This is a genomic window from uncultured Capnocytophaga sp., from assembly GCF_937936315.1.
Classification (GTDB): Bacteria; Bacteroidota; Bacteroidia; order Flavobacteriales; family Flavobacteriaceae; genus Capnocytophaga.
In genome coordinates, this window is the sequence record NZ_CALGWU010000006.1 from 57,672 (window position 1) to 115,342 (window position 57,671).

52 protein-coding genes (1 of these 52 only partly in view) are annotated in these 57,671 nt (G+C 40.3%); 28 read left to right on the top strand and 24 right to left on the bottom strand.

From position 1 onward, the window contains the following. A protein-coding gene (locus Q0162_RS01345; RefSeq protein ID WP_297887906.1) for a SusC/RagA family TonB-linked outer membrane protein crosses the window boundary here: on the bottom strand, positions 1–1,342 show its beginning. The gene continues 1,685 nt to the left of window position 1, outside the view; only the first 1,342 of its 3,027 coding nucleotides appear in the window; the start codon lies at positions 1,340–1,342; its stop codon lies off the left edge, out of view. A gap of 476 nt (positions 1,343–1,818) precedes the next feature. Here Q0162_RS01345 and Q0162_RS01350 point away from each other — a divergent pair, with 476 nt between their 5' ends. Together Q0162_RS01350 and Q0162_RS01355 are read left to right on the top strand one after the other, a co-directional pair. Next, positions 1,819–2,490, top strand: a complete 672-nt coding sequence (locus tag Q0162_RS01350; RefSeq protein ID WP_297887909.1) for a response regulator transcription factor — start codon at positions 1,819–1,821, stop codon at positions 2,488–2,490. 2 nt (positions 2,491–2,492) lie between these two features. Next, on the top strand, positions 2,493–3,770 hold the full coding sequence (locus Q0162_RS01355; protein ID WP_297887912.1) for a HAMP domain-containing sensor histidine kinase: 1,278 nt from the start codon (positions 2,493–2,495) through the stop codon (positions 3,768–3,770). Positions 3,771–3,867: 97 nt separating this feature from the next. Here the strand turns inward: Q0162_RS01355 and Q0162_RS01360 are convergent, their stop codons facing one another. The 12 genes from Q0162_RS01360 to murD form a co-directional block, all read right to left on the bottom strand. Next, the gene (locus Q0162_RS01360; RefSeq protein ID WP_297887918.1) at positions 3,868–4,389 is read right to left on the bottom strand and encodes an autotransporter outer membrane beta-barrel domain-containing protein; all 522 of its coding nucleotides are present in this window, start codon (positions 4,387–4,389) and stop codon (positions 3,868–3,870) included. A gap of 59 nt (positions 4,390–4,448) precedes the next feature. Then, complete coding sequence (locus tag Q0162_RS01365) at positions 4,449–4,973, bottom strand: gamma carbonic anhydrase family protein (protein ID WP_297887920.1); 525 nt, start codon at positions 4,971–4,973, stop codon at positions 4,449–4,451. A gap of 20 nt (positions 4,974–4,993) precedes the next feature. Further along, the gene (locus tag Q0162_RS01370) at positions 4,994–5,200 is read right to left on the bottom strand and encodes a hypothetical protein (RefSeq protein ID WP_096089435.1); all 207 of its coding nucleotides are present in this window, start codon (positions 5,198–5,200) and stop codon (positions 4,994–4,996) included. A gap of 77 nt (positions 5,201–5,277) precedes the next feature. Further along, positions 5,278–5,502 carry a DUF3820 family protein gene (locus Q0162_RS01375; RefSeq protein ID WP_096089395.1) on the bottom strand — a complete coding sequence of 75 codons (225 nt, stop codon included), beginning with the start codon at positions 5,500–5,502 and terminating at the stop codon, positions 5,278–5,280. Positions 5,503–5,526: 24 nt separating this feature from the next. Further along, entirely contained in the window at positions 5,527–6,660 is a 1,134-nt protein-coding gene (gene bioB / locus Q0162_RS01380) for a biotin synthase BioB (protein WP_096089396.1), read from the bottom strand. An 82-nt stretch (positions 6,661–6,742) separates the two neighbouring features. Then, a complete protein-coding gene (cmk, locus tag Q0162_RS01385; RefSeq protein WP_297887931.1) occupies positions 6,743–7,417 on the bottom strand; it encodes a (d)CMP kinase in 675 nt (224 codons plus the stop codon). Between the two features lie 24 nt (positions 7,418–7,441). Continuing rightward, the gene (locus Q0162_RS01390) at positions 7,442–7,927 is read right to left on the bottom strand and encodes a hypothetical protein (protein WP_297887933.1); all 486 of its coding nucleotides are present in this window, start codon (positions 7,925–7,927) and stop codon (positions 7,442–7,444) included. Positions 7,928–7,954: 27 nt separating this feature from the next. Next, a complete protein-coding gene (gene hemH, locus Q0162_RS01395) occupies positions 7,955–8,974 on the bottom strand; it encodes a ferrochelatase (protein ID WP_297887936.1) in 1,020 nt (339 codons plus the stop codon). Positions 8,975–9,014: 40 nt separating this feature from the next. Then, the gene (locus Q0162_RS01400) at positions 9,015–10,013 is read right to left on the bottom strand and encodes a DNA adenine methylase (protein WP_297887939.1); all 999 of its coding nucleotides are present in this window, start codon (positions 10,011–10,013) and stop codon (positions 9,015–9,017) included. A 2-nt stretch (positions 10,014–10,015) separates the two neighbouring features. Continuing rightward, positions 10,016–10,876 (bottom strand): hypothetical protein, encoded by an 861-nt coding sequence (locus Q0162_RS01405; protein ID WP_297887942.1) that lies wholly within the window; start codon positions 10,874–10,876, stop codon positions 10,016–10,018. Further along, positions 10,876–12,102 carry an FtsW/RodA/SpoVE family cell cycle protein gene (locus tag Q0162_RS01410; protein ID WP_297887945.1) on the bottom strand — a complete coding sequence of 409 codons (1,227 nt, stop codon included), beginning with the start codon at positions 12,100–12,102 and terminating at the stop codon, positions 10,876–10,878. Before Q0162_RS01410 ends, Q0162_RS01405 begins: the two co-directional genes overlap by 1 nt. 14 nt (positions 12,103–12,116) lie before the next feature. Further along, positions 12,117–13,460: a UDP-N-acetylmuramoyl-L-alanine--D-glutamate ligase gene (murD, locus tag Q0162_RS01415; protein WP_297887955.1), complete on the bottom strand. Its 1,344-nt coding sequence runs from the start codon at positions 13,458–13,460 to the stop codon at positions 12,117–12,119. Between the two features lie 177 nt (positions 13,461–13,637). Here murD and Q0162_RS01420 point away from each other — a divergent pair, with 177 nt between their 5' ends. After that, positions 13,638–13,814, top strand: a complete 177-nt coding sequence (locus Q0162_RS01420; RefSeq protein WP_002680130.1) for a CAL67264 family membrane protein — start codon at positions 13,638–13,640, stop codon at positions 13,812–13,814. A gap of 40 nt (positions 13,815–13,854) precedes the next feature. Further along, positions 13,855–15,429, top strand: a complete 1,575-nt coding sequence (locus tag Q0162_RS01425; protein ID WP_297887967.1) for an NADP-dependent glyceraldehyde-3-phosphate dehydrogenase — start codon at positions 13,855–13,857, stop codon at positions 15,427–15,429. Positions 15,430–15,509: 80 nt separating this feature from the next. Here Q0162_RS01425 and Q0162_RS01430 read toward each other — a convergent pair whose 3' ends face one another. Then, positions 15,510–16,670, bottom strand: a complete 1,161-nt coding sequence (locus Q0162_RS01430) for a THUMP domain-containing protein (RefSeq protein WP_297887969.1) — start codon at positions 16,668–16,670, stop codon at positions 15,510–15,512. A gap of 160 nt (positions 16,671–16,830) precedes the next feature. Between Q0162_RS01430 and Q0162_RS01435 the strand changes: the two genes are divergently transcribed. From Q0162_RS01435 to Q0162_RS01535, 21 genes are all read left to right on the top strand, one after another. Further along, on the top strand, positions 16,831–18,054 hold the full coding sequence (locus tag Q0162_RS01435) for an exonuclease SbcCD subunit D C-terminal domain-containing protein (RefSeq protein WP_297887971.1): 1,224 nt from the start codon (positions 16,831–16,833) through the stop codon (positions 18,052–18,054). Positions 18,055–18,135: 81 nt separating this feature from the next. Beyond that, positions 18,136–20,100, top strand: a complete 1,965-nt coding sequence (locus Q0162_RS01440; RefSeq protein ID WP_297887974.1) for a putative porin — start codon at positions 18,136–18,138, stop codon at positions 20,098–20,100. A 15-nt stretch (positions 20,101–20,115) separates the two neighbouring features. After that, entirely contained in the window at positions 20,116–22,176 is a 2,061-nt protein-coding gene (locus tag Q0162_RS01445) for a peptide MFS transporter (RefSeq protein ID WP_297887977.1), read from the top strand. A gap of 172 nt (positions 22,177–22,348) precedes the next feature. After that, a complete protein-coding gene (locus tag Q0162_RS01450; protein WP_095898171.1) occupies positions 22,349–22,783 on the top strand; it encodes a polymer-forming cytoskeletal protein in 435 nt (144 codons plus the stop codon). A 4-nt stretch (positions 22,784–22,787) separates the two neighbouring features. Continuing rightward, complete coding sequence (locus tag Q0162_RS01455) at positions 22,788–23,210, top strand: hypothetical protein (protein WP_297887983.1); 423 nt, start codon at positions 22,788–22,790, stop codon at positions 23,208–23,210. A gap of 111 nt (positions 23,211–23,321) precedes the next feature. Then, entirely contained in the window at positions 23,322–23,663 is a 342-nt protein-coding gene (locus Q0162_RS01460) for a TM2 domain-containing protein (RefSeq protein WP_281639436.1), read from the top strand. Further along, positions 23,664–24,071: a DUF2752 domain-containing protein gene (locus Q0162_RS01465; RefSeq protein ID WP_297887989.1), complete on the top strand. Its 408-nt coding sequence runs from the start codon at positions 23,664–23,666 to the stop codon at positions 24,069–24,071. Continuing rightward, positions 24,068–24,499, top strand: coding sequence for a hypothetical protein (locus Q0162_RS01470; RefSeq protein ID WP_002680123.1), 432 nt, complete (start codon positions 24,068–24,070; stop codon positions 24,497–24,499). Before Q0162_RS01465 ends, Q0162_RS01470 begins: the two co-directional genes overlap by 4 nt. Then, positions 24,499–25,311, top strand: a complete 813-nt coding sequence (locus tag Q0162_RS01475) for a M48 family metallopeptidase (protein ID WP_002680217.1) — start codon at positions 24,499–24,501, stop codon at positions 25,309–25,311. Before Q0162_RS01470 ends, Q0162_RS01475 begins: the two co-directional genes overlap by 1 nt. 2 nt (positions 25,312–25,313) lie before the next feature. Beyond that, the gene (gene ruvX, locus Q0162_RS01480) at positions 25,314–25,724 is read left to right on the top strand and encodes a Holliday junction resolvase RuvX (RefSeq protein WP_297887995.1); all 411 of its coding nucleotides are present in this window, start codon (positions 25,314–25,316) and stop codon (positions 25,722–25,724) included. Positions 25,725–25,745: 21 nt separating this feature from the next. Continuing rightward, a complete protein-coding gene (locus tag Q0162_RS01485) occupies positions 25,746–27,848 on the top strand; it encodes a glycoside hydrolase family 97 protein (RefSeq protein WP_297887998.1) in 2,103 nt (700 codons plus the stop codon). Between the two features lie 2 nt (positions 27,849–27,850). Beyond that, positions 27,851–29,875 carry a glycoside hydrolase family 65 protein gene (locus Q0162_RS01490; RefSeq protein WP_297888002.1) on the top strand — a complete coding sequence of 675 codons (2,025 nt, stop codon included), beginning with the start codon at positions 27,851–27,853 and terminating at the stop codon, positions 29,873–29,875. Continuing rightward, on the top strand, positions 29,868–31,925 hold the full coding sequence (locus Q0162_RS01495) for a S9 family peptidase (protein ID WP_297888005.1): 2,058 nt from the start codon (positions 29,868–29,870) through the stop codon (positions 31,923–31,925). The genes Q0162_RS01490 and Q0162_RS01495 overlap by 8 nt, the downstream gene beginning before the upstream one ends. A 382-nt stretch (positions 31,926–32,307) precedes the next feature. After that, positions 32,308–33,336, top strand: coding sequence for a rod shape-determining protein (locus Q0162_RS01500; protein ID WP_297888008.1), 1,029 nt, complete (start codon positions 32,308–32,310; stop codon positions 33,334–33,336). Between the two features lie 74 nt (positions 33,337–33,410). Next, positions 33,411–34,247, top strand: coding sequence for a rod shape-determining protein MreC (gene mreC, locus Q0162_RS01505; protein ID WP_297888010.1), 837 nt, complete (start codon positions 33,411–33,413; stop codon positions 34,245–34,247). After that, complete coding sequence (mreD, locus tag Q0162_RS01510; RefSeq protein WP_002680148.1) at positions 34,244–34,750, top strand: rod shape-determining protein MreD; 507 nt, start codon at positions 34,244–34,246, stop codon at positions 34,748–34,750. Before mreC ends, mreD begins: the two co-directional genes overlap by 4 nt. After that, positions 34,747–36,606: a penicillin-binding protein 2 gene (gene mrdA / locus Q0162_RS01515; RefSeq protein WP_297888014.1), complete on the top strand. Its 1,860-nt coding sequence runs from the start codon at positions 34,747–34,749 to the stop codon at positions 36,604–36,606. The genes mreD and mrdA overlap by 4 nt, the downstream gene beginning before the upstream one ends. A gap of 86 nt (positions 36,607–36,692) precedes the next feature. Continuing rightward, positions 36,693–37,250: a Maf-like protein gene (locus Q0162_RS01520; RefSeq protein WP_297888018.1), complete on the top strand. Its 558-nt coding sequence runs from the start codon at positions 36,693–36,695 to the stop codon at positions 37,248–37,250. Between the two features lie 242 nt (positions 37,251–37,492). Further along, positions 37,493–38,023: a hypothetical protein gene (locus Q0162_RS01525; RefSeq protein ID WP_297888020.1), complete on the top strand. Its 531-nt coding sequence runs from the start codon at positions 37,493–37,495 to the stop codon at positions 38,021–38,023. A 107-nt stretch (positions 38,024–38,130) separates the two neighbouring features. Continuing rightward, entirely contained in the window at positions 38,131–39,369 is a 1,239-nt protein-coding gene (locus Q0162_RS01530) for a DUF5103 domain-containing protein (RefSeq protein WP_297888023.1), read from the top strand. A gap of 313 nt (positions 39,370–39,682) precedes the next feature. Beyond that, entirely contained in the window at positions 39,683–40,939 is a 1,257-nt protein-coding gene (locus tag Q0162_RS01535; RefSeq protein WP_297888079.1) for a replication-associated recombination protein A, read from the top strand. 80 nt (positions 40,940–41,019) lie between these two features. Here Q0162_RS01535 and Q0162_RS01540 read toward each other — a convergent pair whose 3' ends face one another. After that, on the bottom strand, positions 41,020–42,474 hold the full coding sequence (locus tag Q0162_RS01540; RefSeq protein ID WP_297888026.1) for a hypothetical protein: 1,455 nt from the start codon (positions 42,472–42,474) through the stop codon (positions 41,020–41,022). A 136-nt stretch (positions 42,475–42,610) separates the two neighbouring features. Here Q0162_RS01540 and Q0162_RS01545 point away from each other — a divergent pair, with 136 nt between their 5' ends. Continuing rightward, positions 42,611–43,075: a hypothetical protein gene (locus Q0162_RS01545; RefSeq protein ID WP_297888030.1), complete on the top strand. Its 465-nt coding sequence runs from the start codon at positions 42,611–42,613 to the stop codon at positions 43,073–43,075. Between the two features lie 228 nt (positions 43,076–43,303). Beyond that, on the top strand, positions 43,304–46,972 hold the full coding sequence (gene purL / locus Q0162_RS01550; protein ID WP_297888082.1) for a phosphoribosylformylglycinamidine synthase: 3,669 nt from the start codon (positions 43,304–43,306) through the stop codon (positions 46,970–46,972). A 196-nt stretch (positions 46,973–47,168) separates the two neighbouring features. Here purL and Q0162_RS01555 read toward each other — a convergent pair whose 3' ends face one another. The 5 genes from Q0162_RS01555 to Q0162_RS01575 all read right to left on the bottom strand — a co-directional run bounded on the left by Q0162_RS01555 (position 47,169) and on the right by Q0162_RS01575 (position 51,645). Further along, on the bottom strand, positions 47,169–47,549 hold the full coding sequence (locus Q0162_RS01555; protein ID WP_297888032.1) for a transcriptional regulator: 381 nt from the start codon (positions 47,547–47,549) through the stop codon (positions 47,169–47,171). A 178-nt stretch (positions 47,550–47,727) separates the two neighbouring features. Next, positions 47,728–48,318, bottom strand: a complete 591-nt coding sequence (locus tag Q0162_RS01560; protein ID WP_095898186.1) for a thymidine kinase — start codon at positions 48,316–48,318, stop codon at positions 47,728–47,730. A gap of 3 nt (positions 48,319–48,321) precedes the next feature. After that, positions 48,322–49,341: a DUF3078 domain-containing protein gene (locus tag Q0162_RS01565; RefSeq protein WP_297888036.1), complete on the bottom strand. Its 1,020-nt coding sequence runs from the start codon at positions 49,339–49,341 to the stop codon at positions 48,322–48,324. Positions 49,342–49,394: 53 nt separating this feature from the next. After that, positions 49,395–51,107, bottom strand: coding sequence for a 1-deoxy-D-xylulose-5-phosphate synthase (locus Q0162_RS01570; RefSeq protein ID WP_297888085.1), 1,713 nt, complete (start codon positions 51,105–51,107; stop codon positions 49,395–49,397). Beyond that, positions 51,103–51,645: a CopD family protein gene (locus tag Q0162_RS01575; protein ID WP_126370577.1), complete on the bottom strand. Its 543-nt coding sequence runs from the start codon at positions 51,643–51,645 to the stop codon at positions 51,103–51,105. The genes Q0162_RS01570 and Q0162_RS01575 overlap by 5 nt, the downstream gene beginning before the upstream one ends. A gap of 146 nt (positions 51,646–51,791) precedes the next feature. Here Q0162_RS01575 and Q0162_RS01580 point away from each other — a divergent pair, with 146 nt between their 5' ends. After that, entirely contained in the window at positions 51,792–54,083 is a 2,292-nt protein-coding gene (locus tag Q0162_RS01580) for an inorganic phosphate transporter (RefSeq protein WP_297888040.1), read from the top strand. 179 nt (positions 54,084–54,262) lie between these two features. On the opposite strand, the gene Q0162_RS01585 is transcribed toward Q0162_RS01580, so the two are convergent. From Q0162_RS01585 to Q0162_RS01600, 4 genes are all read right to left on the bottom strand, one after another. Further along, positions 54,263–54,895 carry a DUF417 family protein gene (locus Q0162_RS01585; RefSeq protein ID WP_095902409.1) on the bottom strand — a complete coding sequence of 211 codons (633 nt, stop codon included), beginning with the start codon at positions 54,893–54,895 and terminating at the stop codon, positions 54,263–54,265. Positions 54,896–55,040: 145 nt separating this feature from the next. After that, a complete protein-coding gene (locus Q0162_RS01590; RefSeq protein ID WP_095898193.1) occupies positions 55,041–55,865 on the bottom strand; it encodes an AraC family transcriptional regulator in 825 nt (274 codons plus the stop codon). A gap of 22 nt (positions 55,866–55,887) precedes the next feature. Beyond that, positions 55,888–57,078: a phosphoglycerate kinase gene (pgk, locus tag Q0162_RS01595; protein WP_297888049.1), complete on the bottom strand. Its 1,191-nt coding sequence runs from the start codon at positions 57,076–57,078 to the stop codon at positions 55,888–55,890. Positions 57,079–57,167: 89 nt separating this feature from the next. Next, positions 57,168–57,668, bottom strand: a complete 501-nt coding sequence (locus tag Q0162_RS01600; protein WP_297888057.1) for a cytochrome c — start codon at positions 57,666–57,668, stop codon at positions 57,168–57,170. Positions 57,669–57,671: the final 3 nt, after the last annotated feature.

Sequence of the window (57,671 nt, forward strand, 5' to 3'; positions counted from 1 at the left end):
TCATATAACGTTTCTTGTTGTTCAAGAAAAGTTCGCGATTAGCAACCCAGTAAGGGTTTTCAGAGAAGTAGCTATCGGCTCTTTCAGAGAAAGGTTGGTATCTTTCGTATATTTGAGTACTTGGGTTATAGCGTTCGTAAGCTTTTACGTCGCGGTAGTCGGTACTACGAGGCATCAAGTATAGGCCTACTAATGGGTTGAAGTAACCACCCCCAGCAATCATGTTACGGCTACCTTGACGAACGAAGTTACCACTTACATCTAAGTGTAATTTATCTTTAGCGAAGTTAGCGGTATTTCTAACTCCTACGTTGTAACGGTAGTAAGCGTTGTTAGGGATTAAACCTTCAGCTTCAGTTTGAGCTCCAGATATAAAAGTTTGATTTTGAGCATTACCAGTAGAGAAGGTAACAGAGTTCATAATGTTATGACCTACATTGAAGAATTTTTTAGGATCTACATTAGAAGGAGTAGTTAATTTAGTTCCCCAGCTTTTATCACCATTGCTTCCATAAGTATTTTGGAATTCTGGTAATTGGATAGGAGTAAGGATTTCTACACTACTAGAAACGTTTACTTCAGTTTTACCTTCTTTACCTTTTTTAGTATTGATAAGGATAACCCCGTTGGCAGCTTCACTACCATACAAAGCGGCAGCAGAAGGCCCTGTAAGTACGTTGATACTTTCGATATCATCAGGGTTGATATCGGCGATACCTTCACCACCACCTGGTTTACCGAAGTTATTTCCACCTCCATCACTTTGTTTATTGAACAAAGGCACCCCGTCGATCACATAGAGTACACCGTTGTTACCATCCAAAGATTTGAGACCACGCATCACCACTTTAGTAGAACCACCTACCCCAGAAGAGCTACGTTGGATATTAACCCCAGCAACTTTACCATTGAGGCTATTAACAACGTTTACATCTTTCACTTTAGTAAGTTCTTCGGATTTTACTTGTTGAACGTTATAGCTCAAAGCTTTTTCTTGGCGTTTGATACCCAAAGCGGTTACTACTACCCCACCGAGTTGCACAGCTTCTTCTTGCAACACTACGTTAAGGGTAAGACGACCACTAGACTGGGTTATCTTTCTTTGTTGAGTAGCATACCCTAAAGAGATGAACTCAAGGGTTTCATTTGCACTTGCTTGGATTTCGTACTTACCATCAAAATCAGTCGAAACTCCACGTGTTGTACCTTTGATGACAACACTTACACTAGGCAGTGGCATTCCATCACCGCCAGTAACTGTACCAGTTACTTTCGTTTGTGCCATTAGCGCACTGCTAAACAACGCAAAAACGAAAATCAGCATTGATATTTTTACTTTCATTACTTTATTGAAATAAATTAATTTTGGGGCAAAGTTATGAATACTTTAACATAATGCAAATTTTTTGAATGATATTTTTTTTCGTTTCCAATATATTTTTTTTCTAAGAAATGTAGTAGTTTGATAATCAAACGAAATAAAAGAAGGTATTTTTTTAGTTTATTCAGTTTCTAAATTCTTATTTTTTAATGTCAAAAAAAACAAATTTCAAATCTATTTATAATTTTTTAGCAAATTAAAAATATTAAAACATCGATTTTAATATTTTATTTTCAATCAAAAGTTTTTTAAATGAAATTATTGATAAAATTAAGAGAAGAGATTCTTGCTAGAATATTTAAGTCAGAAACAAACTTTTGGATATTTTTAAAATATTTTAAAAAATTAAAGGTTTGATGAATAAATAATAAAAGTAAATAAGCCAAATCTACTTGTTAATTGATAAATTAGTAAATTATCATTATCTTTGCCCCCGTATGAAAATATTAATAATAGAAGATGAAAAAGAACTGCGCCTCACCCTGCGGCAGTTCCTTGAAGAAGAACACTTTTTGGTTGAAACAGCAAAAGATTATACTTCTGGTCTTTCTAAGCTTGCTGATTATGACTACGATTGTATTCTGTTGGACATTATGTTGCCCAACGGTAGTGGTATGCAGCTCTTAGATGAGCTCAAGGCGATGAAAAAGAATCACTCGGTATTGATTATATCGGCGAAAGACTCGGTGGAAGACAAGGTGTTAGGGCTTGAAAAAGGAGCCGACGACTATCTGGCAAAACCGTTTCACCTCGCAGAACTCTTGGCTCGGGTAAAATCGATTATACGGAGGAAAAATCAACAAGGAGAGGAGGTGATTCACCTTAAAAACGTACGTCTTTTCCCTGAAACACGTACTGTGAAAGTAGGTGAAGAGACTCTTACTCTCAATCGCAAAGAATACGACCTATTGTACTACTTTATGATTCGCCCAGATCGATTGGTGGAGAAAATGACACTCGCTGAAGCAGTGTGGGGTGACTATATAGACCAAGTGGAAAGCCTTGATTTTATCTATTCACAAATAAAAAACCTCCGCAAAAAGCTCAAAACCGCTGAAGCTGAAATAGATTTACAAGCAGTTTACGGCATTGGCTATAAATTGGTATAAGGATGAAAATATCATTAAAAAACTATACTCTGCGTTACCTTACACTTGCCTTCTTACTGATTTTGGCAGTGTGGGCTGCTGTGTTCTACGCTTATATTTTAGATGAAGTGTACGACAATATAGACGATGGACTCAAGGATAAAAAGACGCTTATTATCCAAAATATCCTTCGACATCCCGAACTACTGCAAATAAATGAGTTTGGTATAGAGGATTTTAGGGTCTACCCTTCACAAGAAGATTTTTCTGACCGCAATATCCTTAGCAATGCGTTTTTCTATATGCCTTTTGACGATGAAGAAGAACCTTATAGGGTGCTAAAAACAGGGTTTTACGACCGCGATATGAACCCTTATACACTTGAGATACGAACTTCGACCGTGGAAAAAGATGACCTACTATTCAACTTAGCGGTTGCCTTAGGAGTATTATACGTAGTGTTAGTACTCTCGATGTACCTTATCAATCTATTAGTAATCAATAAAATATGGAAACCTTTTAAGGGGATACTTTCTGCTATTAGGCGATATGAAGTAGGCAATAAAACAGAACTACAACCTATTACTACCGAAGTAATAGAGTTCAACGTATTGCACGATAATATCCAGCAGATGTGGCAACGCAATGAAAGGGTATTCGAGGAGCAAAAAGTGTTTATAGAAAATGCTTCGCACGAACTCCAAACCCCCTTGGCTATTACGCTTAACAAATTAGAACTACTCGCCAATGACCCTTCACTGAATGAAAAACAATTGACACAATTGAGTGAAGTGAAACAATCGTTGATGAGAATGACACACCTAAACAAGTCGTTACTAATGCTCACCCGTATAGAAAATCAGCAATATAAGGAAGCAAAACAGGTGTCGTTTCAAGCTCTCACAACAGACATTATAGACGATTTGAGTGATTTGATAGCCTTTAAAGAATTAGAAGTAAGCATTGATGAAATAAGCGATTTTCAAGTAGAGATGAACCCCAATTTGGCAAGAATACTTATCTCAAATTTATTGCGCAATGCTATAAAATACACTGAAAAAGGTGGCGACATACAAATATTGATAGAAGAGAATCGTTTTCAAGTAAAAAATACTGCCAAAGATGCCGTACACTTAGATTCTTCTAAGATTTTCCAACGATTCCACAAGGGGCAACAAGATGCTACTTCTACAGGTTTAGGCTTGGCTATTGTAAAATCGATTGCGGAAAGTTACTATTTGAAGGTGTATTACACTTTTGAAGAAGGGAAACACTGTTTTCAGGTTTCAGGGGTCAGGTAACAGGGATTAGGTTTCAGTTGATAGGCGTATAAAAAAACAGGCAATAGAGTTTATTACCTGTTTTTTTTATTACCAATTGTTCATTAGCAATTGTTGATTAGAATCTATATCCTATTTTGATGCCAAAATTAGGTTCGATAGCCCAGAATTTTTTATCTTCGTTTACACCTTTACCGAAGTTGCGAGCGATATTAGCATAAGGAGCTATAACGAAAGTATTGTCGAGATTCCATTGATAACCTGCTCCTATCCCTAAGATAAAACTATCTAATTTTGTTTTGGTGCCATCATTGTATTTGTAATTACCAAAACGTTGTTTGATGAAAGGGTTTACATAGAGACCTGTACCTCCATCTTCTTCAAAATAGTAGTTATAACCTAGTTTTACACTAGTAGCACTATATTTCCCATTGCCTTTAGGAATTACAGAAAAACGGTCGTTGAAGAACAATTCTCCTTCAATAGATTGATTTTCAGCAATAAAATGCTCATACCCCACTTCAACAGAAGCTAACCAAATAGTGTTCAAGATGTTTAAATTTACTTGATGTTGACGATCTTGCGCAAATGTTTTTACTGAGAAAAACATAAGCATTGCAGCTACAATAATTTTTTTCATCGATATTCTTAATTTTTAAAATAATGGCAAAAGTACAAATAATTTGCTAATTAGCAAATTTACTCATTAATAAAATCATTTTCTATCCAGCTGGCGTATTTGGGATAATTAGCCGCAGTACGCTCAATAAGAGCACGTTGTTCTTCGGTTACTTCTTTGATTTTCTTAGCAGGCACCCCTGCATAAAGGCTTCCTTTTTCTATATGAGTATTAGGAGGTACTACTGCTCCAGCAGCTATGATACTACCATTTTCCACCACACATCCGTCCATTACAATACTTCCCATACCTATAAGCACCTCGTCTTCTATTGTACAACCGTGCACAATAGCGTTATGCCCTATAGAAACGCGATTGCCTATCGTAGTGGCGTGTGTTTGGTAGGTAGCGTGAATCACTACACCGTCTTGGATATTGGTGTCATCGCCTATGCGAATGCTATTCACATCGCCGCGAATAACCGCATTATACCACACGGTACAACGATTGCCTAACTGCACATCGCCTGTGAGGGTTGCATTTTCGGCAAAAAAGCAACCTTCCCCGAAGGTAGGTTGCTTTCCGTTAATTTTTTTAATTAACATTCGTTTTAGTTTTTAGAGATTTAATTTTCAGTAGTACCGCCAGCTTCAGCATTACGACCAAGTAACCATAAAATTCCTCCTACTACAATTAAAGCTATTTTGATAGCCCAAGCTACTCCATCTCCCCATTCGTAAATCCAGAAAAGAAGTTTAGGCACATAGCCGAAGAATTCTAATACAATTGCTAATACTCCTAAGAGCAATAAAAGTGAACCAAAACTTTTCATATATATATTGTTTTTATTTGTTACTTTGTTTTTAGAAAGCTCCCTCACATAGGTGCTATCATAGAGTTGTATGTACTTTAATTATTAGCAGTTAGCGCCTTAAGATTATCTATTATTTCTTGTAGCCCATTAGTTTTTATCTCGAAAGTAGTTGCTAATAGCATTCCTAATTTTCCTTTGGGAAATCCTTGGGTGCTGAACCACTCGAGGTAATAGGAAGGCAAATCGGCTATCATAGTTCCCTTGTATTTGCCATAAGGCATTGGGGTTGTGATGATTTCTTTGAGAATTTCGGGGGACATAGAATTAGAAAATTAGCAAATTTATTAGTGTGCTATTTTAACCATTTTTCTCTTTTCTTCATTGCGCTCTATTTTGTGATTAGGGCGCGTCCATTTAGGGTTTTCACCTAAGGAGTGATACTGAGAATCGGCTGCTTCTACCGTTTGAGGCTGTGGATGCGTTTCAAAAGGTTTCTGAATGCGCATACCGAGTACGCCGAGCATTTGCATATCCTCATTGATATCAGGGTTAGGTGTAGTGAGGAGCTTATCGCCTGCGAAAATAGAGTTGGCTCCTGCAAAGAAACACAAGGCTTGTCCTTCTTGACTCATTTGGGTACGACCTGCAGAGAGGCGTACTTGCGATTGAGGCATCACGATACGTGCTGTGGCTACCATACGCACCATCTCAAAAATATCTACAGGCTGACAATCTTCTAAAGGCGTTCCTTCTACGGGTACTAAGGCATTGATAGGCACTGACTCAGGTTGTGGGTTGAGGGTAGAAAGTGCCACGAGCATACCCGCGCGGTCTTCAAGCGATTCACCCATACCGATAATACCTCCACTGCACACAGTGATATTGGTTTTGCGCACATTGTCAATCGTTTTGAGGCGATCGTCATAACTGCGGGTAGAGATAATTTCTTTGTAGTATTCTTCTGAAGTATCGAGGTTGTGATTGTAAGCATACAAACCGGCTTCTGCCAAGCGTTTGGCTTGATTTTCGGTAATCATACCAAGGGTACAACACACTTCCATATCGAGTTTGTTGATAGTGCGTACCATTTCGAGTACTTGTTCAAACTCAGGACCATCTTTCACATTACGCCAAGCAGCCCCCATACACACTCGCGAAGCTCCTGCTGATTTAGCGCGGAGAGCTTGGGCTTTTACGTGGGTAACGCTCATCATATCGGCGTTTTCTATTTTTACTTCAGTTTCATAACGCGCTGATTGCGGACAGTAAGCACAGTCTTCGGAGCAGCCTCCTGTTTTGATAGAAAGGAGGGTAGAAACTTGTACTGAGTTGGGGTCGTGGTATTTACGGTGCACCGTAGCAGCTTCGTAGAGCAACTCCATTAGGGGTTTGTTGTAAATAGCAACGATTTCTTCTTTTGTCCAGTTATGGCGTGTTTGGGCATTGTTACAGCCGCAAGTATGTTGATTTTCACACATGGTTTTTCTTTATTTTTGGGGCAAAGGTAATAAATTAATTACGAATGACAAATTACGAATTACGAAAGTGTGTGACGCAATATTAACTTTTAACCATTGCTAAGATTTTTTGTACTTGTTCCTCTATGGTAAGATTGGTATTATCAATAACAATAGCATCATCGGCTTTTTTGAGGGGAGATTCTTTGCGAGTGGTATCGATATGGTCGCGGTGCTGGATGTTGGCGAGGACTTCATCAAATGATGCGTTATCACCTTTGGCTTGTAGCTCTTTATGACGGCGCTGGGCACGTACTTGTTCGCTGGCAGTCATAAATATTTTAAGTTCAGCCTCAGGGAATACAGTAGTACCAATATCACGCCCGTCCATTACAATACCTTTGTCTTTCCCCATTTTGCGTTGGAGGTCTACTAAATAAGTGCGCACTTCGGGTTGTTTGGCAACTTCACTCACCCAATTGGCTATCTCTATACCACGGATATCGGTTTCGATATTTTTACCGTTCAAATAGATTTCAGAAAATCCTAATTCGGGGTTGTAGACGAACTTTATTTCTGATTTTCTTAAATCTTTCATCAGGGATTTTACTTCGATACCTGAGGTAGAAGCATAGCCTTTTTCTAAAGCTAAATAAGTAACGGCGCGGTACATCGCACCAGTATCAATATAAACGTAGCCTAATGCTTTGGCTACAGCTTTGGCAGTAGTACTTTTTCCGGTTGACGAATAGCCGTCAATGGCAATAATAATATTCATTTTTATTAGATGTTAGGTGTTTTGTTATTTGTATAGTGATGGGGGGATTCTTATTTCGGATACAAGTTTTTTGTTTTCATCGTAGTAATAATACAACAGTGTAATATCATTATCAATGAAAAATCGCATCTTTTCGCGATTGCTTCTCAAATTTTGCAAAATAGCATCCTTAGCTGCTGGTGTGTCGAACTCTATTTCTTCGGAATCGAAATTAAAGAGGGTAGCATAATACCCCATAGTTCTTTCTCCTTTTAGGGCAACACTATCTAAGCGCACCCCCTCTTCTATTATTTGTGGTAACTGCTGGTTTATTTCGGCTACTTGATTCTTCATTTCATCGGCAACTAAATTGTGTTTAGCTTTTGAAAAGAAGGAGTTTGTGAGATGGCGCGTCGTAAAAAATACCACTAAAAATACCACAACAAAAGACACCGCACCCACTATTAGTGCCATAATGTTTTTAGTGCGTTTGTTCTTTCGGGTTTCCTGAGTGTTAAGAAAATCGTTCATAATTATCTGTTAGATTTTGCTTTGTTATTAGTTATTTCTAATCCAAGTAACAAGGGCTTGTACCCACAAATCGGAGTCGTTGAGACAAGGAATCATTTTGAATTCTTCACCGCCGTTTTCGCGGAAGGTTTGTCCGCCCACCATTTCTATTTCTTCGAGTGTTTCTACACAATCGGCGACGAAAGCTGGGGTAATCACCGCTAATTTTTTCACGCCTTGTTGAGCGAGTTGGGCTATTTTATCGGATGTAAAGGGAGTAATCCACTTATCAATACCTAAACGCGATTGGAATGATTGTGAATAAGTTCCTTTTTGCAAGCCTAATTTTTCTACTAACAAGCGAGTGGTTTCAAAGCAATGACTTCGGTAACAATATTTTCCTTCCTCACTATAAGGGTCACAACAAGTAGTGCCTTCTGATATTTTTTTGTGGGCAGGCGTAGGGGTAGTTTTGTACAAATGGCGTTCGGGCACTCCGTGATAAGAGAACAATAAGTGGTCACAAGGATTATTGTCTAAGTGCTTGCGAGTTACTTCGGCTAATGCTTCTATATACTCGGGGCGATGAAAGAAAGCTGGAAACTCTATAAGTTTCATTTTTGGGAATTGCTTTTTTATCAATTGGCGTGTAAGTACCTCAATAGTTTGAGTAGTTGCCATTGCATACTGGGGGTAGAGAGGCATCAAAAGCACCTCATCTACTCCTTGGTCGTGCAACTGTTGTAACCCACTGGCTATACTGGGGTTGCCATAACGCATAGCCATTACAACGGGGATAGAGACTTGTTGTTGTAGTTTTTGAGTGAGTTGGTTTGAGATTACGATGAGAGGAGAGCCCTCATTCCACCATATTTTTTGATAGGCTTTGCTTGTTTTGGGCGGACGTGTATTGAGGATGATGCCGTGTACCAAAGCGTAACGCAATAGGTAAGGCAAATCTATCACATATTCATCCATCAAAAATTCTTTTAGGTATCGCTTGATGTCCTTAATAGAAAAGGAGTCGGGAGATCCTAAATTTACGAGTAATACTCCTTTTTTAGGCATTTTTTAGTTAAGTGAAAAGTTAAAAAGTGAGAATGTTTATTCAACATTTCTCCAAAATATGAATGTATTCAGTAGTAGTATTTGCTTTGTGAGTTCTATTTTCTTCTTTATCTGCTTTAAAGCGGTTATAGTGAGTGCTTTGCAGGTCGTATTTACCATATTTTTGCATAATATCCCTTATTTGATTAAGAGACATTAATCCTTCATTATTATAACTAAGAAATATATAGCGAAATTGAGCATTTTTAATCAATTCATCAAAAGCTTCTACTACCTTAGCTCTTTTGCAATAATTAGATTTGTGATAAGGACGCAAGCCTGTTTTTCCTTGTGGGGTGAAAGTGTCGTATTTAGCAATAGTGTTGAGTAGATGATAATTAGCTCCGTATTCTCGATGATTGTAAGGAGGATCGAGATAGAGGATATCTCCACTAATTTTTGTTATAAGAGTATTGCTATCTTCATTAAATACCAAATGATCATTTTCATTTTCAACAAAGAAAGCAGGTTCAAGGTACAAGTCTTTCTGAGCTGTTTTTTTAATATGTTTCAAAAAAGCGCCATATACTGAAGCTGTATTTGCTACCTTATCAGCATTTTCAAGCAAAGAAGCTAATAGGAAAAAGTACACATTTTCAGTAATATAATTTTCTTTTTTCCACTCTTCAATTTTTTGGCGTATGGCATCAATTCGTTTACCATTATTAGCCTTAAAATAGTTACGACCTGCAGTTCCTTTTTCAGAGTATTGTTCAAAAATAAAACCGTTCACCCCTTCTAAAGAGTTAAGTTCCGATAGATGTTCCCAATAATTAAACGCAATGTGATTTTCTATATAATTTTTGTTAAGGACATAGCTATAATACTCAATATCATTACTAATTATTTGTTTGACTTCTGTTTTGAAAGCTCTTCCTACTACTCCTGTGCCAGCAAATAGGTCGCAACATATTTTTTGCGACAAGTCTTTACCTACAATACTATAGATAGTTTGTTTGATAAAGGGCAATAGTTTATATTTTGAGCCTATATAGTTCATTTTTAGTTATGTAAGAGTATTACAAAAGCTTCTGTTCTATAGGTTTTCAATCCCACATCTTTATGTTTAAATTTGAATGTGATAGGAGAAGGTGTTACTAAGTTTGTATTTTCTATAATTTGTTGTATTCTAATAGGTGAAATCTCATCGTCTAAATAAACAATAAACAAGTGAGGTTCAGCTCCAAACCTACCTTCATCTTGGTATGTGTAAAGATATTCAGCTACTTTTTCAGGGTGCTCAATAGCTGTTGTCTTCCAATGTTCTCCGAAATCTTTTTTAAATTCATTAGTGGGACTACGCGATACTTTTTGGTCATAGCTTACTCCGTCTATAAAGAAATCAACTCCTTTTCTATGGGAAAGAGTAGGTATAATATTATCGTTTTTCAAAAATACCAGAGTTTCTAAGAAATCATTGCGCTCAGTATTGAGCTCTTTTATACGCCTATACTTTACAGCTGCTAACTTTACTTTTTCATCTTTTTCAGAGCGCGTATTGTTTTCAGCATTAAGTGCTTGTACAAAATTATCAAACTGACCTTGAGAAAAAGGCCAATTGAGAACTCCTAAACCTAATGCGTGCCATTCTTTTAACAAAATAGCAATATTTTCTTCTCCTTTTAAACCATTTTGGTACTTGGATAAAGTTTTAAATATGTTTCTAATTTTATCTTTCGCATCATTGTAATCCCATATCCTTACTATTTCACTAAACAATTCATTAGATGATTGTTTGTTAAGACTTTTTTTATCGTAATTGTACAACTCTAAAAAAGCTATAGCATTAGTTTTATTGCTAAAAATTTTCTTAACAATATCTTGGTCAATCGTTCTTTTTATATCCCTAATATCATTCATCATTAGTGTTTTTCTTTTTTCATTCTTCGTAGGGCAGTTTCAGCGAGTTCTTCCTCCATATCGGCTTCGGAGATATCTTTTTCCATTTTTCCATCTTTGCGTTTTTGGCTACTTACGGAAAGAATAGCCCCTAAGGCTATACAAGTTACCCAAAATGAGGTACCTCCACTACTGATGAGTGGGAGGTTCTGTCCTGTAACTGGAAAAAGTTCTACCGCTACCCCCATATTGATAACAGCTTGGAGGAGTATGGGGATACCTAAGCCTAGAACTAATAACTGACCATAGAGAGTGGGAGATTTGAGTGAAATTGCTACAATACGAATGAGCAATAGTATGTAGAGTAACATTATGAATATAGCGCCTACAGTTCCCCATTCTTCGGTAATGATTGCAAAAATAAAGTCGGAAGAACTTTGAGGAAGAAAGTTTTTCATTGTACTTTTGCCAGGGCCTTGACCTAAGCCTATACCTTTGGCTATTGCCATTTTAGAGCGTTCAATTTGGTAACCTTCTTTTTCATCATCACTTGCTGTAAAGGATTCAATACGGCTCATCCAAGTATCTACCCTATTAGGAAAAGCATCGGGGAAAGCTTTTACTACCAAAAAGAAAATTGCCACAAATACCACAGCTATGATCATAGCTGAGAAAATATGTTTAAAAGGGAATCGCCCTAAGAAAGTGAGGATAAGCACTGAGCTGAGTATCAGTACGGCAGTAGAGAGATTGGATATCATTACCAAAGCAGTGATTGTTCCTACAGGGAACCACAAGGGCAAGATAGTTTCTTTAAAAGATAGTTTTTTGCCATAAACTTTGGTTAAATAAGAAGCCACATAAGCCATTAACATCACTAAGGCAACAGCAGAGGGCTGGAATGAAATACCAAAAATACTGATCCAACGGCTAGCATTAGCTCCTTCAATAGTTGTTCCCTTAAAGAGAGCAATGGCTAATAGGATTACTGAGGATGGGAGTAGAATATACTTGACAGGGATTCGGAAATCGCTATAATTGCATCTATGTATTAAATAAAGGATAATGAACCCTGTTATCACAAAAACCAACTGTTTAAAGAGATAGCCTGCAGGTGTACCTTTCCCCACTACATAGACTAAGTTAGTACTAGTGCTATAAACAGCGACAAGAGTAGTAAGGCTAAATATGAGAATAAGTGCCCATAGCCCTTTGTCGCCTTTGATGTTTTTCGACAGCCATTCTTGCATCACCCAAATAGAGATTACAAGCGAGCTACAGCTGCTTTAAATTGGTCGCCACGATCTTCGTAACTTTTGAATAAATCGAAACTTGCACAAGCAGGTGATAGTAATACAGTATCGCCTTCGGTAGCAAACTTTTTGGCGATTCTTACAGCTTCGTCCATAGATTGAGTTTCTATCATTTCTTTTCCGCTATTGCTAAATGAGTGTAAGATAGGCTTGTTGTCTACCCCGAGGCACACAATAGCTTTTACTTTTTCGTGTACGTAGGGCAGCAAAGCATTATAGTCGTTACCTTTATCTTGACCGCCTACTATCCATACGATAGGGGTTTTGATAGTATCGAGTGCGAAATACACTGAATTCACATTAGTTGCTTTAGAGTCGTTCACATAAGTAACACCCTCTACCACTTTCACTTCTTCGAGGCGATGGTCTACTCCTTTGAATCCTTTAAGGCTATCGCGCAAAGAGCTATTTCGGATGTTCACTAATCGAGCTGCTACGCTAGCAGCCATTGTGTTTTTGATATTGTGTTTACCACGCAAGCTGATTTCTTCTACATCAATTTCGGTAGTTTCAGCAGTTTGATTTTCTAACATAATATGTATTTTGTTATCTTTTAAGAAAGCTCCGTAGGGGAGTTCTTTTTCTATGGAAAATGGTATGAGTTTAGTTTTTAGGGTATGATGTTGTAGCCATTCTTCGATCACGGGATCATCGGCATCGTAAATGAGAAAATCGTTTTCGGTTTGATTCATTGCGATGCGGAATTTAGAAGCTATATAATTCTCAAATTTATAGTCGTAGCGATCTAAATGGTCGGGGGTAATATTGAGCAACACTGCGATATGAGGGGCAAAATGCTCGATACCGTCTAATTGGAAACTACTAATTTCAAGCACATAGTAGGGTGGATTTTCGGCAGCTACTAATTCGGCAAAGCTATAACCTATATTACCCCCCAATCCTACTTGCAATCCTGCGTCTTTAAAAATTTGATGAGTGAGCAAAGTAGTGGTGGTCTTGCCATTACTTCCCGTGATGCCTACAATAAGACTATGTGTATATTCACTAGCAAATTCTATTTCCGAGATAATGCGAATGCCTTTCTCGCGAGCTTTTTTCACAATAGGGGCTTTATCGGGGATGCCAGGACTTTTCATTATCACATCGGCGGAGAGGATTTTCTCTTCGGTATGGAAGCCTTCTTCCCATTCTATACCCTCTTTATTAAGGGTTTCGCGGTAGTGAGGTTTTAGGGAGTTTCTATCGGAAAGGAAGACCTCCCAACCTTTTTGTTTTCCCAGAATTGCGGTACCTACGCCGCTCTCGCCACCACCTAATATTACTAAGCGTTTCATTATTAAATCCTTTAGTGCTGAGGAGCACTATTATTTTGGCGCAAAGGTAAGAATAATTTGTCAATTAGCAAATTTTAAAGATTGGCAAATTGGCTGTTAGCCAAATAATTTTTGTTGATTTACCAATTAATCTGTATCTTTGCGTTTTGTAACCAACATAATATAGAATATCACACTATGAATAAGAATACAGTTTTGGGGTGGGCAACCCTTATAATGATTATAGTAGGTTTAGGGCTTATTGCCTTAGGAGCCTTTAAATACAATGAAGTTGCAGGCTTTGGCTTTGGAGCTGTAGGCATTGGGTTCTTTGCTATTGCGTGGGTGTTCAACGCCCTTAAAGGAAGAGTTTAGAACAGATAACAAATAATAGATAACAGAAAAATAGAAAATTATGATCATACCTGAACAATTTCAAGTAAAACCATTTCGCCAAGAGACTTATCTCATCAATGGCGAACTGCGTGAGTGGAAAGGTGAATTTACTAATATCTACTCCACTATTTCTTCTACTGAAAAGTATGAACATACCCTCTTAGGCAGTGTGCCTTCGCTAGGTGAAAGCGATGCTTTAGAAGCCCTACATTCGGCTACTGAGGCTTATAACAAGGGTAAAGGCTTATGGCCTACAATGAAAGTGAAAGACCGCATCAGCGCTATGCTAAAATTTGTAAAACAAATGGAAAAACAACGCGATGAGGTGGTAAAACTGATGATGTGGGAAATTGGTAAAAATCTAGACGACTCTCGCAAAGAATTTGACCGTACGGTAGAGTATATCTATGACACTATCAATGCTTATAAGGAACTTGACAATGAATCGTCTAAATTCGTACGACGCGATGGAGTGTACGCTCTTATTCGCCGAGGCCCTTTAGGAGTTGTGCTCTGTTTAGGCCCTTACAACTATCCACTAAATGAGACTTTTGCGCTTATTATTCCGGCACTTATTATGGGTAATACCGTTATTTTCAAGCCTGCTAAACACGGGGTACTACTCTTTACGCCTTTATTAGAAGCCTTCCAAAATTCTTTCCCTCGCGGGGTGATTAACATCCTCTATGGGCGCGGTCGCACTGTTGCTCCACCTATTATGGAGAGCGGCAAAGTAGATGTTTTGGCGCTCATTGGCAACAGCAAAACAGCTATTGCATTACAAGACCAACACCCTAAGAAAAACCGTTTGCGCCTTGTTTTTGGTTTGGAAGCTAAAAACCCAGGAGTTATCCTTCCTGATGCTAACTTAGATTTGGCAGTAGACGAATGTGTGAAAGGAGCCTTATCGTTTAACGGACAGCGTTGTACAGCTCTGAAAATTCTCTATGTACACGCCAAAATAAAAGATGAGTTCTTGAAGCGTTTTTCCGAAAAAGTAGATGCTCTCAAATTTGGTAATCCGTGGGATGAGAAAGTAGCCCTCACTCCCCTACCCGAGGTAGAAAAACCTGCTTTCTTGCAAGAACTTATAGATGATGCGCTTGCTAAAGGGGCTACGATTCAGAATAAAAAAGGCGGTGAACGCACAGATAACTTTATTTTCCCAGCGGTACTCTACCCTGTTTCTAAAGAGATGAGAGTGTACAATGAGGAGCAATTTGGTCCTCTTGTACCTGTAAAACCTTTCTCTAACATCAATGAGATTATTGATGAGATTTCGGATTCTAAATACGGACAACAAATCAGTTTGTTTGGTGAAGACCCTCACGAGCTTTCTCCACTAATTGATATGCTGGTGAATATGCTTTGTCGTGTGAATTTGAACAGTTTATGTCAGCGAGGTCCAGATGTGTTCCCTTTCACTGGTAGAAAAGATTCGGCTGTGGGCACATTAAGCGTACACGATGCCTTGCGCTCATTCTCTATCCGTACCTTTGTATCGTTCCAAAACAACGACTACAACGACAAGATAGTAGAGAATCTATTGCGCACTGGTGCTTCTAACTTCATCAATACAGATTATATTCTTTAGGAGTTAGGAATTAGAAATTAGTGATATAACAAAAAAGCTGTCTCGAAAGACAGCTTTTTTTGTTAATTATCAATTGTTAATTATTCTTTGTTCATTGTTTTCTTACTTCCTTCATACATTTTGTACTGTAACAATCGGCTTTCTAATTTACCATTGAAAAGTTTAATTTTGCGGGTGGGTCGCAAGCCTACATATTTCATTCCCTCTAAATTGGCAGTGATAAACCACGCCTCGGTATTGGGGTAATTGCGTTTGAGAGTGTTGCCTATAGACGAGTACAACTCTTCAGTATCAGCTTGCAAACGCTCGTTGTAAGGCGGGTTGAAAACTATGTGCAAAGGTTTCTGTTTATCTTCTTTTTCAGTTGTAAAAAAGTCCTTTTGAAATACCTGAATATACTCTGCTAAGTCGGCATTTGCGAGATTATCTTTTGCTTTGGCTACTGCCGAAGGCGCCTTGTCATAGCCTACAATTTGATAGTGAAACTCACGTATTTTTTTGATACAACTACCAAAAATAAGATTGAAAAGGTTCTCATCAAAATCTTTCCAACGCTCAAAAGCAAACTCTTTGCGGTGTACATTGGCTGGAATATTACAAGCAATCATCGCTGCCTCAATAAGGAAAGTACCACTACCACACATAGGGTCGAGGAAATCACACTGTCCTTGCCAACCGCTCATCAGCAATATGCCTGCCGCTAATACCTCGTTGATAGGCGCTATATTAGTAGCTGTACGATAACCGCGTTGATGGAGAGAAGCTCCTGAGCTATCAAGCGATACAATCACCTCATTGCGCTGGATATGAATGTGAATTGCCACATCGGGGTGGAGCACATCCACACTGGGGCGACGACCTGTAGCGTTGCGAAAAGCATCAGCGATAGCGTCTTTAGCTTTGAGAGCGACATATTGTGTATGGTTGAATATCTCGGTTTGCAGGGTTGCTGTTACAGCAAAAGTTTGGTTGAGATCCAAGATTTCCTGCCAATTGAAGTCGTAGAGTTTTTGGTAATACTCTTTTTCGTTACGGATGTAGAAAGAGTGGATAGGTTTAAGGATTTTTAGGGCGGTACGCAAGCAGAGGTTTGCTTTGTACATAAAGCCTTTATCGCCTTCAAATTGCACGCTGCGCACACCTTTAGTTACGTGCATAGCGCCTAAATTGCGAAGTTCGTCAGCCAATATATCTTCAAAACCGAAGAAAGTTTTGGCTACCATTTTATAATTTTTTTCCATATTACTGGTAATGTTCAACTAACAATTGCCGATTGCTCATCAACAATTATTTTCAGGCGACAAATGTAATACTTTTTTTTGAATTGACAAATTAACCAATTTGCTAATTAGCTAATTATGTAGTATCTTTGCCAAAAAATATAGATTCTAAGAGAAAACAATGAATTTTCTACATACTGCCGATTGGCATTTAGGACAAACATTTTACCAATACGATCGCTATGAAGAGCATCAACACTTCTTGGATACTCTCTTGCAAATTCTGGAAACTGAAAACACTGAGGTGCTTCTTATCAGTGGTGATGTGTTTGACACTGCTAATCCATCGGTAACTGCTACCAAACAATTCTATCATTTCTTACACCAAGCTACTGAACGTTTCCCGCACTTGCAAATCATCGCTATTGCAGGTAACCACGATTCTCCCGTGCGGCTTGAAATGCCCTTACCTCTCCTAGAAAATACTCAAGTACACTTAATAGGTCATATTAGGCGAAACGAAATTCGCGAAATTGACTACGATGCCCTTATCCTTCCTCTTTACAGCAAAGGCGAGATTGCTGCCTATTGCCTCGCTGTGCCTTTTCTGCGTTTAGGTGACACACCTAAAACTGATGATTTTTCGGATTACAGCAAGGGAATTGCCACTTTCTACCAAGAAATTACTGAAAGAGCTTTGACTATTGCCAATGGTAAACCACTGATTGCTATGGGGCATTTGCACGCCTTAGGAGCTGAACTCAGTGAAGAAGATACTGCTGAGCGTCCTATCATTGGGGGAATAGAGAGTATATCCCCTTCATGTTTTCCAAAAGCATTGAAATACATCGCTTTAGGACATATTCACAAAGCGCAAGCCTTAGGCGATGCCCATATACATTATGCAGGAAGTCCTATACCCCTTTCGTTTTCCGAAAAACACTATACCCACCAAGTAGTAACTTTCTCCATAGAAAACGGACAAGTACAGGGCATCAAACCTATTCCCCTACCTATCCACACCCCTTTGCTCAGTATCCCTGAACGGGCACTTCCTCCTGAGGAGGTGTTACATCTTCTAACTGCCTTACCCGAAGCAACAAGTGAGAGTGCAGCGCCTTATTTAGAAGTAAAAGTACTGCTCAAAGAGCCCGCTCCCGAACTGAAGAACAGCATTCTAAAAACTATTGCTAACAAGCACGTGCGTTTAGCGCGTATTGATGTGCGCTACCAACAACAAAACAAAGCTAAACAAACAGTTCTACAAAGTGAACTTACCCTCAACGACTTACAGCCTTATGAGGTATTACAGCAAGTGTACGAAAACAAATACCACGAACCTCTACCCGATTTTTACAAACCCTTATTTGAGGAGGCGATGGGATTAGTGGAAAGTGAAAAATGAAAAGTGAAAAATCATCAATTGTTAATCGTTAATTATCAATTATTAATTGTTTTTTGTATCTTTGCCCCCAAATAGAAAAGAATGACCTTGAAACACTTAATATATTTTCTCATTGGGGCACTATTTCCTTTACTCTCTTTTGCTCAAGAAGAGGAGGGAGTTCCTAATGGCAAAGAGGGGGGCGTAACCTTCAAATCACTGCGCCCTAAAAAGAAAAAAGACAGCATCACTTTCACCGCTCTCGACTACAAAATTATTACCTATACCCGCGATACAACTTCGGTGGACACTACCCTTTCTATGCAAAAGTATTACCTGAACAATGAGTGGGGCAAGGATATGTTTGGCAAAATGCCTTTCTCTAATATGGGACAGCCCTATAACACAATGGCTTACGATTTCCGCCGTCAGGACTATATGCCTTCTATGGGAGCTGAAGCTAAAAAACAACTCTACCTCACCCCCGAGGAAATTACTTACTACCATTTGCCTACCCCCCTTACCGAGTTCACTTACAAAAGCGGTATGGAGCAAGGTCAGTTTCTAAACACCCTATTTTCCATAAACTTACAGCCAAATTTCAATTTCTTCATCGCTTACAAAGGTCTGCGCTCCCTTGGTAAATATCAACGTATATTAGTGAGCAATGGAAATTTTAGGGCAGGATTTTCGTACGTATCACCTAATAAAAAATACACTGCTTTTGCTCACTTTGCCTCTCACGATATCACCAGTCAGGAGAATGGAGGCATTGTAACGCCCGAGCAGTTTGAAGGCGGTGAACAACAGTTTAAAAATCGAGCAACCATAGATGTACAATTGCTCAATGCTGAAAACTCACGCGAGAGCAAACGCTATTTTTTGCAACACGACTACGCTTTTTTGCGCAACCGCGATTCGTTAGCTTCATACAAGCAAATACGCTTCCGCCATTTATTTAGCTACGAAACTGAATATTACACTTACAACGAAACCCAAAGTAGCACCTATTTCGGTGATGCCTACGTTTCTCAAAATCTACACGATAAAGCACGCTTGCAACGAATGACTAACCGTGCAGGAGCTGAATTAGAATTGCCGTATTTGGGCAGGACTTTCCTCTTTGGAAATGCTTTTTTCTACAACTATTACTTCCAAAATGCTTACTATGTAGCAGGGGTGTTGCAACGCCACCAAATCAAAGATACCGACCTGAGTTTAGGGATACAATGGCACAAAAAAGTAGGTGGTTTTAGCATAGAAGCTGAAGGCGAACAAACGTTTATAGGCAAGATGACAGGCACCAAACTCAGCGGCAAACTCGCTTATGCTTTTAACGACAAGAATAGCATTACCGCAGGAGCTGAATTGCATTCGGCTATGCCTAATTTCAACTATTTGCTCTACCAAAGCGACTACAAACAGTTCAATTGGGATAACTATTCATCGTTTAAAAAACAGAATACTCAAACGCTCTATGGCGATTTGAAAACTCAATGGGGAAATGCTTCACTAAGTCTCACCAATCTCAACGATTACACTTATTTTCAAGTAGAAACCTTAGGGCAAGTACGACCCGAGCAGTATAGTGGCAACATACAATATTTGCAGCTAAGAGTACAAAAAGAGTTCAAATTTGGCAAATGGCGATTGGATAATACGATGCTCTACCAGCAAGTGGTGCAAGATAGTAACATATTGAATGTGCCTACTTTTGTAACTCGCAACAGTTTTTACTTTGCTTCACATTTGTTCAACAAGGCGATGTACTTACAAACGGGTATTGGCTTCAATTATTTTACAAAATACTATGCTAACCAATACAATCCACTATTAGGAGAATTTGCAGTACAAACGGCAGAAAAAACAGGAGGTTTCCCAATGTTTGATTTCTTCTTCAACGCCAAAGTACGCACAATGCGCATCTTCTTCTCCTTAGAACAATGGCAGGTGCCTGTGAGCAATTGGCTAAAAATGGGAAATCCTTACAACTACTATTCAGCACCACGCCAGCCGTATAGAGATTTTATTATCAGGTTAGGCATCAAGTGGGATATCTTCAGTTAATAGGCAACAAATTTTATGACAAAAAAGACAATTTTCGACACTCAAGTATTAGGACACCCAGCGGGGCTGTTCGTGCTCTTCTTTACAGAAATGTGGGAACGCTTTTCATTCTACGGAATGCGGGTACTACTCATCAATTTTCTTACGATGACGCTCATAGGCTACAACCCTGGTTGGTCGTGGAGTACCGAAAATGCCACCGCTCTCTTTGGTACTTACGCTATGCTCGTTTATCTCACCCCTATACTTGGAGGTATAATCGCCGATAAGATTACTGGTTATCGCTGGGCGGTGATTATAGGGGCTGTGATTATTACCTTAGGGCACGTGTCGATGGCTTTTGAAACTGAATTCTCTCTCTATTTCGGACTTGGACTTTTGGTGATAGGAACTGGATTTTTCAAACCTAATATGGTGTCGTTTGTATCCGAAATGTACAAGTATTTACCTGAAAAGAAAGATGCTGCTTATACCATTTTCTATATGGGAGTAAACTCTGGTTCTTTCTTTGGGATGATGCTCTGCGGTTACTTAGCTGAACGCATAGGCTGGAGCTGGGGATTTGGCTTAGCTGGAGTATTTATGCTTTTGGGCACCATACAGTTCTGGTTTTCTAAACCTCTATTTGGGAACATCGGTGATAGAAAAAAGAAAACTGAAGATGGAAAAGTAGAATCAGAAAATAGTGATAAAAAATCAGAAGAAGAAAAACCCAACCCTTTCACCATTGTTGATAAATTATTGATTGCTATTTCAGCAATTATAGGCATAGGTTATGCACTTAATGACCCACTTTCAAAAGTATGGAGTATCGACCTCTTTGCGTGGGCTTCTATAGGTCACCTTCAAGGACAATATGTAATGGTGATTATAGGTTTAGCAACTTTCCTATATGTAATAGGCAGTAGGGTTATGCGCTATAGTACTATAGTGCGTGACCGTATGCTCACTGTAGTGATTTTTGCTTTCTTTGTAATGATATTTTGGCTCTCGTTTGAACAAGGAGCCTCATCATTAGTGATTTTTGCTCGCGACCACATACAGCGTGAACTACAAGGTGATTCGGCTATGATCTACAACATTTTCAATGCGTTGCTCACTTTGATTCCGCTATTGCTCATCAGTGGTGTGTTGTTCCTCTTAATCAAGAAGACTTACAAAAAAATATTCCCCGCAGTAATAGTACTATTAGTGTGCTTTAGTTTGGTATGGGGTATTGCTTTGTGGATGCTTAACCGCGATTTCAAAACAACGGCTTATAGTGTTGCTTACAAGGCTTACGAGCATGTAGACAAAGAAGGTAAGAAAACTTACCTCCCTATCACTGAAGAAAATCGCGAAGCTCACCCTGATTTGAAAATTGTGGAACAAACCACTATCATAGGTCTTACTGATATACATTTGAAAGTAGGACAAGAAATCAAGCTATTGAGCAAAAACAACAAAAACACTTCCTTTGGTTATGTAGATGCCGAAAAAGAACAATGGGCTAAACAACGCGGAGCAGAACTCAATACGGACAATGGGTTGATAATAGCCCAAGTAAAAGAAGAGCGTGACAATTGGGTAGAAGCAACTGTATCGTGGTTCTCTATATTGAATGCCTTCTTTATCATCTCTTTAGCAAGTTTGTTTTCTCGTTGGTGGTCAAGCAAATACAACCCACCTGCTGCTGTGAAATACGGTATCGGTTTATTGATGCTCTCTATAGGTTTTGGGTTGCTCGCTTTAGGCTCACACGGAATTACTAACGATGTAAAAGTAAGTATGTTATGGCTTATATTTGCCTATATGTTCCACACTATGGGCGAACTGTGTTTGTCGCCTGTGGGGCTCTCCTACGTGTCAAAACTCGTCCCTAGCAGAATGATTGCTTTTATGTTTGGAGTATGGTACCTTGCTGTGGCAATAGGTCATAAATCGGCTGCCGTAGCAGGTGGACAAATTAAAAACATCACCGAACAATATAGCCTCTCTACTTTCTTCCTCATCTTCACCATTCTACCTGCTATTGCAGGGGTGATCATCATCTTTATCAATCCTTTCGTAAAGAAACTGATGCATGGAGTTAAATAGGTTTTAGGCACTAGTCATCTGCTTTTAGCATAGACTTTGCCAAAGTTTTCTATCACATAATACTCTATGGAATAGCACTTTACAGAATATAATTAAACAAAACGACATTAAAAATTTGTAGTTTTAAAAAAAATATTATACTTTTGTCTCTGTATTTGTAAAACGAAATACAATGGCTATATTTAACAACAAAGAAAGAGATAATAGAAACATTATGGCAGCAGACAACACATTAGGAAGCAGCAACCGCATAGTAGCGGAAACAAAATTCAAAGGAGAAATCCACTCTAAATCCGATTTTAGAATTGATGGAGAAGTAGAAGGTACTTTCGAAACTTCTGGTAAATTAGTAATAGGCAGAACTGGTGTGATTAAAGGCACTGTGATTTGCGAAAACGCCGATATAGAAGGTAAAGTAACAGGCACTCTAAAAGTGAGTGGTGTTCTTAGCTTAAAATCAACCGCTGTTGTGGAAGGCGAAGTACACGTTGATAAACTCTCTATCGAACCAGGAGCTGTATTCAACGTAACTTGTACTATGAAAGGGGCTAAATCTTTTGTAAATGACAACAAACCTCAACAACCCCTCGAAAAAATCAATAAATAAGTGTATGAATTTCTCACAAGTAAAACTACAAATGGCTATGCGCATAGCCATTTGTAGTTTTTGGTATTTAGTTGGGTGGGCAATAGGTGCTTTGGGGTTGTACAGAGGTTACAACTATTTTGTAGAACAACAGGGGATTAATTTGTTTTACTCATTCGATAAATTGCTCCTCTTCCATTGTGGGGTTTCAGCTTTGGCGTTTGTAATCATTCTTGCTGTACACCTAAAACGCCCCCAATACACTGCTTTTGGATTTGTAGCAGGATTTGTTCTACGCCTTATAGCTATTATCATTTTCTGTTTGCCTTTAGAGAAACGCATAACCTCTCAACCTCTGTATGAACTGCTTTTCATCGTATTGCCTACTTTCTATTTCATAGCCTTAGAAACAATTATTGCCATTCGATTCGTGAAAATTAGAACATAATTTTTAGAGGAAGAGATTAGATGAGTATATTTTTTTTATTAAAATATTAGGCAATATCAAAAAAATAGTGTAATATTGCACCGTAATTTTAATCTAATAATTTCACATACTATGGATGCACAAAAAGTGGATATGTTTATCGTGACCAACGGTAAATTTTTTAGACCTGAAATCGTTCCTCAACTTCGTGAAAAGCTTCTTTCTTTGGACGAATCTAAATGGGTGATGCTACAAACGATACAGTTTAAAGACCCTACTACTTCTCTTATTATCTCTCTCTTAGGAGGTGGATTAGGTATCGACCGTTTCTACATCGGTGATGTGGGAATGGGTGTTGGTAAATTGATTACTTGTGGTGGATTTGGAATTTGGAGCATTGTAGATTGGTTCCTAATTATGGATGCTACAAGAGATAAAAATGCCGAATTATTAGCTTCAGCACTTAGTTACTAATTGACGACTAAAAAGTTCTATACATTCATCACACTCCTATGTCTTGCCAGTTGGGGTTGGCTACTTAGCCACTTTCTTTCTCACAGGCACGACATAGGGGTTGCTGTTTGTGTAATAAAGAATGTTACGGGTTACCCTTGTCCATCGTGTGGTACAACGCGGTCGGTAGTCTCTTTTTTTGAAGGGCACTGGCTTGAGGCTTTACTCACCAATCCGCTTGGAGTATTAGCTGCTATAGCATTAGTGAGTATTCCCTTGTGGTTGCTTTGCGATTTGTTTCTAAAGAAGCCTACCTTATATCGCTCTTTCATCACATTCGAACGCGTTTTCAAACGTCCACAAGTGTATATCCCTTTCTTCATTTTTATCCTACTGAATTGGATTTGGAACATTTATAAAGGCTTATGATAGTAATTAAACCCTTAAACGAGCGTATTAGCGAAGGTGACAAAGAACGCGCTGCTAATAGCTATATAATGTCAATAGTAGCTATTATGGCAGGAATGCCTCTACCTATCATCAACTTGCTAGCTACTCTTTTCTTCTTAATAGCCCATCGCAAAGGCTCTTATTTTGTACGTTGGCACTGCTACCAATCTTTGGTGTCACAGCTCTTCTTATTCTTTGTAAACACTACCTCTTTTTGGTGGACAATATCTATATTGTTAGGCAGCAATATAATTTCTAATGCCTATATTGCTTGGATTATCATAGCTTTCTCTTTCAATGTGATGGAGATTATAGGCACTTTCTATTCTGCTGTAGAAGTGCGCAAAGGCAAACACCTCTTTTGGTGGTTTTATGGAGATATTGTAGATTTAATCGTAAAAAAATAATGGAAAAAGTAATTATAAGAGGTTGTATTTTGCTAAGTGTATTCTTGGGCAGTTGGTTTTTGTTACAACAAGTGAATTGGATAGGATTTTTCAATATCAATCCACTATTGCGCAATGAATATGTAAATAAAATAGAAGTAGAACTAGGCGAACTAATGTATGACGATTTTACCAGTAGATACTCAGTGGTAAATGATGATCTTGCTGTAGCTACTATAGATACTATAGTAACCAAAATATGTGAAGCTAATAACATCAACCGCAAAGAACTGAAAGTCTATTTATTAGAAAGTGAAGAGGTGAACGCCTTTGCTTTGCCTAACCACCAACTGATGATTTACACTGGGCTTGCCAAAAAAACTTCTACCCCCGAAGCACTTGCTGGGGTAATAGGACACGAACTAGCTCACATCCAAAAAGATCACGTAATGCAATCACTCGTGAGAGAAATAGGATTAGGCACTCTATTTACCATCATTTCGGGAGGTGATTTTTCAATGGTTTCCGAAATAGGCAGAATGGTCTCATCTACTGCTTTTAGTAGAAATTTAGAAAAAGAAGCCGACCTTGTAGGGCTTACTTACATACAAAATGCTCAAATAGACCCTAAACCTTTTGCTGAGTTTATAGGGGTAATTCACGATGATAAAGACAAAGACCTGCCTTCAGCTTTCAAATGGGTAAGCACTCACCCTTTCCCTGAAGACAGAAAAGAATATCTGTTACAGAATATCCAAAAGGAAAAAAGAGAGTATAAACCAGTACTTTCAGCTGATACTTGGAAAAATTTTCAAGAATTTTTAAAAGATTAATTATGCGCATTTTAGCTATAGACTACGGAACCAAACGCACAGGTATTGCTGTAACCGACCCCCTGCAAATCATCGCTTCGGGGCTTTGCACAGTAGAAACCCCTACCCTACTCACTTTCCTAAAACAATACACTACCGAGGAAGCCGTAGAAACCTTCGTGATTGGGCAACCTAAGCGGCTCAATAACGAGGACTCTAGCGTAGAAACTCACATTCAGCAGTTTATAACACAATTGCAAAAAGAATTCCCTACAATCCCTATCCATCGCCAAGACGAGCGCTTTACCTCTAAACTCGCTTTTCAAACAATGATTGATAGCGGATTGAAAAAGAAACAACGCCAGAACAAAGCCCTGATAGATGAGATAAGTGCTACTATTATCTTACAAGAATTTCTTTCAAGTAGGAAATAATAATAACAAAATATTTAACCAATGAAAAAGTTTATTATCACTATTGCATGTATGTTGTTTTGTGCACCTCTTCTTTCTGCGCAAACCCTTTTATCTCCTAACGGAAACCTCAAACTCTCATTTCAGATCACTGAAAAAGGAACTCCTACTTATGCCTTAACTTTCAAAGGCAAAACAGTCATCAGCGAGAGTGCTTTGGGGTTTGTAATCAACCAAAAGGAGGATTTCAATAGCAATTTCGAAATCACAGAGGTTCAATTTGCTGAAGCTAATACTGTATGGCAACCCGTTTTGGGAGAAAACAAAGAAATACGCGACCATCACAAAGAAATGTTCATCCGTCTCACTCAGAAAAACAACGGTCGACAATTGTACTTGCGCTTTCGGCTATTTGATGACGGGTTAGGCTTTCGCTATGAGTTCCCTGTGCAAGACAATTTCCGTCACTTTAGAATTCAAGAAGAACTTACTGCTTTCCAACTTTCAGGTAACCACAAGGCTTTTTGGATTCCCGCTGATTATGATACCAACGAGTTCCCTATAACCACTTCTGCCATTTCGGAAATTCCAAAACTTATAGATAAAGTGCGCGAAGAGCCTTTAGCTGCTAAAGCGCCTACTCCCAATGTAGCCGTACAAACGCCTTTGATGCTCAAATCAAATGATGGATTATACATCAATCTGCACGAGGCGGCTTTGGTGAATTATCCTTCAATGATGCTCAATGTCAATGCTGCCAAACATCAGTTATCAGCTCATTTAGTCCCCGATAAGAATGGGGTAAAAGGCTATGTTCAAACGGGTAGCGTAACACCTTGGCGCACAATAGTAGTAAGCGATGACGCTCGCGATATTTTGGCTTCTAACCTTATCCTCAACCTCAACGAACCCTGTAAAATCAACGATACTTCTTGGATTCACCCTACTAAATACATAGGCGTTTGGTGGGAGTATTTCATAGGAGGCGGTAGTACGTGGGCTTACTCCGATGACCGTGATATTACCATTGGCGTTACCGATTACCAAAAACTAAAACCTAACGGACATCACGGTGCTAATAACGAGCACGTGAAGAAATACATCAATTTTGCCGCTCAACACGGTTTTGACGCCGTTCTTGTGGAAGGCTGGAACGAAGGCTGGGAAGATAACTATGCTTACGACAAAGAGCGCATATACAGCTTTACCAAAGCCTACCCCGATTTTGATGTACAAGCACTACACCAATACGCTGCTAGCAAAGGTGTAAAACTGATTATGCACCACGAAACGACCTCCTCTGTAGTGGATTACGAACGTCACTTGCACGAGGCTTTCCGCTTTATGAACTACAATGGTTATGATGCAGTAAAAACAGGTTATGTAGGACCTATCATTCCGCGCAGCGAATACCACGACGGACAGTGGATGGTAAACCACTACAACTATGTAGCCGAAACCGCTGCTAAGTACCGCATAATGGTCAATTCTCACGAAGCGGTGCGACCTACCGGTATGAGCCGTACTTACCCTAACTGGGTAGCCCAAGAGAGTGCACGTGGCACCGAATTTGAATCGTTCAACGGCAATCACCCCGAACATACTACTATCCTTCCCTTCACTCGCTTGATGGGCGGTGCTATGGATTATACTCCTGGTATTTTTGAAGGCGATTTGAGCCAATATGGCAACAACAAAGCCAAACTCAGCACTACCCTTGTGAAGCAATTAGCACTCTACGTAACAATGTACAGTCCGTTGCAAATGGCAGCCGACTTGCCTGAGAACTACGAAAAACACCTCGATGCTTTCCAATTTATCAAAGATGTAGCAGCCGACTGGGATAATACTTACATTTTAGAAGCCGAACCTGGCGATTACATCACTATTGCCCGCAAAGCCAAAGGTAAAAACGAGTGGTTTGTAGGTGCTATCACCGATGAAAACGCCCGTGAAGCTCTCATCGATTTTAGCTTTCTACCCAAAGGGAAAACCTATACCGCTACCCTCTACACCGACGGTAAAAATGCCGATTGGCGTACCAACCCCCAAAGTTACTCCATCAAAACAATGAAAGTAACTCACAAAACCAAACTCAAACAACGCCTTGCCCCCAGTGGCGGCTTGGCTATAAGCATTAAGTGATTATGAAACGATTCTTTTTCCTTCTCAACCTTATTCTTTGCATTTCGGCAAATGCCCAAGACCCGTGGGTGCTCAAAGCAGAGAGCATCGACCCCACTAACTATTACGGGGTTACAATAGGCAATGGAATGATAGGAATGCGTTCTTCTGCTGTACCTCTACAAATAGACCAAGTAATCATAGCAGGGCTGTACGATTACGGCAAAAGTAGGGTAGTTTCGGCTATGCCTAATATCAATCCATTACAACTGCGAATAGCTATTGATTACGAGGATATCAACACTCATTCCGTTAGTGATTTTACTCAAGAATTAGAGTTGCGCAATGGGGCATTCACAGGGCACTTCAGCTTTAAAAACAAAGCTAAAGTGTCCTACACTTATTATGCCTTAAGGCACTTGCCTCACACCTTGTTGTTAGATATCAGTATTACCCCTTTGCGCGATATTACACTTCTGGCAGAGAACATTCTAACCACTCCCGAGGGCTTTCGCAACCCTCAAAACTACTCCAATGAAATCAATCCGCCTCACGCTCATATCCCATTGCTCACTACGGTGGCTCAAACACCAGCAGAAAATGCCAAAGTAGCTGTGAGTAACGCTTTTCTTTTCGATAAAAAATACGGTAACGCTCCCCAAATATTGCACGAAATAAGAGACTACAATAGTCACCTAATGCAATTCACTCATAAACTAAAAGCAGGCGAAACCTATTCTTTCTCACTAATTGGCAACCTAATAAGCTCTCAGCACTCTGCCGACCCTTACAACCAAGCCGAAAGACTCTGTACTTATGCTTTCTTGCAGGGGCACGAGGCACTACTTGCAGCACATAACAAACAGTGGGCAAAACTCTGGGAAAGCAACATTGAGATTGAGGGAGACGCACAAGCTAATCAGGACATCCACAATATGTTATACCACTTATACGCTTCAGTAAGTGAGCTCCATTCCTTTTCTCTTTCTCCTTATGGGTTAAGCCACACAGGGTATATGGGACACATATTTTGGGATACCGAAATGTGGATGTATCCCCCTTTGCTATTATTGCAACCAAAAATAGCTAAAAACCTCCTCAACTATCGCTTCGAAAGGTTAGAACGCGCCAAACACAACGCTGCTCTACACGGTTATCAAGGGGCGATGTTCCCCTGGGAAAGTGCCACATCAGGAGAAGAAGATACCCCCATATGGGCACTCACAGGCACTTATGAGCACCACATCACTGCCGATGTAGCCATAGCTGTATGGAATTACTATTGTGTAACTAAGGATAAAGAGTGGTTGCACCACATAGGCTACCCCATTTTAGAAAGTACGGCTACTTTTTGGCAAAGCCGAGTGAGTGAACAAGCTCCCTATCAAATTAAAAACGTAGTATGTGCCGATGAATGGGCTGAAAATGTAGATAACAATGCCTATACCAATGCGGCTGCCAAACTGAATTTGCTCTACGCTACTGCGGCTGCCAAAGTATTAGGCATAAAAGCTAACCCACAGTGGAAAACCATAGCCGAACGGCTTGTTTTCAGCACAATGGATAATGGTGTAACCCGTGAGCACGATAGCTATACGGGGCAAGCTATCAAACAAGCCGATGTAAACCTATTGGCTTATCCGTTAAAAGTAATTACCAACAAAAAGCAAATACACAAAGATTTAGAGTATTACAAAGACAAAGTACCTTACAACGATACCCCTGCAATGACGCAAGCTATTTTCTCTCTCTTATACAGCCGATTGGGCGACCGCGAAAAGGCTTATAAGTATTTCACCGAAGCCTACTACCCTAACCTCTTGCCTCCTTTTAGAGTAATGGCTGAAACCAAAAATGGTAAGACTCCTTATTTCCTCACTGGAGCGGGAGGCGTACTACAAACGGTGATGATGGGCTTTGGAGGCTTAGATATATCCGAAGAAAAAGGTATACAACAACTAAAAACTGTAATGCCCTCTCATTGGAAAAAAATCACTTTAAAAGGCATCGGAATTGACAAAAAAACATATATCATATCAAATGAATAAACCTCAATCACACCCCCCTAAAGCCAAACAAATACCTCATATATTCCACGAATTTGGAAAAGAACGCACCGATAATTACTATTGGCTGCGCGAGCGAGAAAATCCTGATGTTATCGCTTATTTAGAAGCCGAAAACGCTTACTATCAGGCGCAAACAGCACACACCAAACCTTTGCAAGAAACGCTCTTTGCCGAAATGAAAAGCCGCATCAAAGAGAATGATAGTTCTGTGCCTTATTGCTACAACGGTTATTGGTATCAAACTCGTTATGAAGAAGGTAAGGATTACCCTATTTATGTACGCTACAAGGAAACGCTCGAAGCTCCCGAAGAAATTCTTTTCGATTGTAATGCAATGGCTAAAGGTAAAGCCTACTTTCACCTCGATAGCTTTGCCATAAGCGACGACAATCAGTGGGCTATTTTTGGGGTAGATACAGTATCTCGTAGGCAATATACGCTGCAAATCAAGAACCTCAGCACAGGTGAAATACTGCCCTATAAAATCAAAAATACAAACGGACAAGCAATTTGGGCAGCCGATAATCGCACCATTTTCTACGTGAAGAACAACATTCAAACCCTGCGCTCCTTCAAAGTATACCGTCATATTTTGGGTGCTGACCCCAAAGACGATGTACTGATTTTCCACGAAAAAGACGATACTTTCGATGTGTTCGTCTACCGTGAAAAGTCTCGCAAATACCTCGTGATAGGCAGCGAGAGTACCCTTACATCCGAATATCAAATCTTGAATGCTAATACCCCTCTCGAGCCTTTCAAAGTATTCCAACCCCGCACACGTGGCTTGGAGTACGACATCGCTCATTATGAGGACTATTTTTATATCCTTACCAATAAAGATGGTGCAACTAACTTCAAACTGATGCGTACCCCCGAAAGTGCTACAACTTCCGAGCATTGGAAAGAGGTTATAGCCCATCGTCCCGAAGTACGCCTCAATGATATCGAGATTTTCAAAGATTTCTTGGTAGTCGAAGAAGTGTACAACGGCTTAGAACGTATACAAATACGCTCTTGGAACGGATCAAAAGCGTATTACCTCCCCTTCAACAGCGAAACCTATACTGCCTACACTACCCAAAATATAGATTTCAACACCGAATGGTTGCGCTACAACTACCAATCATTAGCAACACCTGCCTCTATTATAGAATACAATATGCGCACTGGCGAAGAGCGCCTACTAAAAGAACAAGAAGTATTAGGCGGGAACTTCAACAAAGATAATTATATAGAAGAACGCCTTTGGGCAACTGCCCCCGATGGAGTAAAAGTCCCTATCTCTCTCGTATATCGCAAAGATATAGTGAAAAACGGACAAAATCCTTTGTTGTTGTACGGGTATGGCTCGTACGGGGTAACCATCAACCCTTATTTTTCCACCACCCGTTTGAGCTTGTTAGACAGAGGTTTTATCTATGCTATTGCACATATCCGCGGGGGAGAATATTTAGGTCGCCAATGGTATGAAGATGGCAAACTTCTCAAAAAGAAAAACACATTTACCGATTTTATCGCTTGTTCTCAGTACCTCATCGCCGAAGGTTACACCTCTCCCGAACATCTATTTGCCGAAGGTGGATCGGCTGGAGGTTTACTAATGGGTGCCGTGGTGAATATGGCGCCGCAATTGTATAAGGGCATTATCGCATCTGTGCCTTTTGTGGACGTGGTAACCACAATGCTCGACGATAGTATTCCACTCACTACGGGCGAATACGACGAGTGGGGAAATCCTAATAACAAGGAATATTACAACTATATGCTCTCCTACTCGCCTTACGATCAAGTGCGCGCTCAAGCCTATCCAGCAATGTATGTGAGTACTGGTTTGCACGACTCACAAGTGCAGTATTGGGAGCCTGCCAAATGGGTAGCCAAACTGCGCGAACTCAAAACCGATGACCATCCACTGTATTTAGACACTAATATGGAAGCTGGTCACGGCGGTGCTTCAGGACGTTTTGAAGCCCTAAAAGAAACCGCAAAAGAATACGCTTTTCTGTTAACTTTGCATAGTCAATAAAAGCCTTTGTGTCATACTTTGTAGGGGCGTTTTGCAAACGCCCTTATAGTAACGATTATCTTAATAATCAGTCATTTTTACCTACATTGTAGAAACAATTAGCCAAGCACTCTATTTAAAAATTTGACATATGGCTTTTTAGCCTCTCAACAAATATAAGAAACTCCTGTTTTATAATTCACTTAAAACATTATAAATCTTGTTTTTATAACTGTAAATTCAAATAATAGAACAAACCCTATTATTTGAATTTTATTTTTTTCCCTCAATTATTTGCTCACCTTATTTTTTTTTCGTAAAATTGCACCCGCTAAAAAAGTGTCCTTTCAGATACTTAACTAATTGATTTTTAAAATAAACATACAACAGAAAGAAATAAAATATGGGTTTTTTTGATTTCTTAACAGAAGAAATAGCTATAGATTTGGGTACTGCCAACACTCTTATCATCCATAATGATAAGGTTGTGGTGGATAGTCCTTCTATTGTAGCATTGGATAGAACTAATAAAAAAATCATAGCCGTAGGTCAAGAAGCTCGCTTGATGCAAGGTAAAACTCACCCTAACATCACTACCGTACGTCCTTTGAAAGACGGGGTAATTGCCGACTTCGACGCTTCCGAGCAAATGATTGGTATGCTCATCAAAAGTATCCCTGCTTTGCGCAAACGCTTCTTTTCTCCATCATTGCGCATGGTGGTATGTATCCCTTCTGGAATTACCGAAGTAGAAACTCGCGCCGTACGCGAATCATGTGAACGCGTAAACGGCAAGGAAATCTATCTCGTACACGAACCAATGGCAGCCGCTATCGGTATTGGCCTCGATATTATGCAACCTAAAGGTAATATGATTATCGATATAGGTGGGGGTACTACCGAAATCGCGGTCATTGCTCTTGGGGGTATCGTTTGCGACAAATCAGTGAAAATCGCAGGTGACATCTTCAACTCCGATATCGTTCACTATATGCGTACCCAGCACAACCTCTATGTAGGTGAAAGTACTGCCGAGAATATCAAAATCACCGTAGGTGCTGCCACCGAAGACCTCGATGCTCCACCCGATGACATTATGGTACAAGGGCGTGACTTGCTCACTGGTAAACCTAAACAAGTGCAAGTATCTTACCGCGAAATGGTGAAAGCTCTCGATAAATCTATCTTGCGCATTGAGGATGCTATTATGGAAACGCTTTCTCAAACACCTCCTGAACTCGCTGCCGATATCTACAATACTGGTATTTATATGGCTGGCGGTGGTTCTATGCTCCGCGGTTTAGACAAGCGCATCTCTATGAAAACCGACCTCCCCGTATACGTAGCCGAAGATCCTTTGCGCGCCGTAGTACGTGGTACCGGTATCACCCTAAAAAATATCAATAAATTTAGAAGCATCTTACTTAAATAGGAGATAAGAGGTAAGAGGTAAGAAACGGAACCTCACTTCTTATCTCTTACCTCTTACTTCTTAGCTAAATAACTATGAACCAAATCATCCAATTTTTCATCAGAACGAGGAACTTTTGTGTGTTCCTCCTGCTGTTTCTATGCGCTATTGGTTTGGTTTTTAGAAGTAATTATTACCCTCAGAGCGCCTATATCAATTCAGCAAATGCCATATCAGGAAAGCTCTATGCATTTTCTAACTATTGGGCTCAGTACTTCAATTTGAGAAGCCAAAATGAAGCCTTAACTGAAGAAAACCGCATCTTGCGTGACCAAGTGCTGCAAATGCAAGAACAATTGCGACAAACAGGAAGTGCTGATAGTCTCGGCTTTGCTACTACCGATTCACTGAAATACAAGGTCATAAAAGCTAATGTCATCAATAATAGTTTCCGCCTGAAAAATAACTACCTCACTATTGATAAAGGTAGTAAAGATGGTGTAAAGCAAGATATGGGCGTACTATCACCACGTGGCGTTATAGGGATTGTAGAAAATACTTCTGGTCGTTTTGCAACTGTACAAAGTGTGCTCAACAGCCGCTCAGCACTCAATGCAATGGTAAAACGCACTCAGCATTTTGGTTCACTCCACTGGAACACCAAAGAAGTAAACAAGGTACAATTGCTCGAAGTACCTAATATCGCTCCTATTCAAAACGGCGATACCATTGTAACAGGCGGTATGTCCAATATTTTTCCTAAAGGAATCCCTATTGGTAAAATTGTACATTTCGAGAAAAGCAAGTTCGATAATACCTTCATCATCGATGTATGGCTCTTTACCGATATGTCTAACCTCGATTATGTTTACCTCATTGAAAACAAAGATAAAGACGCTATTTCAGCCTTAGAAAAACAAAACCCAAAATGACGCACCCACTTGTAAAAAATACATTTCTATTCATAGCATTAGTACTTTTGCAAGTGCTTATTTTCAATCATATAGAGTACTGGGGCTATGTAAACCCGATGATTTACATCGTATTCCTTTTGGTAGCTCCTTATCGTGAAAACCAAGTACCCAATCTGTTAGCTGCCTTCGCTATAGGTCTCTGTATAGATATTTTTTCTAACACTGGAGGCTTGCACGCTGCTAGTAGTGTACTAATAGCCTATTGCCGACAAAGTATCTTGCTCATCGTTTTTGGCAGGAATTTTGAATATCAAGAAATGGATTTAGCAAGCTATCCATTCACCAAAATCTTTAGTTATACAACCCTAATGGTGGTAGTGCATCACACCCTATTCTATTTCTTAGAAATATTCAATTTCAATCATTTGTTACTTACTTTTACTAAAATTATAGGGGCATCTATCTTCACTATCATCGTTTGTTTGCTCACTATTTATCTGTTTAGTAAAAATAAGAAATGAGAAAACTCTTACTTCCCATTATTATCATATTCACTGCGGTCGTAATCTTATTGCGATTGTTCTTCCTGCAAATCGTCTTCCACGACGATAGCAACAACATTGATAATATCGCTATCGAAACTGTTTATGACTACCCCGAACGCGGTTATATCTACGACCGTAACGGCGAACTCTTAGTCTCTAATCAACCCGCTTACGACGTGATGGTGATCCCCAGCGAGGTGAAAAATTTAGATACCCTCGAACTCTGTAGTCTGTTAGAACTCGAAAAAAACGATTTTAGAGAACGTCTCCAAAAAGCTCGCGACTATTCGCGCAAAAAACCATCAGTAATTGTACACCAACTCTCTAAAGATGATTATGCGGTACTCCAAGAAAAATTGCGCAAATTCCAAGGTTTTTATATACAGAAACGTATGCTCCGCAGTTACCTCACTCACAATGCAGGGAACGTATTGGGCTACATCAGTGAAGTAAACGAGTGGGAACTCAAGAAAAACCCTTACTACCTCGCCGGAGAACTCATCGGGCGCAGCGGGGTAGAAAAACAATACGAAGAGTTTTTGCGCGGCAAGAAAGGAGTACAATACTACCAAAAGGACAAGCACAACGCTGCTATCGAACGTTATAAAAATGGGGTGATGGATACCCTGCCTATTATGGGGCAACCCTTGCAACTCACTATCGACATAGGTTTGCAGGCTTATGGCGAACTGCTAATGCAAAAAAAACACGGTGGTATTGTAGCTATTGAACCCAAAACGGGCGAAATACTCGCTTTGGTCTCCGCTCCTACTTTCGATCCCGCTTTGTTAGTAGGACGCGAACGCTCCAAAAACTACACTGCTCTCTACAACGATTCTATCGCCAAACCTCTCTACGACCGTACACTACTCGCCGAATATCCCCCAGGGTCTCCTTTCAAAGTAGTAAATGCACTCATTGGCTTGCAGGAAGGGGTAATCACTCCTCAAAGTGTGTTCAGTTGTGGCGGTGGCTATCGCTATGGTGGACATATTATGCGATGTCACTGCGGACGTGGAGCTAACGACCTTTTACACGGCATTGCCCTCTCTTGTAATGCTTATTTTGCCAATACTTACAAGCGCGCTATCGATATGAAAACCACCTCAGCAATAGGTATGGACAAGTGGAATGCTCACGTGCGCAGTTTCGGACTCGGTGGTTTCCTTGGCTCCGACCTCCCTACGGGGCGTGCAGGAAAAGTGCCTAATACTGCCTTGTACGACAAGCAATATGGTGCTAAGAGATGGAGCGGTACTACTAACATTTCTAATGCTATCGGGCAAGGTGAAATCCTTACCACCCCTATACAATTGGCGAATGTAATGGCTGCTATTGCCAATAAAGGCTATTTCTACACTCCTCACATTGTAAAGCAAATTGACAACAAACAAACTCCTTTTAAAGAATATACTGTACCAAAGCATACTACCATAGACCCTAAACACTTTGAGCCCGTAATCAAGGGAATGAATATGGCTTATTTAGCTGGTACTGCGCGCCGTACTCAAATTGATGGCATCAATATTGCGGCAAAAACAGGAACAGCCGAGAACTTTATCAGGGTCAATGGCAAACGTATGCAACTTACTGACCACTCTATATTTGTTGCTTTTGCCCCTGTAGAAGACCCTAAAATAGCTATCGCCGTATTTGTAGAAAACGGTTATTACGGAGCTCGTGTTGCCGGACCTATCGCTTCTCTAATGATTGAAAAATACCTCAAAGGTGAAGTATTTCGTTGTGACCTCGAACGTCAAATGCTTGAAAAGAGCCTTGAACACGAATATATGAAACCGTATTTAGGAGAGAAATTTTATATCAATCAATAGTTAGATTGGATATTAAAAATAATTGCCTTTTGCTGGTGATTTTCTTGTAACTTGCGCTCTTAATCCAAATCAAAAAATCAACAAATATGAAAAAAATAATCCTTGCCTCAGGCTCACCGCGCCGCCAGCAGTTCCTAAAAGAGTTAGACCTCCCCTATGAGGTCATTCTCAAACCCGTAGACGAAACTTATCCTGCACACCTGCAGCGCGAGCAAATCACTGATTATTTGGCACAACTAAAAGCCACACCTTTTGCAGGAGAAATACCTCCTAACTGCGTGCTCCTCACTTCCGATACCATCGTGTGGCACGAGGGTAAAGCCTTGGGCAAACCCAAAGACACTGCCGATGCCTTTGCAATGTTGCATTCGCTCTCTGGCAAGACCCACGAGGTGATTACTTCCGTATGCTTTACTACCGATGAAAAGCAAGTTACTGAACACTGCATCACCAAAGTAACTTTCAAAGAACTTTCTAACGACGAAATCAGCTATTACATAACTAAATATCAACCATTCGACAAAGCAGGAGCTTACGGCATCCAAGAATGGATTGGGCATATAGGTGTTACCGCTATCGAAGGTTCTTATAACAACGTAATGGGACTGCCTACGCACTTAATTAGCAAATTCATAAATTCGTAAATTCTCAAAATATGAAAAAATTCCTATTCCTGCTCCTACTCCCTTGCTTATCTTCCTTTACAGAGAAGAATAAACAATATCAAACCGAGGATTTTCGTAAAGATATTAGAACTCAGTCCAGGAGAATACTATAATTTAATGGTAATAGATAAATGAGTTTTCTTATAAAAAACTATTTTCCCCTTTTATACAGAAGGACAAAAAGATATGATTTACATCAAAGAAGCAAAACCTATTGATAAATGACGACTCATAAAGTGAAACATATCATTGTTTTTATGTACTTTTGTTCTTTTTTCTTGTACTCACAAGAAAAACATTGCATTACTTTTACGGACAATACCTGTGCTTGTAAGTCTTGTTATACTGATTATTATGCTTATACAGATATAGATGTTTACAAAATAGATGCTATTCATTATACTCAAAAAGAATTTAAAGCGAGTTTTTACCCTTGTGGAGATGGACAAAAGGGAGATAATTTTTTCCTTTTAGATACCGTAGCACACTTTTTGCCTAAAAAAATAAAGAGAAAAGTACATAACTATTATCGCAAAAAAGGACTTGACACCACTGCTTATCTATTTATACAAGAAAAGGATTCTTTTCCAGCAGTTGTTTTGGAGAAAAACGCTCCTTTTATAGAGCGAATGTGCAAAAAAACAAAGTTAGATATGAAGAAAAATGTAATTGCAACAGCTTTAGTTTTTTCTATATTTGCAAAAGGTGAAATCTACCACCAAATAGTAGTCGAAAAATTGAAAGAGCAATAAAAGCAGTTAATTTTTCTGATTATCAGTCGCTTTTTGGTATATTGTAGGGGCGAATGGCAATTCGCCCTCTATAGCAATTCTAAAACAAAAAACAAACATTATACATTATGAAAAAACTCATACTTTTACTCCTATTCCCATTAGCCCTGCAAGCACAAGCATTGGTGGAGAAAACTCCACCCGACTATATCAAAACGATTATTTTCAAAGCCGACGCCAACGACAAGAACCAATTCCCTATCGTGCGCCGTAATGAGTCGTTTAGCTTGCAGTTCGATGACCTCGGGGGGAATGAGGAAACTTACTACTACAAAATCACCCATTGCAATGCGGATTGGTCTGCCTCTTCTCTGCTGAAAAGCGAATATCTTAAAGGTATTGATAACCAACCACTACAGCCCGAGAGCAACTCCTACGGCACCCTGCAAGGTTATTCGCATTACCGCCTTACTTTCCCTAACGAACTCACCAAAATCACTCTTAGTGGCAACTATATGCTCTCTATCACCGATAGTTATGGTACAGAACTCTTTTCACGCCGTTTTGTACTCTATACACCCCAAGTGAACGTACTCACCGAAGTAAAACGCGCTCGCGATTTGCAGTATTTCGATACCCAACAAGTGGTGCAGTTCACCGTTCGGCAGAAAGATTTCAGACTTGATAATCCCAATGTAGCAGTGAAAGTAGCTATCCTGCAAAACTACCGTTGGGATACGGCTATCACGGGCGTAAAACCTCAATATGTAATGGGTAACGACCTCGTGTATCGCTACGACCGCGAAACAGCTTTTTGGGGTGGCAATGAGTATTTCTATTTCGATAGCAAGGATATACGAGTGCCAGCATCAGGTATTTCGCGTATCGACCGTAGCAAATGGGTGAACAGCTACCTCTTCCCTAATGTAAGCCGTGCGAGCAATGTCTATACCTATTATCCCGATATCAATGGCGATTTCTTGGTTAGTACGCTCAACGGAATGAACCCTGCCAACGAAGCCGATTACACCCAAGTGCATTTCGCCTTAGAAGGTAAATCTACTTTTTGGAATAAAGAAGTGTATGTATACGGCAAGTTCAGTAACTACGAGCTCCGCGATGAGTACAAACTCACTTATGACGAAAAAGACGGACTTTTCAAAGGAAAAGTACTCCTCAAACAAGGGTTTTACAACTATAAGTTTGCTACCAAATCAGGTAACACAATTGATTTTAATGAGATAAGTGGTAATTTTCAGCAGACAGAAAACACTTACCTCGTGCTTGTATACTACCGCGCTCCTGGCGCTCTCTATGACGAAGTAGTAGGTATCGGCTCTGCCTCTGGCGCGAATATCACTCAATAGTGACGAGTGACGAATGACGAATTATTGTATATCTTTACACTTTGCCAAAGTTTTAATTGCTCGTCGTGCTACGACCTTTGGCAAAGTTGACTACCCTGATTATCAGTCGCTTTTTGGTATATTGTAGGGGCGTTTTGTAAACGCCTAATAAAACAAAACCTTTTAGCCCCCTTTTTAGATGTTTTTCTCATCAAAAAAGTAGCTTTTACAGATTGTCCCCCTTCGGGGTTGTCGGCAATTGCCGAGTAAGTGAGTCGGGGGCAATTGTTAATTATTAATTGTTAATTATTAATTGGAAAACTTAGCAGAACGTATGCGCCCTACTTCCCTTGCGCAATATGTGGGACAAGAGCACTTAGTAGGAGCTCAAGGGGCTTTGCGCCAACAGATAGAACGCGGTCTTTTGCCATCGCTCATCTTTTGGGGTCCCCCAGGTACGGGGAAAACCACGTTGGCAAATATCATTGCGCACCAAAGCAACCGCGCTTTCTATACCCTGAGTGCCATTAGTTCAGGGATTAAGGAAGTGCGCGAAGTAATTGACCAAAGCAAGCAAAGCAGCGGACTCTTCACTACCCAAAACCCTATCGTCTTCATCGACGAAATTCACCGATTTAACAAAACCCAACAAGATTCCCTCTTGCAGGCTGTCGAAAAAGGGTGGATTACTCTCATTGGAGCAACTACCGAAAACCCCAGTTTTGAGGTGATTCCCGCCTTGCTCTCTCGTTGCCAAGTGTATATCCTCAAGGCTTTTGAGCGCAAGGATTTAGAACAACTGCTCCACAATGCCATTACCCGAGATGCGATTCTCAAAACCAAAGATATCCAACTGCAAGAAACCGAAGCCTTACTAAAACTCTCAGGCGGTGACGGTCGCAAGCTACTCAACACTTTTGAGCTGGTTATAAACGCTACCCCCGACGGTGAACCTGTTGTTATTACCAACGATAGTGTATTGCACCTCGTGCAGAAAAACACCGTGCTATACGACAAAACGGGTGAGCAACACTACGATATCATTTCGGCTTTTATCAAATCGATACGCGGAAGTGACCCCAATGGCGCGGTCTATTGGTTGGCACGAATGATTGAAGGTGGTGAAGATGTGAAGTTTATCGCACGCCGTATGCTCATTCTCGCTTCGGAAGATATAGGCAATGCAAACCCTACAGCAATGATTTTGGCAAACAACACCTTTCAAGCTGTAACCACTATTGGTTACCCCGAGGCGCGTATTATTCTCAGTCAGTGTGCTATATATCTCGCTTCTTCGCCTAAGAGCAACGCTTCTTATAAGGCAATCAACAAAGCCCAACAAGTGGTAAAGCAAACGGGCGACCTCAGCGTACCTATCCACTTGCGCAATGCCCCTACCAAACTGATGAAAGAACTCGGCTATGGCAAAGACTATCAATATGCTCACGATTATGAGAGCAATTTTGCCTTTCAGGATTACCTCCCTGATGAATTGCAAGGAGAAACCTTCTATGAACCCTCCGATAATCCCCGTGAGAATGCCCTACGCGACTACCTTAAAAAACTATGGGGCGACCGCTATGGGTATTAAAGATTAGGAATAAAACATAAAAAAGTTGCCTTCTTCAAAAGAGGACAACTTTTTTCTTTAGGTTATTTTATAATCTCGTACTATTTGCAAGATGAAGTATAATCATCTACTAATTGTATCATACCTTCTTTAGTTAGAGTATTGTATTTGGTTACATCTAATGAAGAACAATTAACGTATTTGCTTAGTATTTTTTGTATTTTCTCAGCACTTTTAGAACCAAAAGTAGCTTTAGTTCCTAAATAAACTGCTTTATCAGCTTTTTTAATCTTCAAGTAGTAATCTTCAGGATATTTGCTGTGAGCCAACACATAGTTTCCGTCCTTTTCATAGAGAATTTCAAAGAACTGAGCAGCTCCTGAAAGCACATTTAGATCTGAACCTCCGTGACCAAAAAAGCCATCTTCACTACCTTTTGCACCTAAGAAACAACGTTCGCCTATACAGAATTTATTGCCGTCTTTAGCTTTAAAGTACAAATCTTTTTCTCCTTCTCTTTTGAGTTTCACTGTAGCTCCATAAGAGGTGAGATCGGACATATTTTTATCTTTACCAATAATCGCATCTACCGATTGGAATTCAATAGTGATAAGACCTTCTTTTTTATCACCTTTAGCATCTATCACGTAACCCGCAGCATCGTAAATATTTACAGTTTGCTTTTTAGCTTCTTCTACCTTTGCATTGTTCTGCTCGTTTACAGCATTCTTTTTATCTTCTATGAATTGGTTGAAACGTTCTGTCATATCGCCAAAAGGGTATCCATTAGCATACAATCTCTTAACAATGCGCTTGTTAGCATCATTCATTTTTGTTAGCTGACTAAATACAGGGAGTTCTTTTTCGTCATAGGTTTTGATGATGAAAAATTCTTTGTCCTTTTGGTTGAAATTATGGTGTTTAGCAGTTGCCACCACATTGCCTTTGCTATCGGTTACTGTAAAGTTGTTGATAACAATACCTCCATCGCCAGATTCTTCTTTTCTTTTGATGAAGCCTATCTTCTTGCCATTTTTAACGATTACCTCACCTTCTACCGAAAGATTATCGGCAGTTGCCAAATTATCTTCAGTTTGATTGGTGTTTTTCTCTTGTTGGAAAATATTATCCCATTTTTCAGAGAAAGGACGATCTGAAGTTTGGAAGAAAGCTGTTACTACCGCAGGGTCAATACCTTTTTCGGTAAGTAAGTTTGTCCCCGATTTGTAAACACAATCGATAACGTATTTCTCTCCAGAGAAAGTAAACTTCACTTTATCAGGAATTTCCACCTCTCTAATCACTCCATTGCCATTAGAGAACTCTATCCAGCGGTGTGGAGCTGTGTTTCCTTGAGCGGTTTCTTCAGTAAGGAAAGCTCTGAACAGCAAATTGTTAGAAAGATCGCTAAATACGAATTTGCCATCTTTTTTCTCAAACTTAGCAACAGGAGTTCCATCTATTTGGAGTTCTCCTTTTTTCACTTTGAAACTTTGAGCACAAACATTCATTACTGAAAGTATGGCTACTAAAAACAAGATTTTTATTCTTTTCATTTGTAAAAACAATTAAATTACGGCTGCAAATGTATGAATATTTCAGCAACAGACAAATAAAATAATGGTTTGTTTGCCAATTGAAAAAAAGTTTATACCTTTGTCCAGTCTTTAATCATAAAAAAGAAAAAGAAAAATGAAAAAATTAAGTATTGTAGCCGTAATGGCAATGGCAATGGTAGCTTGCAACAACAGCAATTCAACGCAAACTACCCAAACAGAAACCACCGAGGTAACCCCTTCTGCTACAGAAGAGATGCCACCCGTAGGAGGTGATAGAGATGCTCACGGCTGTATAGGCAGTGCAGGACAATCGTGGAGCGAGCTCCTGCAAGACTGTATACAAGTATTTGAAGTAGGAACACGCCTCAATCCTGTAGAGGTAAATATGAATGATGCCATAATTAGTGCCTTTATTGTAGCCAAAGAAGGGGATAACAGCCAAGTAGAGCTATTCATCACTACGGAAGAGACCCATCCTCTCTTAAAACAGGAGAAAGACGGCACTTACAAAAATGGTAAGTACGTTTATACCCCTAAAACGCAAGAACTTTCTATCGATGGCAAAGTCGCGTACAAGGGAGAAAAATCTAAAATGTAAAAAATACAAACTCCTTCTTATCTGAAAAAATAAGAGGGAGTTTTTGTTTTTATTGCCAATTGAAAAAAAGTTTATACCTTTGTGCCAATATTGGTGTATCTCTACACTTTGCCAAAGTTTTTAATGGCTCGTCGTGCTACAACTTTTGGCATAGTTGATTAAAGAAACTATATACTAAATACTACCCCTAATTGTGAATTATTAATTGTCAATTGTTAATTGAAAAAGATGCTTCTCTTCTTTAAAAACCCAAAAAACACTATCTATGTGGTAGCTACCGAAGTTACCCTTACTGAGACCGACCTCAACAAATTGAAATGGCTGTTTGGCAATGCCCAGCAACTCCCCTCCCCTACCCTTAGCGGTACTTTCATCGGACCCCGTGCGGCGATGATTACCCCTTGGAGTACCAATGCAGTGGAAATTACCCAAAATATGGACATCCACGGGATTACCCGCATCGAGGAGTTCCACGAACTAACCGACCCCAATACTCCTTTTGACCCTATGCTCTTTGAGCGATACAACGGTCTTACTCAAGATAGCTTTACTATCGATATTCAACCGCAAACAACACTCGAAATCGATGATATCGAGGCATATAACCAGCAAGAAGGACTTGCGCTAAGCGCCGAAGAAGTCGCCTATTTGCAAAATCTTTCTAAAGAACTGGGGCGCAAACTCACCGACTCGGAAGTGTTTGGCTTCTCGCAAATCAACTCCGAACACTGTCGCCATAAAATCTTCAACGGCACTTTTGTTATCAATGGTGAGGAAAAACCTTCTACCCTCTTCAAACTCATTAAAAAGACATCACAAGAACACCCTAATAGCATTGTTTCGGCTTATAAGGACAATGTGGCTTTCATAAAAGGGGCTACTGTCGACCAGTTCGCACCTAAAAGTGCCGATAAACCCGATTTCTACGAGGTAAAACCTTTTGAGGCAGTGCTCTCACTCAAAGCCGAAACCCACAACTTCCCCACTACCGTAGAGCCTTTCAACGGGGCGGCTACAGGTTCGGGAGGTGAAATACGCGACCGTCTCGCGGGCGGACAAGGTTCTTTGCCTTTGGCAGGTACGGCGGTATATATGACGGCTTACCCCCGATTAGAAGAAGACCGCCCTTGGGAAAAAGGAATGGCAGAGCGTAAATGGCTCTACCAAACACCAATGGATATCCTCATCAAAGCCTCTAACGGAGCCACCGATTTCGGTAATAAATTCGGTCAACCACTCATTACGGGTTCACTTTTCACCTTTGAACACGAAGAGGGCGGACGCAAATTAGGCTTTGACAAAGTGATTATGCAAGCAGGAGGCGTAGGTTATGCCAAAGCCTCACAAGCCATAAAGCACACCCCACAAGAAGGTGACAAAATAGTTATCTTAGGCGGTGAAAACTACCGCATAGGTATGGGAGGTGCTGCGGTATCATCTGCCAATACTGGCGCTTTTGGCGCAGGTATCGAGCTCAATGCAGTACAGCGTTCTAACCCCGAAATGCAAAAACGCGCTGCCAATGCAATTCGCGCAATGGTAGAATCGGACGAGAATCCTATCGTTTCTATACACGACCACGGAGCTGGCGGACACCTCAACTGTCTCTCAGAACTCATAGAAGAAACCGGTGGTAAAATTGACTTAGACAAACTGCCCGTAGGCGACCCTACCCTATCGGACAAGGAAATTATAGGCAATGAATCTCAAGAGCGTATGGGATTGGTTTTGCCCGAAAAGGCTATTACCAAACTAAAAACCATTGCCGACCGTGAGCGTGCACCTATGTACGAAGTGGGCGTGGTTACCAGCGACAAGCATTTTAGCATTGCTTCTGCAAAGAAAGGTACCCACCCAATGGATTTAGACCTCAGCGCGCTCTTTGGCAGTTCGCCAAAAACCGTAATGACCGATGAAACAGTAGTTACTAACTACGAAGAGTTACACTACTATACAAGTCAGTTACAGAACTATTTGGTACAAGTATTGCAATTAGAAAGTGTGGCTTGTAAAGACTGGCTTACCAATAAGGTAGACCGTTGTGTAGGGGGCAAAGTCGCCAAACAACAATGTGCAGGCGCACTACAACTCCCCTTGAACAACGTAGGGGTTATGGCTTTGGACTACAATGGCAAAGAAGGAATCGCTACCAGTATTGGTCATTCGCCTCTTACAGCTCTCATCAGCCCTACCGCAGGTAGCCGCAACGCTATTGCCGAAGCACTTACTAACATTGTTTGGGCGCCACTAAAAGACGGCTTACAAAGTGTATCGCTATCCGCCAACTGGATGTGGGCGTGCCGCAATAAAGGAGAAGATGCACGTTTGTACGAAGCCGTAGAAGCCGCTTCTAATTTTGCGATTGAATTGGGTATCAATATCCCTACTGGTAAAGATTCCCTTTCTATGAAACAAAAATACCCCGACGGTGGTGATGTGATTGCCCCAGGCACGGTGATTATTTCGGCGGCTGCCCATTGTACCGACGTGCAAAAAGTAGTAGAGCCCGTATTGAAACGCAATGGAGGTAACATTTATTATATCAACTTCTCGGGCGCTCATTTTGAATTAGGGGGTTCGGCTTTTGCCCAAGTATTAAACAAAATAGGCGACAAAGCTCCTACCGTAACAGATGCCGAAGGCTTTAAAACAGCTTTCAACGTAGTACAATCTCTGATAAAAGAAGGTAAAATACAAGCAGGACACGACATTGGTAGCGGCGGACTTATCACAACGCTCTTAGAGATGTGCTTTGCCGAAAACGACTTAGGGGCTACCATCGATTTGAGCGGACTCTCTGCCGATGAAGACCTTATCAAAACCCTATTTGCCGAAAATGCAGGGGTGGTAATACAAGCCGATAGCAGCATTGAAGCTACTTTAGAAGAAAACTTCTTAGAATGGGCAAATATAGGCGAAGTAACTACTTCACAAGAACTTACTATTCACCATTTCGGTAGAGACTATCATTTCAACATCCCCGAATTGCGCGATGTGTGGTATCTCACTTCTTATTTGTTAGACAAACAACAAACGCAAAACGACAAGGCGACTGAACGTTATCAAAACTATTCTGAACAGCCTCTACAATACACTTTCCCAGCGCACTTCACAGGTGAAAAACCCGCACGCCCCGCAGGCAAACGCCCTATAGCGGCAGTGATACGCGAAAAGGGTAGCAACTCCGAGCGCGAAATGGCAAATGCCCTTTACTTAGCAGGCTTTGATGTGAAAGACGTGCATACTACCGACCTTATCAGCGGACGTGAAACTTTGGAAGATGTACAATTTATAGGGGCTGTAGGTGGTTTCTCTAATTCCGATGTGTTAGGCAGTGCCAAAGGTTGGGCAGGTGCTTTGCTTTACAACGAGCAAGCTAAAAAAGCGTTAGATAACTTCTTTGCTCGCCCCGACACCCTTTCGGTAGGTATCTGTAATGGCTGTCAGTTGTTTATGGAGTTAGAAGTCATCAACCCTGAGCACGCAGAGCACGGCAAGATGTGGCATAATGATAGTGGCAAGCACGAAAGTGGCTTTGTATCGGTAAGCATTCCTGAGAACAACTCGGTGATGCTCTCCACTCTTGCCGGTAGTACCTTAGGGGTATGGATATCACACGGCGAAGGGAAATTCCACTTGCCATTGGCAGAAGCCGAATATAATATTGTAGGTAAATACACTTATCAGGAGTACCCTGCCAACCCTAATGGTTCTGATTACAACACGGCTATGCTATGCGACAAGTCGGGACGCCATTTGGTAACGATGCCTCACATAGAGCGTTCGGTTTTCCCTTGGCAATGGGCATACTATCCGAGTGAAAAAACAGCGGTTAGCCCTTGGTTAGAGGCGTTTATCAATGCCCGCAAGTGGATTGAAGCACGCAATGCTAAATAAAAATGGTAAAGAAAATCTTAAAAAAATAAGTGCTTTAAGTATTAAAATTACGCTAAAAAGGGGCTTTGTGAGCCCCTTTTATATTAAACTTTTGTTAAACTTAAAAATACACTTGACAGGTACTGTTTTATTCGTACCTTTGCATCGCAATGAGGGTGGTAGCTCATTGTAAACTTCAAATAATAGTTTTCATAATTTAAAGTTTTGGTTGGTTAATGAAGAAGTCCGATAATTCTTTTATCGGACTTTCTTTTTTTAATTCTTGCAACATTTCTTCTAAATCAACAGAAAAAGAAGGTAATTGTATTGTAATAGTACTGAAAGGACAATTACTTTTTAGGGTTTTTGTGATATAGATATGCAAGGTATTGACTTTCAATTCAAACACTACATCTTGACACAAGGCATAAATATAATGAGTTTGCTCATTGTATTCAAAATAGAGTTCTTCTTCATAAGCTAATCTACTTATAGAAAAATATTGCTCTTTATTTATAAAAGCTATTTGTAAAAGCTCTCCCCAAGAAGCACGAGGGTTGAGGTTGATTTCTTCAGAAGTAAAAAATAAGGTGTTCATTATGTCTTAAATTATTTTATAGTTTTCAGTACTATCGGTTATAAACTGAACATTTGGATTCTGTGTTCATACTGCAATACTCATAATTCTATTTCTTTTTACGTCAAAGATACAACTTTTTACTCCCCCCTGACACCTGTGCCCTGAAACCTGAAACCTAGCACCTGAAACCTGACACCTACCCCCTATCCCCTGACTTCATTGCTTTATAGAAAGCTGCGCGACTTAGAGGTTCGTAACTATCGGCTTCACCGAGCATTCGCTGTTGATCATTAGCGACTTTGCGGAAACTGTAGTTGGCGAGGTTGCCCGTGCGGGTGCAAACAGCGTGTACCTTGGTAACATATTCGGCAGTTGCCATCAAAAAAGGCATCGGACCAAAAGGTCTGCCCTTGTAATCCATATCAAGCCCTGCTACAATCACACGCATACCGCGATTGGCGAGTTCGTTGCACACATTCACAATTTCATCGTCAAAAAATTGAGCCTCGTCTATGCCCACCACATCGCAACCATCGGCTAAGAGCATAATACTGGAAGCGGCTTCTACGGGAGTTGAGGGGATTTCATTGGCATTGTGCGACACTATATTGGTATCGTCATAGCGGGTATCAAAGGCAGGTTTGAAGATTTCAACCTTCTGTTTAGCAAATTGAGCGCGGCGCAATCGGCGAATCAGTTCTTCGGTTTTACCCGAGAACATCGACCCGCATATTACTTCTATCCAACCCGTTTTTTCGTTGTCGTTTACTGTATTTTCTAAAAACATCGCTTAAAAAGTATATAATACCCCTACTCCTAATATTTGTTTGAGCTGAGTGCGTGCTCCATAATTGTGTTTTTCGCCGTTAGGAGCTGTGTACGAATAGAATTTCACATCGTCATCGTATTTGATATGCACCCCTATACGCGCTTGAACGTAGCTATTCACCTTTAGGTTCAGATTGGTTTCCCAATCCACATCTATATTTCCAAAGTTTTTGAGGTAATCGCCATAGAGGTTAAAGGAGGTGTTGAGCATCATATTTTCCATTATCTTTTTATCCCAACGCCCTGATACTGAAAAACCGAGTTCATTATGCGTGCGTTTTCCTTTTTTGAGGATAGTACCATCGGAGGCACGTACAGCTTTTTCTACCCCAAAAGCTCCGTCATTAGCCAAATTCTGATCAAACACTGCAGTAGTTTTGATGGTAATAGGTGAAAGGAAGAGATTGAATTTGATTTTAGCAGGTGCGTATTCAGCTCCCAAACCGAAGGTTACATAAGCTGGTGCTAAGAATTTAGAGACAGGCTTATCTACATTGGGGTAGTTATAACCATCACTTATCTGGGTAAGAAACTGATAGCGTGCGGTGTAATACCAAAAAGATTTAGAGTCACCTCGATATCCAAATGCGGAAACGATAGACAGTTTATCATCTGTTTTACGCACTTCGCGTCCTTTTTGGGCATTGATACCATAGTTAATTTCGAGTTCGTTATCCCAAAAGAAAGTGCGTTCGTTATAACGACGTCGGAATTTAGCATTCATAATACCTGAAATTGAAGACTCACCCCCTGCGTTCCAATTGGAGAAAGCTACTTCGCTCATATTCAAACCTACTTGGTTGAATTGAAACCATTTATTTTGTTCCTTTTGGTATCGGTTAAAGGTAAATTTGAGTGCCTCAGGATCTTCAATAACCCTAATGGTATCAATTTTTACATCGGCTTGGAAAGCCTTAGCCTTGCGCACTTGTCCCCACGCTGTAGCACTGCAAAGAAGGAGTGCAATAATGAGTTTTTTCATACTGAAAGTGATGCTAAATGATTCAGGGTGCAAAGGTAGGGATAATTTATCAATTAACAAATTGACAAATTGGCAAATCGGCTCATTACTCCCATAAAAGCATCAGGAAGTGTGATGATTTTCAAAGGAATAGTATAATTGTGTTGCGTAACAAATTCGGCTATAGCACTGCCCAATCCTCCCATAGCTCCTTCTTCTACTGTAATGACTTTTTTGTAATTTTGGAAGATATGGTGTAGCATTTCCTCATCCAAAGGCTTGAGAAAACGCATATCGTAATGAGCGTATTTTTCAGCTGTAGTACTTTTTTGGATTTGCTCGGCAACTTCTTCAGCGATAGCACCAATAGTGAGTACCGCTATTTCACTACCTTCTTTTAGCTGCTCACTCTTGCCAATAGGCAATGCCTGAAAAGGTTGTTGCCAATGTTTTTCGTTACATCTACCGCGCGGGTAGCGAATGGCAATAGGGTGTTCTAATGGCTGCTGGGCAGTATAGAGCAGGTGGCGCAACTCGGTAGCATTGCGTGGTGAGGCGATAATGAGGTTAGGAATGGGACGCAAAAATGCCATATCAAACACCCCGTGATGGGTAGCGCCATCTTCGCCTACAAGTCCCGCGCGGTCAATACAGAACACCACAGGGAGATTTTGTAGGGCTACGTCGTGAATGAGTTGGTCGTAAGCGCGTTGCAAGAAAGTGGAATAAATCACACAATAAGGGATAAAGCCGCGTGCAGCCCAACCTGCTGCAAAGGTTACAGCGTGTTGTTCGGCAATACCTACATCAAACACTCTATGAGGGAAAGATTGGTGCATAGTGGTAAGTCCGCTACCACTGCTCATTGCAGGGGTAATGGCAACAATTTTAGGGTTGCGTGTGGCAAGCTGGGTGAGGGTCTGCCCTACTACCTCTTGGTATTTCGCAGGAAGTGAAGGTTTTTCGGGGAGTGGTTCTCCCGTAATTTTATCGAATAGAGCAGGCGAATGGTAACTCACTTGCTGGGCTTCCGCTTTAGCAAATCCCTTGCCTTTGGTGGTAAGCACGTGCAAGAGTCGCACGCCTCTCTCATTTTTTTCTGCTTCAAGAGAGGTAATCAATTCAGGGAGGTTATGCCCATCTACCGTACCTTTGTAAGTGATATTTAAATCGTTGAAGAAAGTTTCATCAGCACCTTTTCTTTGGCGTAACTGCTCGAAATAATTTTTGAGAGCCCCCACAGTAGGGTCGATAGCCATAGCGTTGTCGTTGAGGATAATAAGCATATTCGCATCGGTAGTGCCGGCATAGTTGAGCGCCTCGAAAGCCATACCGCTCACAATTGACGCATCGCCTATCACAGCTATATGCTGGCGGGTGGTATTCCCTTCCAAAGCCGATGCCATTGCCATACCCAAAACTGCCGAGAGCGAGGTAGACGAGTGTCCCGTACCGAAAGTATCGTATTCACTTTCTTCGCGTTTAGGAAAACCGCTAATACCTTCCTTTTCGCGAATATGTGCAAAAGCTTCGTCTCTACCCGTGATGATTTTATGAGCATAGCACTGGTGTCCCACATCCCACACTAATACATCGTCGGGGGTGTTGAACACATAATGCAGTGCGATAGTAAGTTCTACCACTCCAAGACTTGCTCCTAAATGTCCTCCCTTTGTAGCAATAACATCTATAATACGATCGCGCAGCTGTTGTGCCAGTGCTGGAAGTGCTGTTATAGGAGTATTTCTAAGCTGTTGTATATCCATTACATTTGCTAATTCGCTAATTCTTTCCTTTATTCACTAATTTTACGACTAACATAATCAACACACCCATTGCTACAAAAGCTAATAAAGAAGCATACCAGTAGGCAACAAAATAACCTCTAAGCACAACGGCAAAAACTACTACAAAAAGAATAATGGTTGCTACCTCGTTGAGCATTCGCAATTGCACAGAAGTGAGGGTCGTCTGTCCTGCTTGTAAGCGTTTCATTATACGCCACGAATAGTAATGATACCATAGCAAAAAGGCGATGAACAGCAGTTTGACGTGCATCCACCCTTGAGTGAAATACACCCATTGCATTGCGTAGAACATATAAATGCCCGAAAGCACCATCAGTATAAGGGCGGGAACAGTGATGATGTTCCACAAACGCTCTTCCATAAAGCTAAATTGCTTATGGAGAATAGAACGCTCGGGTTCCTCTTTTTCCAAGGCTTCGGTGTGGTAGATAAAAAGGCGCACCATATAAAAAAGTCCAGCGAAGTAGCTCACTACAAAGATGATATGGATGCATTTAGCAATAAGATAATCAATCATTATTAAAAGTTTTTATATAAATTCTAAGTATTTAAAAATACAAAGGTAGTAATATTTTTCGGTTCTACTAAAATTATAACAGAAATAGTGCTTGTTAATTTGCTAATTATATACTATCTTTGCCCTCTCAAACTAGTATAAGTGTTATGGAACAGGTATACATTTTCATGTTGTTCGTATTCTTGGTACTCGCCGTTATTGATTTAGTGGTAGGTGTAAGTAACGACGCAGCAAACTTTCTCAATTCGGCTGTAGGCTCAAAAGTGGCAACTATTCGCACGATTATGATAGTTGCGAGCGTGGGGGTAGCCATCGGTGCTGTTTTCTCGAGTGGAATGATGGAAATTGCCCGCAAAGGGATTTTTAACCCCCAACTCTTCTATTTCGATGAGGTTATGATTATTTTTATGTCGGTTATTCTTGCCGATATTCTCCTCTTCGACCTCTTCAACTCTATTGGGTTACCCACCTCCACTACAGTATCTATAGTTTTTGAACTTTTGGGCGCTGCGATGTGTGTAGCTACAATAAAAACTTTTACAAGTGGCGAACCTCTGTTGAATGCTTTCAACTACATCAACACAGGAGAAGCAGGTAAAATCATTATGGGTATTTTCACCTCAGTAGCCATAGCCTTTACAGTGGGTACCATTGTGCAATACTTAGCCCGATTAGTATTTACATTCAAATATCAAGACAACGTAAAATATGTAGGAGGTGTATTTGGAGGTTTGTCGCTTACAGGTCTTTCCTACTTTATCATTTTTAAAGGACTCAAAGATGTTGCTTTCATTCCTAAAGAAGCCATTGCGTGGATAGATACAAATATAGTACTACTACTCTTTGGCTGTTTTATTTTCTATTCGGTGCTCTCACAAGTGCTTATACGTATGAAAATAAACATTTTTAGGGTAATCATCCTCAGTGGTACTTTTGCTTTGGCGATGGCATTTGCGGGCAACGACTTGGTGAACTTTATCGGGGTACCAGTAGCCGCTTATCAATCGTACGATATATGGCATAACTCGGGTGTAGCACATAATGGTTTGCTAATGGGAGCTTTGGCTGACGGACAAATCACTACCCCCACTTTCTTGCTATTGTTCACTGGCTTTGTGATGATTCTCACCCTTTGGTTCTCCAAAAAAGCGCGCCACGTGATTGATACAGGAGTAAACTTATCACGCCAAAGTGAAGGTGGTGAAGAGAAATTTTCGTCTAACTTCTTGTCGCGTTTTTTGGTGCGTATTACCGTGATTTGCGCTAATGCAGTGGAGTTTGTGATGCCTAAATTTCTTAGCAAGAAGATAGATAGCCGCTTTGAAAAACCAGAACTCGACCCTAATGTAAAAGAAGAAGACCTACCCGCTTTTGACCTTGTGCGCGCAGCTATCAACCTTGTGGTATCGAGTAGTTTGATTGCTGTAGGTACTTCGTTCAAATTGCCGCTCTCTACCACTTATGTAACCTTTATGGTGGCGATGGGTTCATCACTTGCCGATAGAGCTTGGGGGCGCGATAGTGCTGTGTACCGTGTGGCAGGGGTGTTAAACGTAATCGGCGGTTGGTTCTTAACAGCTATCGTGGCTTTCATTGGAGCTTTTATAGTTTCAGGAATATTGTACTACGGAAGTGTGATTGGACTTATAGTGATGATTATGGTAGTGGGCTTTGTACTTATCCGCAACGCCGTGATTTATCGCAATAAACAGAAAGCCAAAGCGCAAGGCAAACGCTTTGAACGCGCTGATTTGGCGACCATTGGCGGGGTGATCAAAGAAAGTTCTAACTATGTATCCGAAACGATTTTCCGCATCGATGAGCTTTATAGCAAGGTGGTGAAAAACCTCGGCACACAAGACCTCGCTAAACTTACCAAAAACAAGAAAAACGCTAAAAAGTTAGAAAAAGAACTCGACGAGCTGAAAGGTAATGTGTATTACTTTATCAAATCGCTGAATGAGAGTTCGGTAGCGTCAAGTAAGTTCTATATACTCATTTTGGATTGCTTGCAGGATATGGCGCAGTGTCTTACCGCTATTACCCTCAACAGCTATGAGCACGTGAACAACAATCACAAGAACCTCAAGTTCAATCAGCTGAGAGATTTGAAATACATTTCGGACAAGATGGAAGAGGTGTTTAAGGCAGAAGCCGAAATATTTAAAGGATCAGACTATAACAAGTTACACATCATCTTTGAAGATTGCAAGGTGTTGAAAAACGAAGTATCAAAAATGGTACAAAAGCAAATTGACCGTATTCGTACCACTGAAACTAGTCATAAAACCACCAAATTGTATTTCAGCATTTTGCTCGAAACCAATGCGCTTATCCGTGCAAACAACAACCTGCTAATGCAGTTTGACGAATACCAAAAACAGCAAAATAAGAAGAAGAAAATAAACCTTATCAATCTTCAAACAGGTAAGAGGTAAGAAGTAAGAGGTAAGAGGAAAAATAAGTTATTTTTAAAAGTGATTGATTATCAGAATAATCAACTTTGGCAAAGGTCGTAGCACGACGAGCAATTAAAACTTTGCCAAAGTGTAGTGATACCAAAAAAAAGAGGCAACTGAGAAGATTTACAGTTGCCTCTTTTTTTACTTTTTATTTCTTATTTCTTAGCTGCTAAAATTCTTCTTGCAGCTTCGGAAGCAGCTATCAAACCACCTGCCGACATTATAATATCTTTCAATACCAAGCGTCCAGCTCCTGATAAGTAAGGGAAACCGTAAGCTGGAGTAGGCATATCACCACCTAAATTAGGTACATACACTTCTGGTGTAGTGATGAGGAAAGAAAGGGTAACGATGCTCATTCCAAAAGTAAGCAATCCTCCTACTACCCCAATTTTAGGTGACCAAATACCCAAAAGGGTTAGCAAACCAATAAAGCATATAAAAGCACCTAAAGCGTAAGAGAAAATATAAGTGTTGTTCTCTTTGTGCCACTCAATATTAGCTTTCACCATCTTGCCTTCAGGGTTTTTGTGCAATTTGTATTGAGCTACTTCTTTGCCTTTGTTAGCTTCACCTGTAACACCGTTCTCATCGATAGCGGTTTTACCTGAATTAGCATAGAAAAAACTCATAAACGGACTGTTAGTCACGAAAGGTACAATGCCATCGGCTTCGTACTGACATACTTTTAAGCCACCTATCCACGCCATTACGATGAAGATAGCAACTCTAATAAAATTCACGAAACTGCGTTCGCTTCCTGCTAAAAATGATAATAATTTCTGCATACTGTTAAAATTGTTTTTGTTAAATAAATCTCCATATATTTTTATAGCCTTTTTCCCCTTGGAGCAATAGGGAAGTTTTCAGGGCGCAAAATTACGGCTTTTTTGGCAAATGCAAATGGATAAAAAAGGTGATTACATAGACATTTTAGTCAGCTTCATTGGCAACAATAGAAATACCTACACTTTCGCGGAAGTGTTTAGGAGAGAGTCCTACATTTTTTTTGAAGAATCTACTGAAATAGAACTCATCTTCGAAATTCAAATCGAAGGCTATTTCTTTGATAGACTTATGCGTGAGGTGCAGTTGCTTTTTGGCTTCTAACACCAATCGCTCTTGGAGGAGTTTGGTAGGTGTTTTCCCAATGAGTTTTTTCAGCTTCTTGCTAAAAGCATCGGGGGTGAGGGAGAGCGCCTCGGCATAGAAAGAGAGGTTGCGCTCGCTAAGGAAATGTTTTTCTAAAAGCTCTTGGAAGTCGGTTGCGAGAGTGTGTTCGGTTTGAGGAGGGGCATCGGTGAGTAAGAGGCTTTTTTCCTTGCTAGAAAGTGCCAAAATAAGCTGAAGATAAGACCGCAGTACCGCTTCTGAAAAAGGATTATTCTCTATAAGTTCAGCAGTTATATTTCTAAATAGATTTTTAACTTCTACAAAAGTAGCTTCTGCCACACTGATATGAGGTTGCAAAAACAGGGCATTGAAGAGGAAACCATTGCAAGCAACTTCTTTTTTGTGGTATTCTATACAATAGAAATCACCGTGAAATTGCAAAAGTTCGGCAGTTGTAATGCTTGCTTCTTGCCACTGAAAGTGCTGAAAAGGAGAGAGGAAAAGCAAGGTGTAACCCTTATAAGTATACGGGGTAGCATCTACTGTAAAGACTCCTGAGCCTTCAAACATAAATATACAATAATTCTCCACACTTGTGGGTGTGGAGAATTGTTGCAAATTGATATGTTCAACAAATAAGGTCATTTTTCACCTAATTGTTTATTGTCTATTCATTGATAGCAGCGATACCAGGAAGTACTAATCCTTCGAGGCTTTCGAGCATAGCACCACCACCGGTAGAAACATAGCTCACTTTGTTTTCAAAGCCAAATTGTTTAACAGCTGCTACTGAGTCGCCACCACCTACGAGTGAGAAAGCACCATTTTTAGTAGCTTCGGCTACATAATCACCTACGGCGATAGTACCTTTAGCAAAATTAGGCATTTCAAACACCCCTACAGGGCCATTCCATAAGATAGTTTTAGAAGCGAGCAATACCGATTTGATATTTGCAAGTGTTTTAGGACCCGCATCAAGACCTTCCCAACCATCAGGGACAGCATTTACAGGTACTACTTGGGTTTTAGCGTTGTTGTCGAAAGCATCGGCTGCTACCACATCGATAGGCAAGTGAACTTCTACACCTTTAGCTTTAGCTTTAGCAAGGATATCGAGAGCGAGGTCGAGTTTATCGTCCTCACAGATAGAGTTACCTACTTTACCGCCTTGTGCTTTAGCAAAGGTATAAGCCATACCTCCACCGATGATAAGGTGGTTTACTTTGTCTAAAATATTTTCGATGATAGTGATTTTAGAAGAAACTTTAGAACCACCAAGGATAGCAGTTACAGGTTTTTCGCCGGTTTTCATCACTTTCTCGATACTTTCAATTTCTTTAGCGAGGAGGTAACCGAAGCATTTATTGTTAGGGAAGAATTTTGCTACGATAGTAGTAGAAGCGTGGGCACGGTGAGCGGTACCGAAAGCGTCGTTCACGTAGATATCACCCAATTTAGCCAATTGTTTAGAGAAGTTTTCATCGCCTTTTTCTTCTTCGTTGTGATAACGCAAGTTTTCGAGGAGTACTACACTACCAGCAGGAGCTGCAGCTACAGCTTTTTCGGCAGCTTCTCCTACGCAATCGTCTACGAAGATAACTTTTTTGCCTAATACTTTTTCTACTTCGCTAACGATATGACGGAGAGAATATTTGTCGTTACGTTCTCCTTTAGGGCGACCTAAGTGGCTCATAAGTACAGCAGTACCACCATCTTTAAGGATTTTCTCGATAGTAGGTTTAGCAGCCTCAATACGAGTGTTATCGGTTACTTTAAAGTTTTCGTCTAACGGCACATTGAAGTCCACACGAATAAGGGCTTTCTTGCCCGCAAAGTTAAAATTGTCTATGGTTTTCATATATTTTATATATAATATTATATTTTCAAGCTACAAAGATACGGATTAATTAGCAAATTAGCAAATTTATAAATTAGCAAATTTGGCAATTATTTTATCGTTCTTAAATACTCAAGTACTTCACGGGCTTGTTGCTCAGTGAGGTTTTGGTTGAGCATTAGGCTTTGGTACTCTTCCACTAATTTTTTAGCGATAGGGTCCTGTTTTTCCATTGCATCGGGGTAGAGTATCATATTCATCAGCCACTCAGGGGTGCGGCGTTCCATTATGCCAATCATTGCAGGACCTATTAGGCGCTTTTTAGGGCGGTGGCAGGCAATACAAAGATTGTTGAAAGTTTCTTCACCTTTGGCAGCCATTGCTGCGTCGGGGGTATCGGCTAAAGGCGGGTTAAGTGTAATAGGTTTTACCCCTTTTTGGTTTTGCCAATCGGGAAAATCGGGTTCAGGGGTGGCTGTAGTGGTTGCCTGAGGGGTAGTAGTTTCGGGGGTGGTGGTATCGTTGCTGTTGTTGTTATTGTTATTGTTAGTGCCGCCACCACAAGCAGTTAGAAGTGCCATAGAGGCAAGTGTTAAAAAGTGTTTTTTCATAGA

Bases quoted from the DNA above. Each gene is read 5' to 3' on its own strand.
- Q0162_RS01545 (WP_297888030.1), top strand. From the start codon at position 42,611: ATGAAAAAATTAAGTATTGTAGCCGTAATGGCAATGGCAATGGTAGCT.
- Q0162_RS01445 (WP_297887977.1), top strand. From the start codon at position 20,116: ATGACAAAAAAGACAATTTTCGACACTCAAGTATTAGGACACCCAGCG.
- Q0162_RS01370 (WP_096089435.1), bottom strand. From the start codon at position 5,200: ATGAAAAGTTTTGGTTCACTTTTATTGCTCTTAGGAGTATTAGCAATT.
- Q0162_RS01490 (WP_297888002.1), top strand. From the start codon at position 27,851: ATGAAACGATTCTTTTTCCTTCTCAACCTTATTCTTTGCATTTCGGCA.
- Q0162_RS01400 (WP_297887939.1), bottom strand. From the start codon at position 10,013: ATGAACTATATAGGCTCAAAATATAAACTATTGCCCTTTATCAAACAA.
- Q0162_RS01435 (WP_297887971.1), top strand. From the start codon at position 16,831: ATGAATTTTCTACATACTGCCGATTGGCATTTAGGACAAACATTTTAC.
- Q0162_RS01350 (WP_297887909.1), top strand. From the start codon at position 1,819: ATGAAAATATTAATAATAGAAGATGAAAAAGAACTGCGCCTCACCCTG.
- Q0162_RS01450 (WP_095898171.1), top strand. From the start codon at position 22,349: ATGGCTATATTTAACAACAAAGAAAGAGATAATAGAAACATTATGGCA.
- Q0162_RS01575 (WP_126370577.1), bottom strand. From the start codon at position 51,645: ATGATTGATTATCTTATTGCTAAATGCATCCATATCATCTTTGTAGTG.
- Q0162_RS01460 (WP_281639436.1), top strand. From the start codon at position 23,322: ATGGATGCACAAAAAGTGGATATGTTTATCGTGACCAACGGTAAATTT.
- Q0162_RS01375 (WP_096089395.1), bottom strand. From the start codon at position 5,502: ATGTCCCCCGAAATTCTCAAAGAAATCATCACAACCCCAATGCCTTAT.
- Q0162_RS01585 (WP_095902409.1), bottom strand. From the start codon at position 54,895: ATGCAGAAATTATTATCATTTTTAGCAGGAAGCGAACGCAGTTTCGTG.
- mreC (WP_297888010.1), top strand. From the start codon at position 33,411: ATGAACCAAATCATCCAATTTTTCATCAGAACGAGGAACTTTTGTGTG.
- Q0162_RS01360 (WP_297887918.1), bottom strand. From the start codon at position 4,389: ATGAAAAAAATTATTGTAGCTGCAATGCTTATGTTTTTCTCAGTAAAA.
- Q0162_RS01420 (WP_002680130.1), top strand. From the start codon at position 13,638: ATGAATAAGAATACAGTTTTGGGGTGGGCAACCCTTATAATGATTATA.
- Q0162_RS01405 (WP_297887942.1), bottom strand. From the start codon at position 10,876: ATGATGAATGATATTAGGGATATAAAAAGAACGATTGACCAAGATATT.
- Q0162_RS01470 (WP_002680123.1), top strand. From the start codon at position 24,068: ATGATAGTAATTAAACCCTTAAACGAGCGTATTAGCGAAGGTGACAAA.
- Q0162_RS01520 (WP_297888018.1), top strand. From the start codon at position 36,693: ATGAAAAAAATAATCCTTGCCTCAGGCTCACCGCGCCGCCAGCAGTTC.
- Q0162_RS01390 (WP_297887933.1), bottom strand. From the start codon at position 7,927: ATGAACGATTTTCTTAACACTCAGGAAACCCGAAAGAACAAACGCACT.
- Q0162_RS01485 (WP_297887998.1), top strand. From the start codon at position 25,746: ATGAAAAAGTTTATTATCACTATTGCATGTATGTTGTTTTGTGCACCT.
- Q0162_RS01565 (WP_297888036.1), bottom strand. From the start codon at position 49,341: ATGAAAAAACTCATTATTGCACTCCTTCTTTGCAGTGCTACAGCGTGG.
- Q0162_RS01430 (WP_297887969.1), bottom strand. From the start codon at position 16,670: ATGGAAAAAAATTATAAAATGGTAGCCAAAACTTTCTTCGGTTTTGAA.
- Q0162_RS01590 (WP_095898193.1), bottom strand. From the start codon at position 55,865: ATGACCTTATTTGTTGAACATATCAATTTGCAACAATTCTCCACACCC.
- Q0162_RS01455 (WP_297887983.1), top strand. From the start codon at position 22,788: ATGAATTTCTCACAAGTAAAACTACAAATGGCTATGCGCATAGCCATT.
- ruvX (WP_297887995.1), top strand. From the start codon at position 25,314: ATGCGCATTTTAGCTATAGACTACGGAACCAAACGCACAGGTATTGCT.
- Q0162_RS01555 (WP_297888032.1), bottom strand. From the start codon at position 47,549: ATGAACACCTTATTTTTTACTTCTGAAGAAATCAACCTCAACCCTCGT.
- Q0162_RS01495 (WP_297888005.1), top strand. From the start codon at position 29,868: ATGAATAAACCTCAATCACACCCCCCTAAAGCCAAACAAATACCTCAT.
- Q0162_RS01365 (WP_297887920.1), bottom strand. From the start codon at position 4,973: ATGTTAATTAAAAAAATTAACGGAAAGCAACCTACCTTCGGGGAAGGT.
- Q0162_RS01530 (WP_297888023.1), top strand. From the start codon at position 38,131: ATGAAAAAACTCATACTTTTACTCCTATTCCCATTAGCCCTGCAAGCA.
- Q0162_RS01540 (WP_297888026.1), bottom strand. From the start codon at position 42,474: ATGAAAAGAATAAAAATCTTGTTTTTAGTAGCCATACTTTCAGTAATG.
- Q0162_RS01475 (WP_002680217.1), top strand. From the start codon at position 24,499: ATGGAAAAAGTAATTATAAGAGGTTGTATTTTGCTAAGTGTATTCTTG.
- Q0162_RS01600 (WP_297888057.1), bottom strand. From the start codon at position 57,668: ATGAAAAAACACTTTTTAACACTTGCCTCTATGGCACTTCTAACTGCT.
- mrdA (WP_297888014.1), top strand. From the start codon at position 34,747: ATGAGAAAACTCTTACTTCCCATTATTATCATATTCACTGCGGTCGTA.
- pgk (WP_297888049.1), bottom strand. From the start codon at position 57,078: ATGAAAACCATAGACAATTTTAACTTTGCGGGCAAGAAAGCCCTTATT.
- Q0162_RS01500 (WP_297888008.1), top strand. From the start codon at position 32,308: ATGGGTTTTTTTGATTTCTTAACAGAAGAAATAGCTATAGATTTGGGT.
- Q0162_RS01580 (WP_297888040.1), top strand. From the start codon at position 51,792: ATGGAACAGGTATACATTTTCATGTTGTTCGTATTCTTGGTACTCGCC.
- hemH (WP_297887936.1), bottom strand. From the start codon at position 8,974: ATGCCTAAAAAAGGAGTATTACTCGTAAATTTAGGATCTCCCGACTCC.
- Q0162_RS01535 (WP_297888079.1), top strand. From the start codon at position 39,683: ATGCGCCCTACTTCCCTTGCGCAATATGTGGGACAAGAGCACTTAGTA.
- murD (WP_297887955.1), bottom strand. From the start codon at position 13,460: ATGAAACGCTTAGTAATATTAGGTGGTGGCGAGAGCGGCGTAGGTACC.
- purL (WP_297888082.1), top strand. From the start codon at position 43,304: ATGCTTCTCTTCTTTAAAAACCCAAAAAACACTATCTATGTGGTAGCT.
- Q0162_RS01560 (WP_095898186.1), bottom strand. From the start codon at position 48,318: ATGTTTTTAGAAAATACAGTAAACGACAACGAAAAAACGGGTTGGATA.
- Q0162_RS01355 (WP_297887912.1), top strand. From the start codon at position 2,493: ATGAAAATATCATTAAAAAACTATACTCTGCGTTACCTTACACTTGCC.
- cmk (WP_297887931.1), bottom strand. From the start codon at position 7,417: ATGAATATTATTATTGCCATTGACGGCTATTCGTCAACCGGAAAAAGT.
- mreD (WP_002680148.1), top strand. From the start codon at position 34,244: ATGACGCACCCACTTGTAAAAAATACATTTCTATTCATAGCATTAGTA.
- Q0162_RS01440 (WP_297887974.1), top strand. From the start codon at position 18,136: ATGACCTTGAAACACTTAATATATTTTCTCATTGGGGCACTATTTCCT.
- bioB (WP_096089396.1), bottom strand. From the start codon at position 6,660: ATGTGTGAAAATCAACATACTTGCGGCTGTAACAATGCCCAAACACGC.
- Q0162_RS01410 (WP_297887945.1), bottom strand. From the start codon at position 12,102: ATGCAAGAATGGCTGTCGAAAAACATCAAAGGCGACAAAGGGCTATGG.
- Q0162_RS01425 (WP_297887967.1), top strand. From the start codon at position 13,855: ATGATCATACCTGAACAATTTCAAGTAAAACCATTTCGCCAAGAGACT.
- Q0162_RS01525 (WP_297888020.1), top strand. From the start codon at position 37,493: ATGACGACTCATAAAGTGAAACATATCATTGTTTTTATGTACTTTTGT.